The 57,671-nt window shown below is 39.3% G+C and carries 21 protein-coding genes (1 of these 21 running past the window's edge); 1 reads left to right on the top strand and 20 read right to left on the bottom strand.

What is annotated here, in order from left to right:
* The 19 genes from JL102_RS21540 to JL102_RS21450 all read right to left on the bottom strand — a co-directional run.
* On the bottom strand, positions 1-2,264 hold the 5' portion of the coding sequence (locus JL102_RS21540) for an SDR family NAD(P)-dependent oxidoreductase (RefSeq protein ID WP_202246545.1). The gene continues 3,088 nt to the left of window position 1, outside the view; 2,264 of the gene's 5,352 nt are visible here — the first part of the coding sequence; it begins with the start codon at positions 2,262-2,264; its stop codon lies beyond the left edge, outside the window.
* Positions 2,265-2,307: 43 nt separating this feature from the next.
* Positions 2,308-3,894 carry an MBL fold metallo-hydrolase gene (locus JL102_RS21535; RefSeq protein ID WP_202246544.1) on the bottom strand — a complete coding sequence of 529 codons (1,587 nt, stop codon included), beginning with the start codon at positions 3,892-3,894 and terminating at the stop codon, positions 2,308-2,310.
* A 50-nt stretch (positions 3,895-3,944) separates the two neighbouring features.
* Positions 3,945-9,650 carry a type I polyketide synthase gene (locus tag JL102_RS21530; protein WP_202246543.1) on the bottom strand — a complete coding sequence of 1,902 codons (5,706 nt, stop codon included), beginning with the start codon at positions 9,648-9,650 and terminating at the stop codon, positions 3,945-3,947.
* A 24-nt stretch (positions 9,651-9,674) separates the two neighbouring features.
* Positions 9,675-10,892 carry an ACP S-malonyltransferase gene (locus JL102_RS21525; RefSeq protein WP_202246542.1) on the bottom strand — a complete coding sequence of 406 codons (1,218 nt, stop codon included), beginning with the start codon at positions 10,890-10,892 and terminating at the stop codon, positions 9,675-9,677.
* Between the two features lie 24 nt (positions 10,893-10,916).
* Positions 10,917-18,566, bottom strand: coding sequence for a non-ribosomal peptide synthetase/type I polyketide synthase (locus JL102_RS21520; protein ID WP_202246541.1), 7,650 nt, complete (start codon positions 18,564-18,566; stop codon positions 10,917-10,919).
* An 89-nt stretch (positions 18,567-18,655) separates the two neighbouring features.
* Positions 18,656-22,027 (bottom strand): non-ribosomal peptide synthetase, encoded by a 3,372-nt coding sequence (locus tag JL102_RS21515; RefSeq protein ID WP_202246540.1) that lies wholly within the window; start codon positions 22,025-22,027, stop codon positions 18,656-18,658.
* Between the two features lies 1 nt (position 22,028).
* Positions 22,029-34,421 carry a non-ribosomal peptide synthetase/type I polyketide synthase gene (locus JL102_RS21510; protein ID WP_202246539.1) on the bottom strand — a complete coding sequence of 4,131 codons (12,393 nt, stop codon included), beginning with the start codon at positions 34,419-34,421 and terminating at the stop codon, positions 22,029-22,031.
* A 44-nt stretch (positions 34,422-34,465) separates the two neighbouring features.
* On the bottom strand, positions 34,466-38,731 hold the full coding sequence (locus tag JL102_RS21505) for a non-ribosomal peptide synthetase (protein WP_202246538.1): 4,266 nt from the start codon (positions 38,729-38,731) through the stop codon (positions 34,466-34,468).
* Between the two features lie 137 nt (positions 38,732-38,868).
* Positions 38,869-41,265 carry an ABC transporter permease gene (locus JL102_RS21500; RefSeq protein WP_202246537.1) on the bottom strand — a complete coding sequence of 799 codons (2,397 nt, stop codon included), beginning with the start codon at positions 41,263-41,265 and terminating at the stop codon, positions 38,869-38,871.
* 47 nt (positions 41,266-41,312) lie between these two features.
* The gene (locus tag JL102_RS21495) at positions 41,313-42,854 is read right to left on the bottom strand and encodes an amino acid adenylation domain-containing protein (protein ID WP_202246536.1); all 1,542 of its coding nucleotides are present in this window, start codon (positions 42,852-42,854) and stop codon (positions 41,313-41,315) included.
* Complete coding sequence (locus tag JL102_RS21490; RefSeq protein ID WP_202246535.1) at positions 42,808-43,998, bottom strand: acyl-CoA dehydrogenase family protein; 1,191 nt, start codon at positions 43,996-43,998, stop codon at positions 42,808-42,810. The genes JL102_RS21495 and JL102_RS21490 overlap by 47 nt, the downstream gene beginning before the upstream one ends.
* Complete coding sequence (locus JL102_RS21485) at positions 43,991-44,272, bottom strand: acyl carrier protein (RefSeq protein ID WP_202246534.1); 282 nt, start codon at positions 44,270-44,272, stop codon at positions 43,991-43,993. Before JL102_RS21485 ends, JL102_RS21490 begins: the two co-directional genes overlap by 8 nt.
* Positions 44,259-45,122: a 3-hydroxyacyl-CoA dehydrogenase family protein gene (locus tag JL102_RS21480; RefSeq protein WP_202246533.1), complete on the bottom strand. Its 864-nt coding sequence runs from the start codon at positions 45,120-45,122 to the stop codon at positions 44,259-44,261. Before JL102_RS21480 ends, JL102_RS21485 begins: the two co-directional genes overlap by 14 nt.
* Before the next feature lie 4 nt (positions 45,123-45,126).
* Positions 45,127-46,002, bottom strand: a complete 876-nt coding sequence (locus JL102_RS21475) for a sulfotransferase family 2 domain-containing protein (RefSeq protein WP_202246532.1) — start codon at positions 46,000-46,002, stop codon at positions 45,127-45,129.
* Positions 45,996-46,868 carry a sulfotransferase family 2 domain-containing protein gene (locus JL102_RS21470; RefSeq protein ID WP_202246531.1) on the bottom strand — a complete coding sequence of 291 codons (873 nt, stop codon included), beginning with the start codon at positions 46,866-46,868 and terminating at the stop codon, positions 45,996-45,998. Before JL102_RS21470 ends, JL102_RS21475 begins: the two co-directional genes overlap by 7 nt.
* Positions 46,869-46,880: 12 nt before the next feature.
* Positions 46,881-48,041 (bottom strand): acyl-CoA dehydrogenase family protein, encoded by a 1,161-nt coding sequence (locus JL102_RS21465; protein ID WP_202246530.1) that lies wholly within the window; start codon positions 48,039-48,041, stop codon positions 46,881-46,883.
* A gap of 19 nt (positions 48,042-48,060) precedes the next feature.
* The gene (locus tag JL102_RS21460; RefSeq protein WP_202246529.1) at positions 48,061-48,315 is read right to left on the bottom strand and encodes an acyl carrier protein; all 255 of its coding nucleotides are present in this window, start codon (positions 48,313-48,315) and stop codon (positions 48,061-48,063) included.
* 41 nt (positions 48,316-48,356) lie between these two features.
* The gene (locus JL102_RS21455; RefSeq protein WP_202246528.1) at positions 48,357-49,418 is read right to left on the bottom strand and encodes an HAD-IIIC family phosphatase; all 1,062 of its coding nucleotides are present in this window, start codon (positions 49,416-49,418) and stop codon (positions 48,357-48,359) included.
* A 4-nt stretch (positions 49,419-49,422) separates the two neighbouring features.
* Positions 49,423-55,800: a non-ribosomal peptide synthetase gene (locus JL102_RS21450; RefSeq protein ID WP_202246527.1), complete on the bottom strand. Its 6,378-nt coding sequence runs from the start codon at positions 55,798-55,800 to the stop codon at positions 49,423-49,425.
* Between the two features lie 934 nt (positions 55,801-56,734).
* Between JL102_RS21450 and JL102_RS24175 the strand changes: the two genes are divergently transcribed.
* Positions 56,735-57,169, top strand: coding sequence for a transposase (locus tag JL102_RS24175; RefSeq protein WP_202246526.1), 435 nt, complete (start codon positions 56,735-56,737; stop codon positions 57,167-57,169).
* A 38-nt stretch (positions 57,170-57,207) separates the two neighbouring features.
* On the opposite strand, the gene JL102_RS21440 is transcribed toward JL102_RS24175, so the two are convergent.
* Positions 57,208-57,360: a hypothetical protein gene (locus JL102_RS21440; RefSeq protein WP_202246525.1), complete on the bottom strand. Its 153-nt coding sequence runs from the start codon at positions 57,358-57,360 to the stop codon at positions 57,208-57,210.
* Between the last annotated feature and the right edge of the window lie 311 nt (positions 57,361-57,671).

The raw sequence follows: 57,671 nt of genomic DNA, 5'->3' as shown, positions 1-57,671 counted from the left end.
TCTTCCAACTGCTCTTTTTTCAACAATTCATTTGCTAAATGCTGCTGGGTCAGCTCTTTGATATCCTTGTCTATCCAATATCTGCTCCTTTCAAACGGATATGTTGGCAAAGGTAACTTGGAAGGTTTCTTCTGGCCGTGTAACAGCTTCCAATTAACTACAATTCCATTCTCCCAAAGCTGTCCAAGCAACGTAACAAAACTATCATGTCTCACTTTTGCGATTAGACATCTCTTATCCTGACTAAGATCTTCCTCAGCTACTTCCTTCAGTTCAGCTACGCTATAGAACTTTTTAGCATTATAGTCATCTAATGAAAGATCACCTTTACCAAGGTCGTGCATCAACGTAGATATTGCAGATGCTGAAACCTCCTGATTATAAATATTGGCCATCCATTTGAGACAGGTAGTCTCAGCTGTCTTATTGCCAGCCACCATATACATCAGAGCCTCAATTGAAGTAGCCTTAACAACGCTTACGTTGACAGCAGCTTCTTTGAGGAATCTGGCCATGCATAAATGCCAAAGCAAATTCGACTTCGCACTGTGAGTGATAATATCCTTCGACGATACCTGAAGATGACCTATGGCTGAAAGATCACTGCAAACCTGATCAATGTATTTTCGAACTATATTTGAATTATCGTATAGAGATAATGCTGAAACTTGGTCGAATTTGTAATCACTGAAGTCTAATACCAACTTTTCCGGATGAGTAGCTACTCGACCATAAGCATATTCATCCAGTGCCAGATATTCCAACAATTGGTCAACACTATCAACCGTGATTGCCCTCCTAAAAGTCAGTTCCTTTCTTCCTTCCTGTAAGGTATGAGCAATATTAGCCAAAGACTCATTGGGGGTATTATTCAGGTGCCTGTAAAGCTGTCGGGCTTGTTCAACTAGTGCAGTACTTGTTTTGGCACTCAATACAACCACATGCTCTCCTGCTATGCCTTGCTTTACTTCATGCTTATATTCCTCGAGTATGACATGCACGTTAGTACCTCCAATACCCATTGAGCTAACTCCGGCATACACCGGAAATTGATCCGCGCTAAGTGATACTGGCTGCTGCGGAATAAAAAATGGGCTGCTAATAAGATCCAAGTTCTCATTAGGTATATCAAAGTTGATGGTAGCCGGCAGCATTCGGTTTTTAACAGACAATACTGTTTTAATAAAGCCAGCCACGCCAGCAGCAGCATCGAGATGGCCTATGTTAGACTTTACCGATCCGGTACCTATACTACCCGCAGCCTGATCGCCATATACTTTTTTGAGCGCTCTTATCTCCACAGAATCGCCAAGTGGCGTAGCTGCACCATGAGTTTCCAAATATCGCATATCTGATTTATCTATACCTGAAATCTCTATAGCCTCGGTTATTACATCTGCCTGACCTTGTACACTTGGCGCGGCATAGCCAACTTTCTGACGTCCATCATTATTGATCGCCGAACCTTTAATAACGCCATGGATGTAGTCACCATCTTCTATAGCATCCTCTAAAGGTTTGAGTGCTACCACTCCTCCTCCATAGCCAAATACAAAGCCTGACGCATTAGCATCAAACGATCTTATTTTTCCATCCGGCGAGAAGAACATGCCATCGCTATATAGATGACCACTTTTTTGATAAGGACTTACCGATACCCCTCCTGCAAGAGCTACCTCACACTCTCCACTTAAAACACTTCTACAAGCCGTATGAATAGCAACCATGGATGTAGAACAAGCGGTCTGAATGCTGTAACTCGGCCCTTTGAGGTCAAATATATAAGAAGCCAGAGTCGTCATCAGATCCTTGGTAGAATTCATACCTGCGGAAAAAGGATCAATGTTGTCTTTAGGCTGTAGATGAGTTTTTAATTTCCAATCAAAGTTATCTATGGCTCCACCGTACAATCCTATCGGCCCTTTAAACTTTTGAGGATTGATTCCTGCATTCTCCAGCACTTCATTGATCAGTTCTATAAACAGTCTAACCTGTGGATCCATAAAAACCACATCTTGTGCTGATAAACCGAAATAGTTGGCATCAAAGTATTCAATACCTTCCAGATATCCCTTCGCCTTAACGTACATAGGATTATCCAGTAGCTCTCTACCTATTCCAGCATCCATAAGGTCTTCCTTCGAAAAATGGGTAATGCAGTCTTTACTATTGACCAGATTACTCCAAAACTCATCTATATTCTTTGACTTTGGAAATCTACCTGCCATACCAATGATGGCGACCTCCATTCCTGTTCTTTCCATGATAGATTTATTGCTATTCCGTTAGCGTTATCGGATTATAAGTTTATTTTAACTCCAGTTCTTTTTCTCCAAACAGTCGTTCAGCTACTCTCCCATTATCTTTACAAACCTCCATAAGTTTATTCGAGGCCATAATAGGATTAGAGTCTTCCGTGTATTTTACTGCCATCACATGATTAAGCCAAGGCTCCTGTCCCATGGCATATACATATACTTCCTTACAGTCAAAACGATCGACTATATCAATGCCTCTCTCATAATTAGAGCCCGCCAATCTTCTGGATTTATCCATGTCGCTCGGCAAAGATTTTGAAAGTAATGGCCCGTATAACCAGCTCAATGGGGCTCCGTCGCACTCCATTCCTAAGAATAGGACATCAACATCTCCGTATAGCTTTTGCACATGCTCATATAGAGCTGGCTCCAGGTTACATGAATCTGCAGCAAGCATAATTTTCTTGTTGTTTATCTCTATCAACCATGCTGCTTTGGTTCGAATGTTCAAATCCGCGTGCTCGCCAAAGAAAGGTATAGAGGTAAGAATACCAGTAGGCGTATCAATGCTCTCAAGTTCATCCAATTCAATGGTATTGTTGAAGCCAAGGTATGTAAGAGTATGTTTTAATGAAGGATCCTGAAGTGCACCACCTCCACTTCTAGGAACTACAATATTCTTCACCTTGTGCCTGATCTGCAACAAAGTTTCAAGAAGTATATGATCCTGGTGGTTATGGGTAATGACTACATAATCAATTTGCTCGGGCAAATCCTCATAGGTATATCTTGAAATATCACTCTCATAAGTATAGCTCAATACAGGATCAAAAAGCACATTAAAACCATTGGCTTCTATAAGTATACAGGCATGTCCAAAATACCTCCAACGTATACTATCACCTTCGTAGCTTTCATAGGCACGAGGCTGCTCTGTAGTGAAGAAACTTTTAAAGAGCTCAATTTTTTCTTGAGGAACTTCTACCTTGTCCAATACTTCCTGAAGAGGACGCGGTGTAGCCTTCATTGCAAATAAAGTGTCTATTAATTCAGCATTGAAAGGTATTCTTAATTCAACACTCTTATCATCCACAAGCCTCGGGGTACTCATCACAAATGGTCTGTCATCTTTATCGATGAGAGACATCATCAGACTTTGCGCGGAATTGTCATAAAATTCGCTTTTGAACAACAAAGGCTCTATTAATCTGTAGGATGGTTGGTTGTTCAAATCATAAACTAGCTCAACATAACCTTTCAGGATGTCAGGAACCTGCTTATATAGGTCCTGTAAAGAATAGCCTTTGGCAGAAGAAAGTAAAATTTTATCCAGCTCAACTAATGCATTGGCTAAATAAAACATATTGGCTCTGTCCTTCTTCGTTCGGGCAATTAGATCCTCTATATCCTCAACCCTTCTTTCCGGATAATCGATAAACGGTCCACCCAGCAAAGCCGGATTAGCTACGGCCATCTCATGCAACTCCGGAGATTCAGCGTATGACTCCATAATCTCCATGTGCCTGTTTTTGATGTTCATAGCTGCCGTGGCCGGAGAAATCAAATGCGACCAGGCATACCAGTTGTCAATTAAAGGTTCAATTACTACATTCTGTTTTAGATATACTTTATCCATATCTTGATTTGGAATATTTTTTAAGTTGTTGATTACGTATTTAATTTATTTCAGAGATCTGATTTGCTCTTCCTTTTTCTCAGCATCATCAATTTGCTATTGACCTCTTTTGCACTTTTCTTCTCCTCTATACCTTCAGACTGATCTGTATCATCAGCAGTAAAGTGATCGATAAATAAAGTGATGGTAGGATAGGTATAGTAGTCCGTGATTTGCACATCCAGATCAAGTCTTTTCTTGATCTTTCCATTGATCATGACGATATCCAAAGAGGTTAGTCCTATTTCAAAAAAGTTGCTGCCAGGATTGGAGTCCACATCCATGAACTTGTTAAACTCTTCTCTAATCACCTCTCTAATTTCCTGCTTGTCATGTGATTTTGTTTCACTTTCCTGTTTGTCTTTGATGCTCCTATCCATGATGACAAGTCTGCTCAAATAGTCTACATCCATCTGAGTAGAAATAACTACTTGCGGCTGCTCTATTACCTGAAGGAGATAGTTGAGACTTTTCAGCCCCTCTTCTCCGGTGAATCCTCCAATCAAATCTTCATCTGTTACACGTTTATGGTGTTTTTCTACCTCTATCGCCAGACCAATACTTTCCCAGCGATCCCAGTTCACTGCCATAATTTTTTTTGACGGATTGCTACGATGAGCGTAATGTGCAAAAGCATCTACGAAAAGGTTAGATGTACAATAGTGAACTTGACCCACTGCAGAGACAAATGAAGTAAGCGCTGAGCTTAACATCACAAAATCCACTGGAATATCTTCAAGTGCCTCTACAAGATTAATTGCACCTTTTATTTTCGGGCTAAGTAACTTATAGGCTAAACTTTCATTAACATTTTGCAACGTGCAATCATCGGGCGTAGCGGCCATCTGCATAACGCCGTCCATTCTGCCGTACTTGTTATAGAAGTATTGCATTTGCTGCTGTACCGACTGCTTATCAGATATATCAAAATATGCTAGTTCATAACTTATACCTTTAGCTTCAAGATCTATAAGCTTTCGTAAACGGTGTTTTAATTTCTCGTCATAGTTTGCTATTGATTGAGACTGAATATCCTTTTGAGCTATAATTAGACTCGTGTTTCTTTCAGAATTAACTCCGGGAAAGCTCACGACATTTTTATATTGACAAGCCAGCAACTTATCCTGCCACTGCTGAGCAGTCATTAGAGGAGAGTGATTTTCTACTCTGTCATCCTCAAATTCCAACCATCCTTCGACGAGTCCCCATATGAGATTAGTCCAGCTGTAAATGTTAGTTGACTCAACGAGACCAAGATAGCCGCCTGGCCTCAAAAGGCTTTTGAGATTATCTAGAGCGCCTGATACATGTTTAGGCACGTGTACTACGTTATATCCTAGCATTATATCAAAACTATCTTCTGCGAAGCCTTGAGCAACAGGATCTGAAGCAATGTCCAAAACCTGATAGTTGATGAAATCAATTCCTCTTTTAACTGCTTCGGTCTCCGCTTTAATTAAATTAGCCTTTGCCACATCTGTGAAGTAATACTCCACTTTTTCAGAATCAAGCAGAGGAAGAATATGACTGGTTAATGCCCCAGATCCAGCTCCCACTTCCAAAATCCTTAATTTCCTGTTTTGAGGTAATGTTTTGAAAAGCTCTGGAAGCAGTAAATCGCTACATAGTTTCAGATATAACTCATCATCTGTTATGGCAGGAATATTTTGCATTTTGTCTGCAATTATTCCTTGAGGAGATTCTTTATACAAGAAAGATACAGGCTCCTTTTTCCCTGTTAATATTTCATCATAGGCTTTAGTACACTCGTATACTAATTCAAATAAACCAGCAAATGTCTTATGGCGTTCTACAAATTCGCTAAGTAACTCCTGCTCATCTCCTTTACTTAATCTATGTATTTGAACCTGGCCATCCTGCACACTTATCCACTCTTCTGACTCTAAAAGATAGAAGAGGTAGCCAATCAATTTATCATACTTAGGCTCTGTATTAAGTGATTTTCTAAGCGCTTCTGCATCTATAAAATCACCTATATTTAGATCTGCCTTCCTTTGCAGATACGCCATCGTGTTGCTCGCACAGAATCCATTAAGATCATGTAATACTGTTCCTTGTTCTTCTATCTTGAGTATGCCAAGGTCTTGTTCCAGCTCCCGCTCTCCTTTCGCAATTACCGATTGTGCATCAGTGCTCAGACCTTTTAATTCTTTATTTTCCCTGATAGGCAACTTATCATCAAGAATGCTTTGCCAATCTTCACGTGCCGGCAAAGGATTTTTCCCTGTTAGAATAAGTTTGGTATTTTCCCCCTGACCGAAGTATTTAGCCATTTCTAAGCCTATACCTCCTAAACCTCCTATCATTACGTAGACTCCGTCCTTTTTTATAAGCTCATCCGGAGTCCTTTCAGCAAGGCTTTGAGACAATTTATTAAAAGATGGCACCCATCTATCACCCATGCGAAATGCTACCGCGGGATGAAAGCTATCATTGTTAACTTCACTAATTATGGCATCAAGATCAGCAACAAGTTCATTTTCAATTTGCACATCAATCAGCTGAGTCTGGATATGATCCGCTTCAATTTCAATTAATTTGGCTGGGCCATAAAATAAACTGGTAAACGGATTAATCTCATCTTTTGAAAGAATGCTAAAAGCTTGATTCCCTAATACCGTTAACTTAAAAGGTCTTTTAAGTGGCGTTAGTGCCTGAGCAAGTTTGCTAAGATTTAAAAAGCCGAGCTGCATCGACTGACCAAAAATCTCTTCACCCTTTGATGGATCAAATTCACCCATTTCGCCAAGTCCTCTGGCATAAATTATAGACTCAGGAATAGCATGGTTTGCTTGTAAGAATTTTATCAATTCTGTAAAGCTCGTATCCTTGGATGGATCAATGGTGATATCTTCTGGATTGCTAAAGTCATTACTATCACCAAATCTCACCTGTACAACATTTGAACTATGCTTTTTAAAAACTTCCAGAATAGATCTTTGTGCTCCATAATGGCCATCGGCAAAGATAAGAACTCGATCAGGCATATACCCTTTACGCAACTTTGGTGATAACTTCCATGTAGGCGCGTATAACCAATCTCTTATCTCTCCCCTGCTACTGGTCTTCATAACTGACTTTGATTGCAGATTCTGCTCTTTCGGTAGCAAGTTTTTGTAATCAAACTGAGTCTTGTCGAAAGGATAAGCAGGTAAAGAGGTAACCGATGCCCCTGGTGCCACTCCCCATTTAACATCTATACCATGTACCCATAGTTTCCCTAAAGACTGCATAAAATACTCGTAATCATCAACATTAAATGATGACGACCTCATAGTAGGAACTATCCTTGTCGCTCCACATTTTTTTGCAAAGCCAGAAAGCGTATTACCCGGGCCTATTTCAACAAAAACAGGATTGTCCAGTGTCAATAATTTTTGAACCCCGGAAGCAAAACTCACCTTATTCCTCAGCTGCTTCCACCAGTAAGCCGGACTAACAGCTTCTTCATTCTTTATTATATCTCCGGTAACATTGGAGATAAAAGGTATTTTGGGAGTTTCCAATTTAAGATTTTCAAAAGCCGAAAGGAAGCTATCCTTAACCTCCTCCATCATGTAGGAATGAAAGGAGTGAGAAACAGCTAATTTCCTACCTTCATATCCTTCTGTCTGTAGCTTGAGATTTAATTGCTCTATAGCCTCATCATCTCCTGTAAACACCACCTGAGAAGGCGTATTTACGGCCGCAATATTTATAAGATCATTCGTATAGGTCTCCGCTACGTTCTCCGGCATCAGTACACTTAACATACTACCTGCCTGAGCCGCCTGCATAGCTTTACCTCTTTCAACAACTACTTTCAATGCGTCCTCAAAAGTAAAGACGCCCGAAATACAGGCAGCGACATATTCCCCCAAGCTATGCCCTATCATATAAGATGGTTTTACACCATATCCCATGAGTTTTTGTGCTACATGGTATTCTATGCAGAATAAAATGGGCTGGAGATAACACGTCTCTTTTAATTTAGACGCATCTTCTTCAGTGGTTCCCAGAATTATATTTTTTACATCAGTACCCAAATAGCTCTCTAATACTGAAAATGATGCTATTAGCTTTTGTCGGAATACTTCATCCTTCATGAATAGATCATGAGCCATATTTATATATTGACTACCTTGACCTGGAAACATAAAAGTAACCTTGGCATCTCTCACAGCCTCTTCTTTGGCTATGAAGTTGCCACCCAGCATGTTTTGTTTGACAGCATTTTTGCCATTCCCCGAGTAAACAGCTCTATGGCCAAATTTTTCACGTTTTTGCTGCAGCGTAAAAGCTAGGTTTTCAAGAGATGGAGCACCATCTTCTTGTAAAAACGAAGCTATAGACTGCTCCAGTTGCTGCAGGCTGTCAGGTGATTTAGCACTTATCGGTAAGACATAAAATCCTTCGTTATTGTCTGCAGATGTTACTTCTTCCATATACTGCTCAAGAACCACATGGGCGTTAGTACCTCCTATACCAAAAGAACTGACGCCAGCTCGCAAAGGACTGTCATTGGCCTCCAGCGGTAGTAGCCTATTGTTAACATAAAAATTAGTATTCTCAATTTTTAATGCAGGATTAGGCTGTTCGAAATGTAAGCTTGGTGGTAATACTTTATTTCTTAAGCTGAGTACAGCTTTAATGAAGCCTGTAACCCCGGCAGCTGCATCAAGATGACCAAAATTAGATTTTACTGAACTAATTGGGCATTTATAATCAACAGAAACTTGGCCGAAAGCCTTCTGTAGTGCCTCAAGTTCAATAGGGTCTCCTAATTCTGTAGCCGTACCATGTGCTTCTACAAATGAAATACTTTCTGGTGATATTTCACTCATTTGATGTGCTGTACGAATACACTCGCTTTGGCCTGAAATACTGGGAGCGGTGTAGCCTATTTTGTCATTACCATCGTTATTAACGGCCGAGCCTTTAATTACCGCGTGTATATTATCCTTGGATTCTACCGCATCTGCATACCTACGGAGCACTACTACTCCGGCTCCCTCTCCTCCGACTGTGCCCTGCGCATCGTGAGAAAAAGGTTTGCAATGACCATCAGGAGAGCTAATCATTCCTTCCTGATACACATAACCTTCGTTTTTGTAATTTGTAATGGAAACACCACCGGCAATAGCAATATCACACTCTCCGTTAAGCAAACTCTGTGCGGCCATATGAATCGCCACCAGGGAAGACGAACACGCGGAGCTAAGTGTAATGCTCGGCCCCGTCAAGTTTAAATTATAAGAAATCCTGGTTGCGATATAATCCTTATCGACTAATTGCGACCCCGCAAAACTTCCGTATACATCATACTGGGGAGAATTAAAAAAGAGGTATTCCCAGAATGGATTAGCCGACCCACATAAGAACAGACCTGTTTTTTCTCTATGAAGACCAGGGGTATATCCAGCGTCTTCTAATCCGCGCCAGACTTCTTCATGCATGACCCGCATCTGAGGATCCATCACTTCGGCTTCACGCTTTGAATATCCGAAAAATTCCGGATCAAAAGCTTCTTTATCAGCAAGAACTCCGTATGCAGGCACATAATCTTGGGATGGCTTCTTGCCATCGAAGAAAGTAATACCTTCCACTCCTTTAGTAAGATTTTCCCAGAACTCCTTCAAGTTCGCTGACTTTGGAAATCTGCCGGCCATACCAATAACAGCTATTTCCAGTCCATTTTCGTTTATAATTGATGACATAAAATATTTTTTATTGGCTTGACTTTATACCAGGTGGATAAATTTGTCACTAAGCAATTTCGCCAGACTTGCGCGCTGAATATCTTGGGGAACTCGCTTATTATTCAAGATAGTATTTAGGTGCCCCAAAGCTTGCTTGAGATGATGCTCAGAGGCAACTTCATAACCTTCTTTGATTCTCTTCTCTATCTTAGTGATCTCATTATAGGGACTCACAATATCCTGATGATAATTACTATTTTCTGGATAATAATTTCTAGTACCCACAGCTACGCCCCTGCATCCACTAATTTTCATGAGATATTCTTCCTCTGCCACCATCAAATCATTCTTCAGTGTATTAAGATGTTGAATTGAATTGAATGAATAAGCTTTGAGAGGCTTCTCACTCTTTTGCGTTAGATACGTAAGTACTTCCTTTGGCCCCACTTCAATGATTGTAGTACAACCAGAAGCCTCTAAAACTCCCAATGATTGAAACCACTTGACCGGGGACACCAATTGTCTGGTCAAATGTCCTTTAACATCATCTGTATAAGGCCTAGCCGTTTCATTAGCTATTACTTTGGAAGTCTGGCTGTTAAAGGTATAGCCTTCAAGAACGGTATTAAAATCTTTAGCGGCCTGCTGCATTAGCGGGCTATGAAATGGTCCACTCAAGTTAAGAGGATAAACCAAAGCTCCCTTGTCTTCCAAGGCCTTTGCAATGGCAAAAATATCCTTATTGTAACATGAAATACTACATTGTGTAGCAGTATCATAAGCAGAAAGATACACCTCAATAGCATCACTCCTCAACTGCTCGCAAACTCCCTCTACTACCTGAGTGTCGATATTTATTACCCATAACATGGTACCCTCAAGCTGTTCTGATGTTGCAATAATGCATTCACCACGCTTTTGAACCAATGGGATAGCTTCAGAGAAGTTCAGAATACCATCACAACATAAGGCGGTATATTCACCCAGACTATGACCAATCATCATTGCTGGCTCTACATCCAACTCAGCCTGAAGCACTCTATAAGAAGCATATGAAATAGAGAGCAAAGATATCTGAGCAAAATTCAACTCATTGAGTTTTTGTTCACCATCCTGCCAGATTTTAAATATATCTGCTCCTGCCAAATCACTAGCCTCTTCGATAGTATCTTTGAATACGGGAAATTCATGATACAACTCCTTACCCATTCCTGTAAATTGTGACCCAACGCCGGGAAACACAAAGCTGATTTTATTCATTCTATTAATTATTCCTCTTAAAGGTTAATTCTTTCTGTTTAATCGTTTAAGTCTGTTTGCCTTACCCTGACGCAATGTATCTGTGCGATCAAGTTCAGCCTCCTCAATAGCAAACTCTTCAGGAAAAACATTCGCAATAAATTTCTCTATTGTTGGATATTTGAAGAGCGCCATAATATCTATTTCCTTCCCAAGAATTTCCTCTATCCTGGGCTTCAATTTTATAACATTGAGTGAAGTACCTCCAATATCAAAGAAGCGATCCTCTACACGTACTTCATCTATTTTCAATACATCTTTCCAAATATTTGCTATCTGTTTCTCCAAATCTGTCTTCGCTACTTTTCCGTTGGAATTTACCTGCTCGCTTAAGAATGGCACCTCTTTAAGAGCTTGTACATCCACTTTACCATTGTTAGTCAGTGGCAACACAGACAGATGAGCGTAATATGCAGGTACCATATATGGTGGAAGTATATTTTCCAGTTGGCCTTTGATGGCTAATACGCTTTCAATATCAGTTGAAGCACAATAAGCTGAAATATACTTTTCTCCATTCTTTTCAAATACATCGAGATACACATCATTAATCCCTGCTAATTGAAGTACATGTTTACTGATCTCTTCAAGCTCTACCCTGAAACCTCTTATCTTAATTTGATTGTCGACCCTCCCCAAATATTCAATGGTACCATCGATATTATACCTGGCCAAGTCTCCAGTTCTGTAGACACGCAGCCCTTCAAGGTGCTTCGGATTGACAAACTTTTCCTGATTAAGATCAGGTTGATTGATATATCCAATAGCCAGTCCATCACCTCCGATACAAAGTTCACCTTTGTTTCCCCAAGGCAGCAACTCACCAGACTTACCAAGTATGTAGCAAGAGGTATTAGCCACCGGTTGACCAATTGTAGAAACATTATTCGCATGCATGTCCTGATTAAAAGTAGCTCCTATTGAAGCTTCCGTAGGGCCATACTCATTATGGAGTTTCACAGCCGGAAAAAGCTCCTGACTTCGGTTTATCAAAGTTGGACTAGCCTTTTCACCTGCCAGTACTACAAATCTAAGACTCATTCCCAAATCCTTCTTATCAGCTATGCCTTCAATCAGCGCTCCGTATAGCCCTGGAGTTGCTACCATATTCGTCACCGAACCAAGATCTGCATGTTTGAATAACTGAGTAGTATCTAATCGTTTGTCATCAGACACTAACGTTAGCTTACCTCCGGAAAGTAAGGATGCATATAAGTTTGAGGCAAACCCATCAAAATGATAAGAAAGCAATTGTAATGTGTGATCATCAGTGCTAAAGCCATAGTTCTGAATTCTCCAGTATATAAAATTCATCACACCTTTATTGGTCACTTCCACGCCTTTGGGTTCGCCAGTAGTGCCAGAGGTATAAATAATATATATACTATCATCAGCCGTCTCAGTTCTCTCCGGATTTTCCTTCACGCCTTCAAGCATATTTGCACCTACAACCAATACTTTGATATCTGCTGTAAAATCAGACTGCGAGAGCAACAATTGGCAATTGCTGTCTTTTACGATCTGTTCGGTTCGAGCCTGTGGTGCTGAAGGTGATAATGGCAAATAAGAGCCTCCGGTTTTAAGCACAGCAAGCATTGCTATAATCATGTCTATAGACGGTTCAAATAATAACGCCACTCGAGGGTTAGACATTGAACAGCCCTCCCTGATCTTGATGGCCAGAGCATTGGACTTTTCGTTCAGTTCTTGATAAGTGATATCACTTCCCTCAAACTGTACAGCCACATGGTCTAGATACTTTTCTGCAATGGATTCAAAATAAGAGATCACAGTGGTACTCGGATATTGTGTTACTGGCCCATTGGCATTCTCAATTATTCGTGACTTTTCACTGTTTTCCAGAATCTCATAATCACCAATCTCCATATTAGTATCGGCTAATATTGCCTCTACAATTTTTTTGAAATATCCGGTAAACTTATCAATAGTATCTTCCAGAAATAACTCCTTGGTATATTCCCATCTGAAATGGAATTTACCCTCCATTTCGTATGTAGAAAGAATAAGTTCAAAAGCAGCACGATGTTCGAGAGGAATATTCGTTTGCTTAAGATGACCTAACTGAAAGGTTGTTTCTTCATAATTTTTGAAAACAAATTCGACATCGAATAACGGGTTTCTGCCAGTTTCTCTTTCCAGTTTAAGTTCTTCAACCAGTTCGTCCAGTGGGAAATCCTGGTTATCAAAACATGCTATGGCTATTTTATTCAGTTCCTGCAAAAATGTCCGGAATGTCCATTGAGGCTTCACCTCGCTCCTGATTGGTAACGTGTTGATAAACATACCAATTACATTCTCAAGATCTGGATGGTTTCGGCCTGCACTTGGTGAACCGATAATTATATCTTCCTGATTACATAGTTTACTAAGAAATACCTTATAGGCAGCTAGTAATACTACATACATTGTTACCCCTTCCTGATCTGCCAACTTCCTCAGGCGCAATGAATCCTCTTCGGTCAGCATAAAATCCTTGGTGGCTCCTATATAGCTTCTTTCTTCAGATCTCGCTTTGTCTATCGGTAAATCCAGCATAGAAGGTTCATCAGCATACTGCTCCAGCCAGAATTCCTTCTGCTTTGAAATAGCTTGTTGCTGTTCTTCCTTTTGTTGCCACTCAGCGAAATCCACATACTGCACGGGAAGCTCCGGCAATACATCATTGTTATAAAAATGGAGAAAATCACTGATTAGAATATTCTGGGAAGACCCATCAGTGATAATGTGATGCATATCTACCAATAGGTAATTGACTTCCGGGGATTCCTCAAACAAGCTTATTCTCAATAGAGGTCCCTTTTCCAAATCGAAGGGTCTAACGAACGATTTAAGCACCTCTTCAACACTACCTGTTGATGAAGGTATCACTTCTAATTGGAAAGTATCGGAATCATTTATTTTTTGGTATGGCTCATTATTATTCAGAACAAAGGTGGTTCGTAAACTGCTATGTCTTTCAAACAGCTGCTTCGATGCATTCTGAAGTCTTTCTTTGTCTAGCTGCCCCTCAAGCTTTATCAGTTTAGGGCTATTGTAGGCTAAGGAACTCTTATCCAGCTGATATACGAAGTAAAGTCTACGCTGAACTGCAGATAAAGCATACAGTTCTTTATCAATGGCTTTTGGAATAGATGTAAATTCACTTTTCTCACCTTCTAGCCTCTCTTCAATCAATGTGCTCAGACTAAGAATGTCGCTATGATTGAGGAAGTCTTTAATCGAAACCTTCACATGAAGCGCTTTATTTATGCGTCCGATCAATGTCAGGGCTTTAAGAGAGTCTCCTCCCAGATCAAAGAAATCATCATCTATGGTAATATCAGGCTTACCAAAAAATGAATGCCATAGCTGCAGAAGTACTTCCTCAACACTTCCCAAGTCTTCTGTTGAAATATGCTCATCTGATATATCCAGTTGAGATTCATCAATGTGCTTATCAGGCAACATCTCATAAAAATCTGACAGCTTATGTCTTGACAACATCAGCTCGGCCACTCCGCTATTTATTGATCTTTCTAATACTTCTCCGGCCTCCTGAGCCGAAATACTGTCAACTATCTCATTAAAACCTTTGCTGCGAAGCACTTTCGCTGCTTCATTGGCCATACCCACATTACGTACGTGGTTCCAGTTGATGCTAACTACATTATTCGTAAGCTGACCTGATCTCTGCTTAGCGTAAGCATTTAAGAATAGGTTCGCTGCTACATAGCCTATCTCACCTTCAGGAGCTGCTATGGAAGCAGTAGAAGAACAGAGGATAAAGAAATCCAAGTCCCTATTTTCCAACAATTGATTAAGTACTATGGCTCCAACCGCTTTTGGGAGCATCACCTTCAGATCATCTTCTCTTGATCTATTGTATACGATACCTCCAAAATCTGCTCCGCCTGCTGCATGGATAACTCCGCTTATGGTTCCAATATTTTGCTCCACATCCTGGACTACTTCTTGCATCTGGCTAATGTCAGAAACGTCGGCCTGATAGTAGAATACTTCTGAACCACTCTTCTCTATTTCAACTAATGATTGTATCACACTGGCTTTCGGATGATCTACCAGCTGCTTATCGTCTTTCCATGATTCTTTAGATAGTAATTCGCTTCTTCCAGTAAGGATTAGCTTCACACCACTGACTTGTGACGTGATATAACGGGCGAAGTTCATACCCATGCCTCCTGTACCTCCGGCAATAAGATAGGTCTTACCTGATACAAAATTTGTCTCATTCTTTGGTTGTGCTAAAGCTATTGGCTTCATTCTCTGAACAAAGCGTGTTTGATGGCGATAAGCAGTAACTACATCCTGGCTTGACGACTCAATATCCGCAGCGAGATCTTCCATCACTCTGTCATTGAGAATATCAACATCTATGTTTCTACAAGCTAGTTTTTGAAATTCTTTAGACAGTATTCTTATGGCTGCCAATTGCAAGGACTTTGCCGGAGACAATTGCTCCGCGGAAAATACCTGATGAAGGTTGTTAGTGACAGAAATCAAAGTTACTTGCTCTTGAAGACTCACTTCATCGATCGACTTGGCGATATTAATCAATGGATAATAATGAACTTCTAATTGAGAGATAAAATCCTCTCTGCCTGAAATATCCAGTTTGGCTTCATCAACAGACCACAAATACAATATTCGAACAGATTCTTCTTTGAAATGGTCAAAAAGTAATTTGTAGTCGTTGTTATCATTGGGCCTGATGGTGAAATGCTCATCATCTATCTTCGCATATTCATTGCCTTTGGATATAATGATGGTTTTTGCATCATCCTTTCTAAGTGTGTTGATAAGTACAGACGCCGACTCCTCTTCAGCAAATACAAGTAGATAATTATAATTATCCTGAGCGGAATCACTACTGTATAAATCTGATGTTTCCCAAACTGGGGTATAAAAGCACTGATCAAGTTTATTCTCTACCGTATGGGTATTTTGGTTCATCCTTTCGGTAATCAATCGATAAGCATCTACCTCAGCTGGAAACTGTTGCTGATCGAAAGAGTAAACAGGAAGTGATACTGTGTGTCTTTCCTGATCTTTATAGAATGCTGACCAGTCAATATCGATACCATACTCCCATAACTTACCAATACCCGTGTACAGATGATCAAAGTCCGTAGCATCATGATCCTGATGCCTACTAACAGCAACAACCTTATGCCCTTTATGACGCATAGCGTTAGACCGCACAAATACACTTAATTCTATTCCTGGACCAATCTCAACAAAATTGGCATCTCCTCCAGACATAATGGTGTCAATACCTGTCTTAAATTTTACGGTACTAACCAGATGTTTTACCCAATAGTCTGCTGACAAAATTGTTCCCTGTTCTTTCTTTTGTCCGTCCACATTGGAGATCATAGTCAGAGTCAGTGGCTGCATTTCGATAGTGGCAAGCACTTTTCGATAATCATCCGCAATCTGGTTCATGTGATGCGAATGATAGGCAGAAGCTCCTGCGATCAATCTACAGGATATATTCTCTTGTTCGAGGCTCTTTATTAGCTCTTGCACCGCATCATGATCTCCAGCCACAACCTGCAATTCTGTACTATTGGCTGTTGCCAGAGTTACTCCTCTATGATCTTTCAAAAAGTCATTCAATCTATCCTCTGTAGCAGACACAGCCATCATTGCACCGGACGCCACAGTTTTCATGAGCTTGCCTCGTTCTATAATGAGCCTAATGCCAGACTCTAAATCAAATGCTCCTGCCAGGCACGCTGCTACATATTCGCCCAGACTGTGTCCAATGACCATATCAGGCTTCACACCCCAGCTCATAATTGATTTTGCTAAAGCATATTCTACTGCAAATAGAATAGGATGTGTATAATTAGTTTGATGAATGAGACCATCAGAACTTTCTGTTTCCGCAAAAAGGATTGCCTTCAAGTCGGCATCCATGTATTTAGCGGCTATTTCAAAACAGTTGTCCAATGTCTCTTTAAATATTGGTAAGTCGTGATACAGGGTTTTGCACATATTGACATACTCAGCTCCCTGACCCGCAAACATAAATACATTAGGTACCGATTGGTGGCTATTGACCAGAGCAGGATGCTTGAGCAATCTTTCTGATGATAATGCTTCCAATAATGATTTTCTACCCTGAAATACTATTGATTTTCGGTATTTAAGATCCGCTCTACCTTGATTAAAGGTGTAGGCAACATCTGATAAGTTTACCTCGGTGTTTTTCTCCAGATACTGTGCAAGAGCAGATACGTTGCGCTTCAAAGCATCAGCAGTATGTGCAGAAAGCTTTATCCAGTCAATATCATTATCGCTTGAGACCTTAGAATTTTCAGGACACTCTTCCAGCACGATATGAGCATTGGTTCCGCCCATTCCAAAAGAGCTTACTCCTGCCCTTCTTGGTGTCAATGATTTTTCCCATGGTCTTAACTTCGTGTTGACAAAAAACGGCCCCTGCTCAAAATCTATTTTAGGGTTAGGGCTTTCGTAATGTAAGCTGGCAGGAATGTGTTTATGCTTGAGGGAAAGCACCGTTTTGATAAAACCTGCTACTCCTGCTGCGGCATCAAGGTGACCTATATTGGTTTTTACTGATCCTATGGCACATTCTGTACCTGTTTTACCAAACACCTTATTTAATGCTTCAATTTCAATCGGATCACCAAGTGGCGTACCAGAACCATGTGCCTCCACCATATTGATCGTAGCGGGATCCACTTTGGCCATATTGTATGCTTTGAGAATAGCCTTGTACTGACCATGCTCACTTGGAGCCGTGAACGACATTTTTTCCGATCCATCGTTATTTACCGAAGCTCCTCTGATTACCGCATAAATGTGATCCCCATCTTTTACTGCATCTTTGTATCGCTTAAGAGCCACCACACCGACGCCCTCACCTCTAATCGTTCCTATCGCCTTTTCATCAAAAGTCCTGCAATGCCCATCATTTGAGCTAACCATACCTTCTTCATAAAAATATCCCCTTTTAGTACTGTGACTAAGAGATACTCCACCGGCGAGGGCTACTTTACACTCCCGCAATAGTAGACTCATAACGGCTCGTTGTATAGCCACTAAGGATGTGGAACAAGCCGTATTTAAATAAAATGCAGGCCCCTGAAGATTAAGTAAGTAAGATACTCTAGCACACAGATAGGTTATATCCTTCAGCTGGGAAGCTGTAAAGCTATCTACATAATTCTGCTCGTTGGCAAACATAGCATAAGTTTCCCAGTTAAGACTCGGAGATCCTCCTGCGAACAGACCTACTTTATCCTGATTTTTTCTAATGTCTATACCAGCATCTTCAAGTGCCTTCCAGCATTCTTCATGAAAAAGTCTGATCTGAGGATCCATCAACCGTGCTTCTTCCGGACGATATCCGAAGAAATCAGCATCAAAATTCTCTTTATTTTCTAAAAAAGAATTGGCTTTTACATAGTCTGGGTGCTTGTACTCTGATTCAGGAACACCAGCTTCTGCCAATTCTTCATCCGTAAAGTAGGTTACAGACTCATAGCCATTCTTCAGGTTATCCCAAAACTCATTAAGATCCTTAGCTCCGGGAAACTTCCCAGACATGCCAATCACAGCTATTTCTATACCACTATAATCTTTCATCTATATTTAATTCTCTAAGTCTCTACTAATCGTCATTAGGTCAATTATTTAGCCTGATGACTAATTACTATTATTAATTATTTGGAGGTTTAGTCCTCCAATGTTCCTAAGATGTCATGCATCTCATCTACCTCTTCATTAACTTCCTCAATATCCCTCTCAGATTGTTGTTGCTGAGTCTGCAGGTACGCAACTAAAGAAGTAATGGTGGGATGATTGAATAGCATAGGTACTGATATTCTGTATCCCAGAGATTCGGTAAGTATTGTACTGAGCTTGATAAGCATCAATGAAGTACCTCCCGACTGAAAAAAATTAAAATTAACTCCTATTTCATCCTCTCTAAGAGGCAATACCTGCGACCATGCCTTGATAATTTTATTTTCAAGAGTAGTTTTAGGCAATTTTATTTCTTCATATGTGCTCTCAACTGGTGCAGGAAGGCTAAGCCTGTCAATTTTGCCACTGGCAATTTGTGGCAATGCTTCCATCCAGATATACTGGCCGGGCACCATATAGGCAGGTAGAACAGTCCTGAGTTTATCCCTCATCGTTTGATAAGTGATTGAATTATCGGCTTCATAATATGCTACAAGTCGCTTATCGGCACCCTCACCATACACAATTACAGCAGCTCTTCTTACCCCTTCTATTCTCCTGATCTGGTTTTCAATTTCTAATAGCTCTATACGATTACCAAAAACTTTTACTTGCTGATCGACCCTTCCTAAATACTCAATGTTTCCGTCTTCCCTCCAATAGGCAAGATCTCCAGTTTTGTAAATTCTAGAATTACCTGACTCATCCGCTATAAAATACTGCGCTGTGAGTTGAGGTTGCTTGTAATAACCTCTGGCTAAGCCTGCTCCTTCAAGATATAGTTCTCCTATAACTCCTATAGGTACTTTGTTTCCATCAGGATCAAGGATATGGCAACGCATATTATCAATAGGCTTTCCTATAGGTATGGTATCCTGATTCTTGCCCGGCAGACACTCATAATGAGTAACATGGATAGTACCTTCTGTGGGACCATACATATTGATCAATCTTATGCCAGCTATTTCTTCAAAACTAAGGTTAAAATTTTCAACTAACCCTGGTAATAAGGCCTCACCGCTCGCGATTACTAATCTTAAAGACTTGAGCTCAGCAATATCGTTGCTAGTCAAGACATTCAGGAAAATCTCCATCATCGATGGGACAAAATGAATCACAGTAACATTCTCCCTTGCTACCAGATCAGCTATCAAATGCGGATCTCTTTCCATTCCAGGAGGCATGATTATCAATGATGCTCCAGAGATCGACCACCAAAATAGCTCCTGAAGGGATACGTCAAATACTAATGGTGTTTTCTGAACCAAAACATCAGCCTCAAATAGAGGATAATCCTTTTGATTCCATAGCATATTGTTCAACAATGAACCATGATCGACCATAACGCCTTTAGGCTTACCTGTCGAACCTGACGTATAAATCGTGTATGCTAAGTCATTACCCGTAAATTTACTAGCAGGACGCTCCACAGCGCATTTCAAAATTTCATTAGCCGCTATATCCAAATCTAACAGTTGGCAATCTTCTGCTAATGCTACCTCTAACGTCGCTCGAGATATGACCAGATCAATGTCTCCCTCTTCAATTATTTGAGATATCCGGTTTGCTGGCTGATCTACCCCTAGTGGTATATATACTGCACCAGCCTTCATAATACCATAAATCAAAGGTATCTGCCATAACTCTCTTTCCAGCAAAAAGCCGATTCTGCTACCCTTTGATAAATTACACTCCGTCAGAAGATAATTGGCAATCTGATTTGACAACTGATCAACTTCCCGATAAGTAAGTGAATGATCAGCAAACTTTACAGCTATATTATCAGGCGATTGTTGAGCCTGATGAACAAAAAGATCAATAATTGATTCCTCTGATCTATCAATGGCTGTTGAATTCACTTCAGAAATAGCCCTATACTCATCTTCTGGTTGAATATTAAGATCTTTTAATGCGCTGTCAGGGTCTTGAAATGCTACCTCGCATATTTGCCGAATATATTTTACCCAGCGCTCCATTGTATCAGATTTATAAATGGAGGCATCATACTGCATTTGCCAATCTAATTCATCTACATTTTCTGTAACTGTAATAGTAAGATCAAACTGTGCAGTACCATAATTGCCTACCTCTAATGGCGAAACGCTAACTCCCTCCATTTTCATCTTTGGCAGGTTGTAATTCCTATAGGCAAACATCACGTCAAAAAGAGGATTTCTATTTTGATCCCTTTCAATGTTAAGTTTCTCCACTAAAGATTCATAAGGATATTGCTGATTGGAAAAACATTCCAGCACCTTATCTCTTGTTTCCTTTAATAAAGACCTGAAGCTTTTATCCGAATCGATGTTTCCTCTCACCACCAAGGTATTGACAAACATACCGACTATCTGATCGAGCTGTTCATTATTGCGACCAGACACAGGAGTTCCTACAGCTATGTCTTTATTTCCAGTGAGTTTATACAATAGCACCTTGATTACACTTAGCAGTGACATGTATAAAGTCGCATTCTCTTCCTCTGCCAATCTATTTAAGCTAGCTGATCGGTTTGTCGAGAATTTTATCACCCGTCCTTTTCTATCACGGCCGACAGATTTTGGATAGTCGGTTCTTAGATTAAGGGGCATAAGAGCCTCTTCAAATTCAGACAACCAAAATCTCTCCTGAGCCTTTATCTTATTTTGCCAGTAATCGCCTTGTTCATAAATGGCAAAATCCACATATCTTAAACCTGAATGATGGTATTGCTGATGATGATTAGCATCCATAAGCCCCTGTACCAGTATTCCCTGAGAAATACCATCACATATAATATGGTGGGTGTCGATTAACAACCAGTAAGTGTTAGATGAAATTTTGACTAATCCTCCTCGAATAAGTAATTCATTTTTCAGATTGAATGGCCTCAAAAATTCATTCACACATTCATCAAGATTATTCCCATCAAACCACTCTAAAGCAAAGGGCCTCTGCTCGGATAAACTTTGAACAGGCACCCCATCTATCACTTTAAATGTTGTTTTCAATAAATCATGAGCATTAATAAGCTTTTGAAATGCATGCTCTAACCTTGAAACATCCAGATCACCCTCAATTTGCAGGATTTGCAATTGATTATAAGCCAAGGAATTAGGCTCTAATTCAAAAAGAAAATAGAGTCTTTTTTGAGCAGAAGTTAAAGGATAATAATCGCGCTCTCCTACATGCTCAATTTGTTCTACTTTAGAAGGTTTCGAAAGCCCTCCAAAATACTTTATAATGTCAGCCTTATGCTCCCGGATCTTCTGAATCAATTGCTCATCAACTCCCTCTTCAGGAAGACCAAGCTTCAGATTACCTTCGTCAATGGTAAGGCTGATATTATTCTTCTTTAATGTAAGTAACAGTTCTACTACACTCATATCAAATCACCATCTCTGTTTTCTTATCTTTATTCATCTCATCATTGATATCTGCCCACTGAGACAATTCTATAAATGAAGCAAGAGCCTGAACCGTTTGGTGGTTAAACAGCTCCATAAAAGGAATTTCTATCTCAAAAGCAGTATTGATTTTGCTGATCAAGGTCAATGCCTTTAGTGAATTTCCCCCAAGAGCAAAGAAACTTCTGTCTGTGCTTATTTCCGTGGAGTTGATACTCAAAGTCTCCGCCCATAACTTACAAATTTTTTCTTCTATCTCGTTTTGTGGTTTTACGTAGCTCAATGTTTTAATATCCGGAGCTGGCAAAGCTTTTCTGTTAACCTTACCATTCGTAGTGAGCGGAATTTCATTAAGAGCTATATAATACTGCGGCAACATATATGACGGAACTTTGGTAATTAGAAATTCAGTAAGTTCCTTATCTGTCAATTCTCGTGTACTTTTATAATAGGCAGAAAGCACTTGATTTTCTCCTTCACCTTGTGTGGTGACTACACATTGCTCTATATCAGCGTTTGTGCTCAATTGGGCCTCTATCTCTCCCAGCTCTATGCGATACCCCCTCAACTTCACCTGATGATCCATTCTGCCGAGGTATTCAATATTACCATCTGGCAACCACCTCGTTAAATCCCCGGTTTTGTAAACTCTCTCACCTACTGCATCCAGGTTTAAGAATACAGCATCTGTTAGCTCCTTGTTATTGAGGTAGCCCTGAGCCAAACCTACTCCCGCCAAACACAATTCTCCAGGTATTCCCACAGGATTTACCTGCCTCTCTGTATTAATAATATAGCATCTAATATTCGCAATAGGCTGACCTATCGGAATACTGCTAGTTATGTTCTCTGATGTACATTCATAATGTGTCACATCAACCGTAGCTTCTGTAGGACCATAAAGATTTATCAACCTACATGAATAATCCCTAGCAAGTATCACTTGATTGAAGAGTTCAACATGATTTGCGCTCAGCGCTTCCCCACTTACAAAAATCTTGTTCAATGAGCCTAACATCGGCTCATGAAGCTCTTTCATGCTATGCAAAAATGCATTTAGCATAGAAGGCACAAAATGGATAGTACTTACATCATATTTGGCAATGGCATCCAATATTTTCTCTGGCTGTTTCTCATCACCATCAGGCAATATGACGAGCGTGGCTCCTGTAAAAGACCACCAGAACAACTCCCAGATAGAAACATCAAATGCTAAAGGCGTTTTCTGAATGAGCGTGTCATTGCTGTCAATAGAATAAGCATCCTGCATCCAGTATATCCTATTGTACAAGGCTCTGTGATCGATCATTACACCTTTAGGCGTACCTGTGGAACCTGAAGTAAATATCACATAGGCAAGATCATCCCCTTTCAAAGCAACGGGTATTACATCGTTTGAATAATCCAAATCCGCCAAAGTGGTAATATCAATGATATTTAACATATCCTTCAATTGATCCACTTCTGCATGGTTGGAGATAAGCAGTTTTAAGTCTGCTTCTCTGATAATGCTCTTGCTTCTTTCAAGAGGATTATCCATAGACATCGGCACATAAACAGCTCCTGCTTTTATTATTCCATAGATCAAAGGAATAGTATAAAGGCCTTTATTGGCTAGATGGCCCACAAAATCTCCCTTCTGGATTTTAAACTCATGCTGCAGATATGCTGCTATTTTATCAGACAATACATCAAGTTCAGCGTACGTCAGTGACTCATCAAGGTAACAAACTGCCTGATTGCCCGAATTCTCGTGAAGTGATCTTCTAAATGGATCTAAAATATACTCTTGAGGTACTTGTTGTTGCGTTTGATTAAACTGCTCTAATACCTTCAATTTTTCATCATCTGTCAGAATAGATACCTCAGAAATCTTAGATTCATCACTTTTGACGATCTGACCGATGATATATTCGATATAGCTGAAATAATTTTGAATGGTCTCTTCCATGAAGAGATCAGACTTATAATCTATAGTCAGTTCAAGTTGATCACCGTTCTTCATGAATACCAACGATAGATCAAAATTGGCATTATTTCTCCCTATTTGATAATCATCAACTTTTAGCCCAGGAAGATTAACAGTCTTCGTATCTGTATTCTGAAAATCGAACAACACATCAAATAGTGGATTACGAGTGATATCTCTCGGTATATCTAAAGCATCCACCAGGTCCTCAAACTGAACATCCAGATATTCATAGTTTTTAAGTATTCTATTTTTGACCTGCTGGAGTAACTCTTTAAATGTCAACTGTACATCTATCTCGCTTCTCAATACTACGGTATTGACAAAAATCCCCATAGATTCGGCAAGTTCAGCAGGTCTTGAATCTAACACTGGTGACCCGACCGTCAAGTCGTTCTGTCCACTAACTTTATGAAGGAAAATCAAAAAGGAAGTCATAAGCGTCATTTGCAGGGTAGCATCATGCTCTCTGCTCATCGCTTCTAATGCTTTAACCAGATTTTCATCAAAGGTTGATGTAAATCTGCTTCCGGCATAGGTAGGCGCATTAGGTCTTGAAAAATCAGTTGGCAAATTTAAGGTTGGAATTTCAACTACAAACTGACCTTTCCAATACTGCATACTTTTCTCATTATCAGCCTGATTGGTCTGCCAATATGCATAATCCTTATACTGAAAATCACTAGCATTGATCTCATTGCCTTGGTAGGCTGATATGAATTGGTTGATCAATAAGCCTAATGACATCAAGTCGGTAATGATATGATGCATATCGAGCACCAAATAGTGACGATCCTTCTCAACTGTCATTACTGCGACCCTCAATAATGGGCCCTCACTTAGGTTATAAGGTTTAATGAAATTATCAATCCTTTCATCAACATTGACCTCTTCAGATTTTATTGTCTCCACAACAAAATCAACCTCATTCCTCACCAGCTGATAATAACTACCATTCTCTTCATGGAAAGTGGTACGCAATATCTCGTGCTTATCAATAATCTGATTAAATGCCTTCTCCACCCGATCGATATCCAAATCACCGATAATCATCTTTGCGGTGGAAATATTATAATTAGTCGACTGAGGAGATAACTTATTCAGCACAAGCATACGCTCCTGCTGAGCAGACAATGGGTATGTCGACTGAGCTGGTGCTTTAGTAATACCTGCTCGCACCTCAGTTTGCGTTTCCAAATGTGCTGCTAACTCTTTTAGAGTTGGTGTTTTAAAAAGTTGAGCAAGGGGCACTTTATGGCCTGCAATTTTCTCAATCTCTGTTATTAAAAAAGTTGCCCTAAAAGAATCTCCACCAAGATCAAAGTAATTATCATTAATACTGGCCTTGTCGACCTTTAGGTTTTCATACCAAACAGGCATCAAAAGCACCTCCATCTTAGTGATAGGCTCCTGATAGATGTTACCTGTATTAATTACCTTTCCGGGTTCTGGTAGAAGGTTTCGATTAAGTTTGCCATTCGGTGTCAATGGTATCTCGTCCATAAACACATAATAAGCTGGCAACATATATTCCGGGAGGCTGATCCCCAAAAGCTGACGGATATCCTGAACCGGCATCTCTTTACCAACTAGGTATGCACATAAATACTCTTCACCATCTTCGGACTTTCGCACCACTACGGTAGCTCCGTCGATACCTTCAATCGTAGATAATACCTGGGATATTTCCCCTAACTCTATACGATTACCTTTAATTTTCACCTGATCATCAATACGACCAATGTATTCGATCTGAAGATCCTTGTTCAGTCTGACCAGATCACCAGTTTTATATAGTCTGGATGAGGTAACTGAATCGCTATAAATGAACCTTTCTTTGGTCAACCCTTCATTTACATAACATCTGGCTAGCCCGACTCCCGCGATATGAAGTTCTCCAGGAACTCCAAACGGCACCGGCTGAAGTCCTTCGTTCAATACATATAACTCAATATTATCTATTGGTCGGCCTATCGGAACTGTTGATTCCAATGACTGTGAGGTACAATTGTAATATGAAACATCTATAGTAGCCTCTGTAGGTCCGTATAGGTTGATCAATTGACATGAATAGCCACTGAATAGCTCATTAAAAGCCTTTACATGTGAGGAAAGCAAAGCTTCACCGCTACAAAATATATACCTTAGTTGTAACTTGTAGATGCGGTTATCCTTTTTTACATAATCCAGGAACATCTCAAAAATTGACGGTACAAAGTGAGCAACCGTAACGTTTTGTAAAACCAGATGCTCGTATACCTCCATAGGAGACTTTTCCTCATCCTGAATCATTAAAGAAAGACTAGCACCTCCAAAAGACCACCAAAATAGCTCCCATAATGATACATCAAATCCAATCGGAGTTTTTTGCACTAGCTGATCTGAGGCAATCAATGGATAGGACTTTTGCATCCAATTCAATCGATTCACCAAAGGAAGGTGCTCGACCATCACTCCTTTGGGTTTGCCCGTAGATCCTGACGTATATATCATATAGGCCAAATCTTCTCCTGCAATATATATATTAAGATTGCTTGTATCCAACTGACCGAATGTGTCCTCCTCAATCAAGATAGCCTGCACGGCTGCCAACGCCGCTGACAATTTATCCTTGACCAATACGGCTTTCGCTTTTGAATCTTCTAGAATATAGAGCATTCTCTCTGTCGGAGTATTCATCGGAACAGGAAGATAGACTGCGCCTGTCTTCATAACTGCATATATCCCGATCATCATCTCCAGAGATCTATGCATATGAACCGCTACAACATCTCCTTTTTCAATACCCTCACTTTTCAGCTTTCTCGCCAGTTGATTGACTTTTCGATTGAATTCTGCGTATGTGATGCTAAGTCCATCATATGACAGAGCCACATTATCAGGTGATTGCTCCACACGTGATTCAAAAATTGAAATTACAGATTGTACCTCTGGCAACTCTGCCTGAGTAGAATTAAAATCACTGAATAACTCGAGATGATCGGCAGGAGCTTTTAAGGCCAGAACTTTTCTATCATTGATGACAGATTCCAATGAAGCAATGAACTGATCAAACATAGCCTGGATCATATCTTCTTCGAATAGATCCTCTACATAATCCCAAACTAATTCAAGACCACCACTAAGTTCTGCCGCCGTACAATCAATAAATACCTGGGAAGTCTGTGACACAGCCATACCAGCATCGCGCTGGTCACCCCAAAATCCAAGGATGGCATCTTCTTCAGTAGCTACGATATCACCTCCAAATAAGGCACTGGTAAATACATAAGGCATAATTGCACTTGTACCCATTTTCCTGTGTCTTCTCATCTCTCTGATGAAATCTATACCGTCATAGAAACGGTTATCCAGTGATTGCAATAGTTTATTTCTCACACCTTCAACCTGCTCATCAAATTGCGCATTAGGATTTATGTCAAGACCCAGAATTACCAGTGTAGTAAAATCACCAACCACACGGTCAATATCTTCATGAAATGGATATCGATTGAAGAGTGTTAAGTTTATTGCCAGTTCTGGCGAATTACTCCAGAAAGATAATACTCTGGCATACGCAGTGCACAGCAATACAGATGGTGTACTGTGATAAGCCTTAGCAACTTCTTTTAGTTTATCCCACTCTGCAGTTGTAAAGAGTTTCCTTTTCCTATTGAATTTAGGCCTGTCTATCTCAGAAGGATTACATTTATATGGTAATTCTGGTGCACTCGGAAAATCATCCAATTGATCTAACCAGTATTTTTTAGATTTTATAAACTTTTCACCTGAGCGCAACTCATGGAAATTGTTCATATAATCTTTGTATGTATAGTTTAATGCCGGGAGTTCCTTTGCAGGATCTTTCAGTAACATTCCCCACTCCTTAACAAAGATCATGATACTGGCGGCATCACAGATCAGGTGATCAAAACAGAAGAAGAGATAGTTTCTATCGTCTGAAAGTTTGAAAACAGAGATTTCGAACAATGGCCATACTGTTTCATCAAACAGACGATTACTTAACCTGGCACGTTCTTCTTCAATATTCTCAGACTGTTCTTTATCACTAAGGTTTCTAAGATCTTTAACCTGAATATCATAATGATCGGTATTATGAAATTTCTGGGTACCATCAGGAAGCATAACCACTTTCAACATCGCATGCCTGTTCAATATGCGATTGAAAGCTTCATTCAATAATTCAACATCTACACTAAGCTCACTTTCCTGATATACATTGGTAGATATTCCTCCCATTTCAAAATGATCACTCTTACCCATCAAATACGCCATCTGAATCGGTGAAATAGGGAATGGCTCATAAAATCCATCGACCACTTCCTCTGTTTCCACAACGGTCTCCTGTACTTGCAGGGGAATACCTCCATCTAATAACTCGGCTATTTTTCTGGCGGTTCTCAATTCAAAAAACGTCGTTACCGGCACATCGTAACCAAATTTTTGCTGCATCATAGATATAGATGAGATCGCCTTGATTGAGTCTCCTCCTAATTCGAAGAAATCATCCTCTACTCCAATGCCTGACATACCAAACGTAGTTTCAAATGTTGAGATAACGTTCGCTTCGACATCATTGGCTGGAGCTATATACACCGTGTCTATATCCGGACGTTGACCTGAACCCAATGAATTATTCTCACGAGTTTCGGTAACATCTGAAAAATTGAGTTCGTCTATGAATCGCCTTACTTCAGAAAGATCATAGGCCGAGATAGCCACTCTTTGTTCGTTATTTGAAAGAATAGCAAACAGCGCGTGTATACCTTCCACTGGTTTTACAGATAGTAATTCTTCAAAAGCAATGGACTGCCCTTTGATAGTAAACTGGTGATTTTTAGAAGCTTCAGCGGCTATACCTGTACCTTGCCAATCATTCCAGTTTACACTATAAGCATTGACATTTTTAGCCCGGAGCGTATGAACATAGGCATCTAAAAACTCATGTCCCGCATTATAAGCAACCTGACCGAATTTCAAGCGGGAGAATATATTACCGGTGGATGAGAAGTATAACGCAAAATCTGGTTTTTCATCGACAACAAGATTCTCCAATATCATTGTACCGCGCACCTTAGGATCAAGGTATTGCTCAGAATCTTTGGCGTTCCTTCCCTGAATAATTCCTCCGTTGTCAATACTACCTGCAATATGAAATAAACCATTTAATGCTCCGAATCTCTGTCTGGCTTCAGCGTATACCTGCTTTACCGCCTCTTCATTGCAAATATCTGCCTGATAAATCAACAATCTGGCACCATTCATTTCAGCCCCTTGCAGTTGTAGTATCTTTTCTTTTATCTGCTCACAAGTATCCTCTGCATCCAAAAACTCATCCCACTGATTACTTTTAGGAAAATCTCTGTTATCAATGATGACGAAGTTAGTCGGTGCCAGTGCTGAAAAAGACTCAATAATTTGAAGAGCCACTCCTCCAAGACCACCCGTAAGCAAGTAAAAGCCATCGCTCTTCACTGAAATTTGACCCTCAGCTATCTCCAGAGATACCGGTAAATATTTCTGAATGTAGAAATGTCCATCCCTAAGGCTTACGATCTCCTTACCTTTTTCAAATGAAACATTTATTCCCGCCTTGAGTAAGGCAGTCTTTTCTTCCTCACTTGCTGCATTTAATTCTCCTCCTGAAAAATCTACAAGTTGTACCTTAATAGTTGGGTACTCCACCGGTATCACCTTAACAGGTCCAAGTATCACAGCCTTTTCGGCACTTACTAGTTGACCGTCCTCGAGGCAATGCATATCAGTAGTGATCACTCGAATCGATAATTGATCTGCAAAATACTTAGACCAGGCTTGAGAGAAGTTTAATAAAGAATTATAACCAATATATGTATCAGTATATCCTGATGCATAAGAGCTCCAATAATGATCAACTGTGTCAACTTTGATCCCCAGATCATTAACATACTGCACTAATCTCTCATAATGATCAGGTGCATTAGGATCAATGGTGAATTGAGTATTATCATGGAAAAAATCATTTCCTTTTTTAACCCATATCACTGCTTGTTTATCTGAATATAAAGACTCTGCCAACTTATTCGAACATACAATGTCATCAGCAAAAATTATTGTTGCGGAGCTGGTATCCTCTTGAGCCGTTTCGATTTCAGCTTTCTTCCAAACAGGCTTGTAATACCATTCAGCAAGGTTGCTTTTCTGGAACCGCTGTGTTCCCTTTGTCAAACGGTAGGTTTTGTCAATCCTCTCCTGTATATCTGCCGTAGACAATATCACCTGATTGTGGTGACTATCAGAAATTATTCTCTCGAAAGCGTCAATTATTTCATTATGATCAATAGCCAGAGGTTGATCTTCCTGATCATCGTCAAAGCCTAGTAAGTGATCCCAGTTAATAGTCAACCATCTTCCCTTAACCTTATCTTTGATCCAATAGCTGAATGCATCCATGAAGTTATTACCTGCTGCATAGGCAGAAAATGGCCCCATAAGAGATGTTAGTGACGAACTAAATATGCAAAAATCAAGGTCATGATGCTTGAATACTTCGTAAAGATTGATCGTCCCCTTAATCTTGATATCAAATTGTACCTGAATCGATGAGGCTGCACCTTCGTTTATTATAAGACCCATGGAATCACCCGTCATAGTGCCTGCTACGTTGATTACTCCATTTACAGCCCCTATTTCATTCTTGATGGTTTTGACCACCTCTTCCAACGAAGAGAGTGCCGTGATATCAGCAGAGTAGGTATGTATTTTTCCTCCGTAGGACTCTATTTCCCTGATTTGGTCGATTTTTGAGGCCAAATCAGGAGCAACCTTAGTAATATTATCCCATTCTTCTCTTGGAGGATAGTCTGTTCGACTTACCAGCACTATATCTGCCTGATTTTGTTGAGAGAGATATTTCGCGTAGAGATATCCGATATTACTTCTATTACAAAGCCCGCCAAGAATGACAATAACCTTCTTTTTTTCAAACAGCTGATCCAGTACCTTCTGTCTCTTGATAACCGGCTGCTTTCTATATTGCAACCTCCATTTGCTATTACCTCTAAATCCGACGGTCAGATCATCAAATTGCGATGCTTTTAATTCTTCGACCAATAAGGATCCTACTACTGCTGTATCCCCAATGTCTATGTTGATACACTTTATAGCGTCAAATTCAATCGGAATCACACGGCTAGCTCCATAAATGCTCGCGCCAACTGGATTCAATGTTTCATTCCCAATAATTTGGTGGACATTACAGGTTACCGTATAGATGACTACCTCATGCTCCTTATCCCCATATCGGTGATAGGATTTAGCTAACGAGGTCAGACAATTGAATCCGGTAGTGATATTCTCATCTACTGATGTTGCTGATACGTCACTATTAGTCACATTCCAGAGGTGAACTATTCTCTCAGGCATTAAGCCTTCCGCTTTCAGCTCTTTCAATAAGAAATCATATTGCTTTTCTATAGCAGGGTTTATCTCATAATGATTTCTACCTACGCGTTCAAATTTCCTTCCTTTGGTAACTTTGGTCACCTGCTGGTTTTGTGCGATCAGCGACTGAATGAGCTGTTCAGTATGGGCTGAACCGTCACTTAATATTAACCAGTTATATATACCATCAAAAGATTTTCTATCAGAAGAATATACTTTTTCCCATGTCGGTAAATAGAACCATTCATCTGGATTTTCATTTTTGGAAAGACCGATAGCGGTTACAGCTTTCGGCGCCAGCTCTGGTGTATTTTTCTGGTAATCCTTAAACCAGTATCTTTTTCTATCGAATACATATCCAGGCATGGATATACGTGTCCTTTGCCCCAAAGTATGTAAAGGACTCCAGTTTATTTCCAGGCCTTGTAACCATAATCTTTGCAACTTATTTAATAAGAATCTATGGTCAGTCATCCCCATAGCCTCCGGGCGGATAAGATTTATGGCATAATGCCCCTTATCAGCCTCCAAATATCGCTGAATAGTCGAAGTCAGATCAGCACCGGGGCCAATCTCAATCATTACAGCATTAGATAATTGTAACGCTTTCTCTAAACTTTCTGAGAACTTTACTTTCTCACATAGCTGCTTTTCCCAATAAGTGGTATGGGTAATTTCTGCTCCAGCCCAGTCACCAGTGTTATTGGATATAAGTGGAATCTCTGATGGCTGAATAGATATACTTTCAAGTATACTTCTAAATTCTGGAAGTAATGGTGACATCATTGAGCTATGAAGCGCAAATTGTCCGGGAAGCATCAAAGAAAGTATTCTGTCCTCTTTTAGAGTGGCTTCTAATTTTACAATCTCCTCTCTTGGCCCCGAGAGCACACATGAATCGCCGTTATCAATCGCAATCTCTATTTGCGGCATGAGATATTTTTGAATATCAGCTGAAGCCAGTGGCACACTCAACATACCACCTGCCATACTTTTTCCAACAAGCTTACCTCTGGCCACAATCAATCGCGTCGCCTCCTCAAAAGAAATACAACCACCAATAGTGGCCGCGACTAATTCCCCAAAGCTGTATCCCAAAAGGACATCTGGCTCAACCTCAAATTCTAACAATAGCTTAGCTAACGCTCGCTCAAAAGTAAAAACTGCCACCTGTGCAATTTCAAACTCGTTGATTTTTTCTTTAGCCTCATTTTCTTTCCCCTTTTCAGGATAGACTATGGATTTGAGGTGTATGTTAAGATGTTTCTTTACTTGGACAAAGCCTTCATCCATTGAACGTCGGAATGTCTCATACTTAAGGTAAAGATCCAATCCCATATTGACGTATTGTCCGCCCAATCCCTGAAATACAAATACCACAGAACGTGAAACATTGCTTTTGGCTTTTACAGTCTTCTTTTCGATGGCTTCAGGATCCAGCGCGTTGTATAGCTCGTCTATATTTTTACCAACAACAGCACGCCTGTACTCAAATGATCCTCTTCCTACCTGTGTAGTGTAGGCAAGATCAGAAAACGATATATTATCTTTTTGCTCCTTAATAAATTGACGAAGCTCCTCGGCTTGCTTGACCAGCGACTGCTTTGATCTTGCGGATAAAAGCACTACATCTTCCTGTTCCTGTTGCTCTTTTACCGACTCTTCTACCTCATATTCTTCAAGTATGATATGGGCGTTAGTACCTCCAATGCCAAATGAACTTACAGCAGCTCGACGTGGGGCCTCTCCTCTTTCCCATGTTATCAGCTTATCATTAACTCTGAACGGGCTATTTTCGAAATCAATTTTCTCATTAGGCTTACTGAAATTGATACTTGGCGGCATCTCACGATTTTTCAAAGACAATACAGTCTTTATAAACCCTGCCACACCAGCCGCAGCATCAAGATGTCCCGCATTAGATTTGATAGATCCTATACCGCAATACTGCTCACCATTAGCATGATAAGCTCGTCTCAAACTCTCTACCTCAACTGGATCACCCAACTGCGTACCCGAGCCATGTGTTTCTATATAATTAACAGTAGTCGGATCCACTTCCGAAATAGCCAACGCATTCTGTATTACTGCCGATTGACCCTCAACACTCGGTGCCGCATACCCAGCTTTAGCATTACCATCATTGTTAATTGCCGAACCCTTCACCACGGCCATTATCTGGTCTCCGTCATTGATGGCATCTTCAAGTCTCTTAAGTACAACCACTCCAACACCATCGCCGCCCATGAAGCCCGTACCATTTTGATCGAATGGTCGACAGTGGCCGTCCGGAGAAATGATCATTCCCTCTTGCGCAAGCATACCGTATTTACGGGGTAGGTCCATAGATGGAAACAAAGTACTCACTCCTCCAGCAAGAGCCATATCACACTCTCCTGCCAATAGTGACTGTATACCCATATGTATGGCTACCAAAGAGGTAGAACAAGCGGTTTGTACCGTCATGGCAGGCCCTTTCAAATCAAGTTTATAGGCCACTCTGGTAGCCAGATATTCTCTTGCATTTAAGCCTGATATCTCGAATATTTCAGAAAAGTTTTTGAATTCCGGCAAGAAATTGGCCACCCAAAAGGGATTGAAACCTGCTCCTGCAAAGAGACCTGTTACCGGTTTATTGGCTCCCGCATATCCGGCATTCTCCAAGGCATGATAAACACACTCATGAAAAATTCGTAACTGAGGATCCATGAAATTAGCCTCCCTGTCTGTGTAATCGAAGAATGATGCGTCGAATAGTTCTACATCTTCTAACACACCTTTCGCTTTCACGTATCTAGAGTCCTTGATCAAATCCTCGCTTATGCCATTAGCCATTAACTCTTCATCAGTAAAGAAGCTGATCAACTCCTTTCCCTCACGGAGATTAGCCCATAATTCATCCAGATCTTTAGACCCAGGGAATCTCCCTGACATGCCCACTACTGCTATTTCGAGACCGGTATAGTTTTCTTTATTATTCATTTAATATTCAGAATTCTCTAACTAAGAGTTTATATTTTCTTCAATTATTTCTTGTTGAGCAAAGCTCTTCGCTGTCTCAATTTGTTAGGTGAGACTCTTTCTGTCTTAGGCGATTTTTCAGCTTCCTTCTTCGCCGTGTTATTAAGCATCTTAGCCAGCTCGTGTACCGTAGATTTCTCAAATAAGGTGATTACATTAACCTTAGTAGCAAATGCATCACTTAACTTATTAGCTATACGGGTAAGGTCAAACGACTTGGCCCCAAGATCAAAGAGGTTGTCATAGATACCTATTTCATCAATTTTCAACACTTCAAGACATATCTCAGTAACCTTCACTTCTACCGCTGAACTAGGCTGAACGAAATTGCTACCTAATTTTGGTCGGTTATGAGAAGTCTTCGGCAACGCCAAAGTATCTACCTTTCCATTACTCGTGAGAGGAATATGGTCTATTTGAACGAAGTGCGACGGAATCATATACTCCGGCAATTCACGTCTTAAAAAAGTTCTTAGTTCGGAAACATTAGGTTCAATATTTGATACTATGTAAGCCGTTAGGGTCTCTGTACCGTCCTCATCTTCTTCCTTTACTACAATAGCTTCGTCAATTTCAAATGCTTTAGCATACTCAATTTCTTCCAAAACCTTTTTCACGTGTTTTTCCGTAGATCCAAATGCCGTGATCTCTTCCATACATTCTTCACGAGTAGCTTGTCCAAGGCGAACATCCCAACTCAATGGTGCTGTGTAAAAATTGAATCCTCGTTCTTTGATATGCGTGTAGATACCAATATCATTAATAAGACAGTTAGATGAGCAAAATCCAGTATCCTTAGGCTGAACCCATCCTTTGCTGAGCAGATAGCTCCTAATATCACTAATTGGCGTATTGTAATACCTAAAGAAATCAACGAATTGTACACCATCCAATTTATCGTTTACACTTACATTGAGTAATCTCGAATACTTGTTGTCTTTAGAATGAAACTGATTTCTGAATATTGTCAATTGCTTTTCTATATCATCCTCCTCAAAAACCCTCGCTTCGAAAATTCCTTCAAGTCTCATATCATAGATCTGACCTCTTGAGAGACCGGACACGATATACTTAATACCATATTCATTGGCCAATTGTACACCAAAGGTATTGATAGCGTGCCAGCAGCCATGACAAGAACTACAACTCTGCCTAAGACTTTCAGCAAATACTTTCTTCATATTGTCAGAAGAAATAGTGAAGTGCTTAATACCCAGCTTATTGGTTGTTTGTTCAATATTTTTGAAGGCAGTTTTTGATATATACCCGTTATCAAAAGTATAGGTCATTACTTTAAGACCATAGTCGATAAGTTTGTATAGTACATAAGTACTATCCTTACCTCCACTATAGAGCAGTAGACAGTCATAATCCTGACTATTACTCTTCATCTCAGCCGAAACCTGTTCAAAATCTTCCTCTTTCCTGAAGTAACTTTCGATCTGTGTGCTGTAATGCTCAAATTCATTACAGATATTACAAATGCCCTTTTCATCATATTCAATGCCCGGATAATTCTCAGGCAGAAGGCAACTGCTACATCTATGCAGTTCTCTTAATTTACCTGTGGCTGTAGAGATGCTAAAATCTGTTCCCTCATCCTCCACACTTTGTCCATAGCGCAGAAGTTTGCTCTCAATTTCTCCTAGTTCAATTCTATAGCCATTCAGTTTGATCTGCTTGTCATCCCGACCCAAAAACTCAAGATTCCCATCGGTCAAAACCCTTGCTAAATCTCCTGTTTTGTATAATCTATCTTCTTTCCCTGAAAATGGATTTAATACAAAGCGGTTAGCTGTCATTTCTTCATTATTGACATAGCCTGCTGCTACACCTGCTCCTCCAATATAAATATCACCTGTCTGTCCACTAACCACCGGCTGCATCCGATCATTGAGAACATAAATGTCATTGTTTACAGATGCTTTACCAATCGGAACCGATTTACGCAAATCTGTAGCCGGATCATATTTATGAATCATACAACCAATCGTACCTTCGGTTGGTCCGTACTCATTGTACATTTCAATCTGTCCATCGAAAAGATCATCAATTTGCTCTGCCAGAGATGTTTTGAAATCCTCACCTCCAACTATTAATCTCTTCAATCTTGATTTGAATCCATTACGATCCTTTTTGGAGTCAATCTTTTCCTTTAGAAGCCTTAAGTGTGAAGGAGTAAGTTTGATAATATCACATTGATTGTCTTCGTAAACCCTTTCAATGAGAAAATCACTATTATCCGCATGATAGACTACTATGGAATTTCCGGAGGCTAATGGTACAAAAATGGATGTAAGTGTAAGGTCAAAAGCCGGAGATGTAAATAAAGGAAAACTAACAACTTCCCCTTTCACATAATTATCGACTGATCCAAGGATGTAATTTTTAAAACCACTGTTCTTTACACTTACTCCTTTGGGTTGCCCTGTAGTACCGGAGGTATAAATGATATAAGCAATATCTTCAGGGTTACTTTGTACGGATGCCATGGTTACAGAATCCAAAGCCTGAAGAGATACACATAACACTTCAACATCAAGTTGCAGATAGTTAGCTTTCGACAGACTCTTCAGGTCAGTTAAAATCATCTTGGCTCCACTATTGGCAACAATATATTTCACCCTATCATCAGGAGTATTTGATGTTACGGGAAGGAATGTAACGTTCAATTTCATACAGGCAAGCATGGCAACTATCACTTCCGCAGATGTATCAAAATAGAGTAACACATTATCCTGAGCTTCAACACCCTTCTCCTGAAGCATGTTCACCAGCGCGCCGACCTTTCCGTCCAATTCGCCATAGCTTATCATGCCGCTATCTCCTTTGATTGCTGGCTTTATTGACCGCTCTTTAATCTGCTCCTCAAACTTCTGTATGAGTGATAGCGACTCCCAGTCTTTTTGATTACTATCCAACTCCATTGATCCTACCTGATGCAAAGCCTCATATATATCAGCCGTTTGCTTTTTCGGATGCTCAATGATGAAATCAACAATAACAATAAAATAATCTTCAATCTGCTTTAATGCAGTCTTCGTAAATATAGAATCGTTGTAGGTGAAAGTAACTTGGATATTATTAAACATAGAGATCACTAACGATAGCGGATAGTGAGTCTGATAATCCATGTAATGATCAGTGATTTTTAATGTACTGTTATTTTCAGTAAGCGACTGATCTAAAGGATAATTTTCAATTACAACAATAGAATCGAAAAATCCTTGTTTTGCTCCCTGAACATATTCCCCAATTCCTGTCAGTGATGACATCTCATAAGGAGCTCTTTTATTTAATGATGACTGCACATCAGCCAATACTGAAGTAATAGAACTAGTTTTATCATTTTTGACTACAAGCGGTAAAGTATTGATATATAGTCCGACGGTATTTTCTATACCCTTTATAGTGTTGGGCCTTGTAGATACCGTAGTTCCTATTGTTATATCCTCATCATTAAATTGAGCAAGCAAAAGACTCCACGCGGTATACAGCACAGTAGCACCAGTGATTTTTTCCTGACGAGAAAAGGTATTAAGCTTTTCCACCATATTGTCATCAAGATCAAAAATGTGCTTTCGGGTTAATGATTCTCTATCTATTGCCTTACCGTGAGTGGCAAATGGTATTTCGGACTTACCTGAGAATGCTTTCAGGTAATCTTTCCAGAATGTCTCTTCGTTAGAGAGGTCTATCTTTTTCCACCATTGGATGTACTCCTTATACTTCGACTTGGAGTTGAAATTTACTATTTCTCCAGTCACCAGAGATTGATAGGTCTCAAAAAACTCACGTAACAATACACCTGTACTCCACCCGTCATAGAGTATATGGTGATTGCTTACCAAAATCCTATATTCGTCAGCTTTTAATTTTATCAGCGTTATCCTAAAAGGCACCTCGTTGAGGTCAAATCCTTTATTGAGATCACTTTGACGAAGTGTTGCAATTTTTTCTTCAAGCTCCCCTTCTGTTTTCGTAAGGTCAATTACCTCCAGTTTTAACTCCGTCTTTTTAAGTACTGCCATCACTGGCTTAGATAGCCCTTCCCATCTAAATACGGTTCGTAGAATTTCGTTAGATTGCTGGATTTGAGCCCAAGACTCTATAAATAATTCAGGATCTATGGTTTCTCCTTCCAGCTTAAGGTAGAGTTGCTCTGCATACTGCCTGGACTCTCTGGGATTACTCAAGTAATGTACCAGTAATCCTTCCTGAAAAGGCGTAACTTCTAATAGATCTTCAATATTTTGCTTGTCTAACTTCATTATTTGTTGCTTGTTTTAATGTTTTTAAGCAGTATTTTATCATCATGAACAATAGTTTTGATCATTCAGGGCTTCAATCACCTCCACTATTAAAATCCAGAATGTCAGCTTGTTAAAAGAAATATCTAATTTTAGGATTACCTCTCGTCTTTCAATATTCGCACTGGATTGACGATGGCGACTTTAAACACATGGTGTCCCATAGAAAGTACTGAAATCAAAATGGTAATTAATATAGGCCAAATAAAGAACCACAAGCCTATGTCGACACGGGCAGCAAAATTATCCAGCCAATTATCGGCAATGTATAGACTTACAGGGAGTGCTATTAGCATAGTCACTCCAATTTGCTTCAGAAAGTGCATGACAAATAACTTAGTAATATCACGCATTCCTGCTCCGTTGACTTTACGTATTGCTACCTCTCTGGTACGTTTTCTTGTTTCGTTTGAAGCAAGTCCCAGTAATCCTACCCCTGACATTAAGATGGCCAAGAGGGCAAAAAGCTCTATGAGGTTAGCAAACTGAACGTCAGACTCAAATTGCTGTTTGTAAAATACGTCTGCGTAGAAAAGATCTAAAACCCTATCCGGAAAGTTGGTATTGTAAGTGGTCTCTACAAACTGTACAACTTCCTTTGCATCTTTCCTTGGTAATAATTTAATCGATGTATTATATGCAAGACCATCATTACGTAATGATACAAATACACATGGCTGAACAGCATTTTTTATAGACTCATGGTGATAATCTTCAACTACTCCCACAATTTTAAAAGTCCTATATTCTTCATGCCATGGCATTACAACGATCTTATTAATCAGGCTATTATAATCAGTAATACCTAATTCTCTTGCCAGGGCTTCGTTGATCATAATGCTCTCAATATCCGCATCTCTGTCATTATCAAATGATCGACCGGCCTTGAGATCTATATCATATACTTTCAAATACTCCGAGGTTATAGTCTGAGCGTAACAGAATATTGCATTCTCAGCAGGCTCATCCTCTAATCGTATAGAAACATCTCGAGTATACTTTACACCTGGGATAAATTCCGAAAAGCCTACATCCTGTATCAGTGAGCTTGACATCAAATCAGTTCTAAATTTGTTCAAGGAACTTCTATTATCTTCATAAGGCATCCTTGGAGTATTTAGCACTACAACATCCTTGTTTTCAAAACCTAAATCATGCTGATTAATATAGTTAAGTTGTTTATTTATGGTAAATGCACCTGAGATAAGAATGAACGAAATGGCAAACTGAAGCATGGATAGTACTTTCCCGAAATTCTTATTCTTCTTACTTCTAAAATATTCACCTTTCAAATATTTCAATGGGTTCAATGATGTAAATACCAAAGCTGGTATTAAACCTGAAAAGATAAATGATAAGATAATCACTCCTCCCAACAATAAATAGTAACTAGGATTTGACCAGTCTATTGCAAAATTGAAGTCTAAAGCTTGTGTTTCAGAAACCCTTGATAAGATGAGTGTTAGTATGACAGCTAAAGTGATTCCCGTTAAGTTAAGAATGAGTGATTCAACTGCATACTTCTTTAATACACTTGCTTTAGAGGCTCCATGGAGCTTTCTGACAAAAACATCACCAATACGCTCGGCATTGATCGAGTTGGTAAGACTGACGTAATTAAAACCTGAAATTAAGAGTACGAAAGCGGCTACAATGATGAGAATGTAAATATTGGTCATATTACCATTGGCCTGATGTTCAAAGTCAACATCAGATTTGAGATGAATATCGCTAAGCTTCATCAAATTCATTTTCCAGGAATATTCAACACTACTCTGTTCATCAGAAACTTGAGAAAACTCTTCACTAAATGCCTTTAGTTTGTCTTCCAGGCGCTCTATGTCTGTACCTGGCTCAAGCATTAGGTAGGTATGATATGCATATCCCGCCCAATTTTCTTCAAGCCTGGCGAAGTTAGGCCTAACTACAATCATATCATGCTGTAAATGAGTATTGGGGGGCAGATCCTTATATACGCCTTTTACCTCGCAAGATCTCCCTAGCACTGTAATCATTTGATTGATAGGATCATCTTGTCCAAAGTACTTTCGAGCTAAAGACTCAGACATAAAAACATCTAGTCTATTAAGGTTTGAAAAACTGCCCTTGATAAGATCCAAAGAAAACATTCTGAAAAATGAGCTGTCTGCCGTGAAAACTCTCTCCTCCAAAAACCTGTTTTCTTCATGTTCCACAGTAGCATTGTTGACAATCTGTACTCTAGTGAAATCAATTACCTCTGGGTACCTGTTTTGTAATTCTGGCCCTATAGGATAAAAAGATATCGCCGTTGAATTTTGATATACATCACTATAAAAGTGATCTAATTGCACCCTATAGATATTTTCATGGCTTTTATTAAACTTGTCATAACTGGTTTCATAAAGTATATTATGCAATACCAAGAGACAAGCAGCCACACCCACTCCATAACCAATAATATTCAATAAAGTGAGTACCCACCTTTTTTTGATACTCCTAAAGAATGATAGCATATGCGTTATATGTTAGTTTTCAATTTACTTTTATTATAAAATTCAGATCAGCTGGTTAGTACGCCAGATCTCAATTGTTTCCTGTCAATTTTCCCACTTGCCAGTCGTGGCAAATCTGTAACTTCAACATAGCGATTAGGAATCATGTACATGGGCAGACTAGATTTAACGTACTCTTTTATGTCTTCCAAATTCGCATTGTCACTATTAATAATGTATGCCACAATGAACATCACATTATCACTTTTCTTATCCAATATCACCACACACTCCTCCACAGATGCATGCCGCAATAGAATATTCTCTATCTCTCCAAGTTCGATTCTTATCCCCCTCACCTTCACCTGATCATCGTTTCTGCCATAGAAATGTATCAACCCATCAGAGTTCATCGATGCCTGATCACCTGACTTATATATTCTTTTGCCTAATTGTTCGTGATATACAAAATATTGATCTGTTAAGCCCGGCTGATTGATATATCCTCTGGCGAGGTTGACACCTGAAATAGCCAATTCACCGACCTCCCCTTCTTGCAGCACATTATCGCCATCTATTATATGTATCTCGGTATTAGCGATAGCATGACCTATAGGAATAGTCTGTCCTAAATCCTGAGGAAGGACGTTGTAATAAGTAACATCTACAGTGGCTTCAGTAGGGCCGTAAAAATTTACCAGCCTGATGTGTTCATAGTTAAATTGACCATAAAACTTCTCTGCCAATGCTACTCCTAATGATTCTCCGCTGCAGAATACATATTTCAAACTTGCAAGGCCTTTAAGTTCTGTTGGCCCAACATAGTTTAAGAATACATTTAAAAGAGACGGAATAAAATGAATGTAACTTACCTTGTGCTCTTCAACTGCACTTACAATAGTTTGTGGAAATTTCTCATATCCTGGTTCAAGTACATAAAGACTCGAACCGGCAAAACACCATAGGAAAAGCTCCCATACAGAAACATCAAATATATAAGGTGTTTTTTGGATGAGTACATCTTCATGATACAGCTCATATTCTTCTTTCATCCACTGCAGTCTATTAACTACAGACCGATGCTCAATCATGACCCCTTTAGGATCTCCCGTTGATCCTGAAGTAAAAATCACATAAGCCAGATCGTCCGCATCATTAATATACTCCAAGTCTACATTCTCAGCATGGGTATCAGCAATGATATTTTCCAATATTAAATGTCCATAAGCACCTTGCGGCATATCGACATCAGTCAACTTGCTTGTCACTAACAAAGTAGCTTCCGCAAGAGACAATATCTTTGAATTCCTGGATGCTGGCGCTGCAGGATCCAGAGGTAAGTAAGGAGCACCGGAAAATAAAATTCCGAAAATAGCTACTATCATATCAGCAGACCTATCCATCAATATGCCCACAGGCTTATTCCTTACTGCGCCCTCAGTTCTCAAGGCATACCCCACTGACTTAGCTCTTAACAGAAATTCAGCGTAAGTTAAACTTTTGCCTGAAGCATCCTTAACGGCTACTTTATCCGGAAATTCAAGAGCAGCATCTTCAAGAACCTTATGCAAGGTCGTATTGAGAGATGCTAGGTTTTTGGTTGAAATCATTTAATTTTTCCTGTCTTGACTTAATTGCAAAATGTTTGCCCAGGTACTGAACAAGTACCGGATTACTACCTTCAACGACTTCCATGATCTTGGCGTCGCGATACAATCGTGGAAGGATATTATCTTCCAGACATCCTGTTGCTCCCATCAGCTGTATAGCTTCGGGAATATGCTTTGCGGCCATCTTACTTGTATAGTATTTGGCTGCCATAACGGCCTCCAGAGATTTGGGTAAATCGTGCTCTATAGACTCTGCTGCTTTGTGACAGAAGAATTTTGCTGACTCATAGGCCATACCCATATTCGCTATCAAATCCTGAAGTATCGGCTGATCTATAAGTTTCTTTCCGAATGTCATGCGCTCATTGGCATAAGCACTAGCTTTCTCCAAGCCTCCCTTCAATATGCCAAGAGATGCACATGCTACACTCAATCTTCCGTAACGCAAGGCATACGGAGCAATAAAATTTAGTGCCATCCCAGGCTTGCCAATAAGCTGATCCTCGCCGACTATACACTCATTGAACTTCAATTTAGCGAGATGAGCCCCTCTAAATCCAAGCATAGATTTGATAGGCTCCACTTCAAATCCTTTGATGCCTTTTTCGACCAGATACACCGTGCCGTGACCACCCTGCTTACCAAAAACCAGAAATACATCTGCCACCGCCCCAAAAGTGATCCATTTTTTTGTTCCGGATAAGCTTATACCATGTTCGTTGGCTGTATAAGTGGCACTGACCTCCTGTATGTCACTCCCAACTTCTGGCTCTGTAAGTGCAAAAGCACCTATAATTTCACCTGAGGCTAATCTAGGTAACCATTTTGCCTTCTGATACTCAGTACCCCATTTTTCAATGGTTTTTGTCACCATGAAATGGACATTAAAAAGCCCTGTAAGTGATGGTGAAAACTGGCCTGCCATAAAATTAAGCATACCATAGGTGAGTGCGTCCCAAGCCATTCCTCCATACTCCTGACTTACATAGCCACCAAGGATACCCTCTTCGGCCATCATATCCATTGACTGCCTATCCACTCCCTGGTTCTCCTCCCACTCACCTGATTTCTCTCTCAGTTTATCAAGAAGGCCTTTAAAACCAGACACGTGTGCAGTCTGAGCCTCATTTAAAGACTCATACATTACTGGTCATCTTACTAGTGACAAATCCGTTTATTTTAGAAACTGTGCTGAAAGTATCGAGGCTAAGGTCTTGAATAGTCACCTTAATATTAAACTTTCGCTCAATATAGGTCATAAGCTCTATGGCAAAGAGAGAATTGACCAACCCTGATTCAAAAATATTCTCATGCTGATCAATTTCATTGACTCCGGTATGCGCTGATATAAATGCAACAATCTGATTATTGATCTCTGGATTAACTTCTGTCATCTTTTTATTTTCAGTTATATTCATAAAAACCTTTTTTCACTTTTTTGCCGAGTTTACCTCCTGCTACCATCTTTTTTAATAGAGGACAGCATCTATACTTAGGATCTTGAAAACTCTCATACAATACCTCAAGGGAATACATTACCGTGTCCAATCCGATAAGGTCTGCGGTCTCCAATGGCCCCATTTTATGGCCAAAACATTCTTTGAAGATCTTATCTACATCTGATGGCTTTGCTAGCTGATCCTGTACTACAAAAGCAGCCTCATTCATGAACAGGTGAGAAATTCTATTAGAAACGAAGCCTGGAAGATCATTAACGATTACTAGCTCCTTATTCATATCTTCCAACATCGTCCTGGTTACCTCTATGGTATTTTCAGAGGTATAATCACCTTTGATAACTTCAACGGTGAGTTTTAGATATGATGGATTCATAAAGTGTATACCAATCACCTGCCCAGGTCTATTGGTCCATCCACCTATTTCTGTTATAGAAATACAAGATGTATTCGCAGCAAAGCATACCTCTTCACGGCAGATCTCATCCAATTGGCTGTATAGTGTTTTCTTGAGTTCTCTCTTTTCAGTTATATTCTCGATAATAAAGTCACAATCCTTTACCTCTTCTAAATCACTTGTTATGTTAAGTCTGGCTGCTATCTCATTCTCGTCAGATATGGCGTTCAACCTCTTATCTATGATAGGAGCGAATCGTAATGTTTGAAATATTTCTTGAGCTGCCTTTTTTAATGCAGAATCATTGTTATCTACCAACACCACATCAAATCCATGAAACAGGAGATCACAAACCACACCCAAACCTATGTTCCCAGCTCCTATTACTCCAATTGTTTTTACTTCTTTTAGCATCTTTTTAGTTTAAAATTCTTTCGTTAATAGATGGTTGTGGATAGGCACTTTCATATCCTAATAATTCAAAATCGCTTTTCAGAATATAAACAGCCTTATCCCACAATATTTCATCATAGTATTCTGTATAATGTTGATATTTCGACTTATTCCTATGAGGCAAAGACACCTCTATATCCAGTTGTTCACAAATCTCATTTACATCTTCATTTAAGTTTTCAAATCGAATAACCTTGTCTACCAGGCAGTTTTCCTCATTATCAAAAATAAATTCGGAGATGGTTTGAAAATATACATCACCAAAAAGGTTGAGTTTCCTGTTATCCTTTCTAAATTCATATAGGTATTCGATAAAAGAATCAAAGGATTCAAATTTTTCGACGTACTTATTCAACATCATATCTTCCCTCTGCTTTAAGAAAAAATACATCGATACCAACCAGTCGTGAGGATGTCTGACTACGGCAAATTTGAAATAGTCATTGAAGACCTTTTCCGGCAATTGCTCCTTAACTTCGAGAGCAGTATCATGATAAATAAGTCTCGAATATATTTCAGGATTTGACTCATTAAGATATGACTCAGCCAATCTGTTAAAAACTGCTGCTTTCCCACCCATATATATGTAATATACCTTTTCCGTACCATTTTTGGCCAGCCTATTTAGAGCCATTACAAGCCCTTGTCTCTGCACATAATTAAGATCTTCATGCCTATGTATATTTTGCAGCTTTCTGAAAATCCAAAGTATAGGTGCTTTTGACCATCCCTCCAGATGCAGATCATAGTGAATGTATGGCAATAACGCATACGACAAGCTAATGCCTGCTACTTTAGGAATATGAAAGAACATAAATTTATGGGAGTGAGATATTAGCATATGCTCATTCTTTTTTCCTCTAGACTCAAGTCTTCTTTATATTTAAGCAGTTTTAAATCTCTGCTCATTATGAATTTGGCTTTCTCATAAGTCTCATCAGTGTAGTGATCTAAATAATGATCATGTTTAGAGCTATTCTTATGAGGGAGCTCTGCTTCAATTCCAAGAATTTTCCCTACTCTGGCAAAGTCTTCATGGATACTCTCCATTTTGATAATGCAATCGACCATGCAGTTATCATCATCATCGAAAAGATAATCTGACAGGGTTTCCCAGTATATTTCACCGAATATATTGTCTGTCTTACTATCACTTTTACATTGATATAAATAATTGATATATCCTTCAAAAGATCCTAGTCTCACTATGTACTTATGGAGGTATGTTCCTTTCTTTTGAAGGCAATAATAATATAGTGATACCAGCCACTCGAGTGGGTCTCTAACTACGGCAAACTTGAAATAATCGTTAAATATGGAGGTAGGTATTTTATCGCGCACTGCCTTTGCCGTATCATGTAGCAAAAACTCTGAATATACCTCAGGGTACTGATCATTCAGATACGATGGCAACAATTTGGCAAATATACCTGGGTCAGAATCATTGTACATATCTACAAATTGCCTATCACTTACTTTACCAATATGACTTATTAGTTCGTTTACCGTTTTAGCCTCGTTCTCCGATAAGTTCTCATGTGATTTTATATCTCTGATCTGATCAAAAAAAGAAACCATGTTTTCTCTTTCCTCATTATCGATACAGAGGTTATAATGCACGTGGGGTATGAGTGCATGCGATATACTTGACCCTGCGACTTTAGGGATATGAACAAAAATAAATTTATGGGAATGCGAAATAAGCATACTTTATATCAATTATTTATGGAATGTGGTGAGTCCGTGTCGTGCGATTACCTGATGTAAAATTTGGGTTGATCCTTCGATCACCTCAAAAACCTTAGCTTCTCTGAATAATTGTTCTACAATAAATTCAGATGTGAATCCATTAGCTCCATGGATCTGGAGGGCATCACTAGCCACTGTATTTGCTGTTTTTGATGCAAATTGCTTGGCTATAGTAGTATGTATCGTTGCATCTTCATGCTGCTCTGCTCTAAGTTTGGCTGCCTTAACACACAAAGCCCTTGCCGCCTCCACGTTAACTACAGCATTAGAAATCATCTCTTGCACTAGTTGATGATTATGTATACCAGTACCAAATTGCTTTCGCTTTCTGGCATACTTAACCATAGCGTGCAATGCCTCCTGTGCTACAGCCAACCCTGCCCATGCTATGCTGTATCTGCCATGATCAAGTGCTGTATTGACAACATAAGTAAATCCACCACCTTCATTGCCTAGTAGATTTTCGTCTGGCACAAAAACATCTTCAAATGATATTTCTGCTGTATAAGCTGCCCTGCCGGCCATCATATCCATTATCTGGTGTCTCTCAACCCCAACTGTATTACTGTCTACCAAAAATGCTGACACTCGGCCTTCACTAGTTGCAATAACCAAAAGCAGATTCGCTCTGGCACCCATCGTAATCCACTTTTTCTTACCGTTGATTACAAAACCGTTATCTACTTTCACGTAACTGGTTGCTATACTTCCAGCATCAGAGCCCACGGAGGGTTCTGACAGTGCAAAAGCAGCCAATTTTTCACCTGAGGCCATTTTAGGAAGAAATGTATTCTTTTGCTGCTCACTTCCCCAACGCATAATACTTTCTCCGACCAAAGAGCAGTGTACTGTCAATACTGATCGCACAGCAGGGCTAACTCGACCTATTTCCTCAGTGAGCTGACCGTACTGCAGAGGATCTAACCCTAATCCGCCAAAGTCTGTTGGGAAATTTGATGCCAAATACCCCTGACCAGCTAATTTGCTTATTAATGTTTCCGGAATCTGCTGATTCTTATCAAATTCAGAAGTAATTGGCCTTATCTCCTCATTGACAAACTGCCTCACCTTTTGGATATCAAAGGTTATATTGGCCACATCATCCTTTAGACCTGCTACTATATTGGACATATACTGCGTTATAATTTATTTATTCTTTTACTCCTAGCTTTTTGTCTAGCAAAGCCATGATGTTGTTAATAGAGCTGAAGTTTTTAATATCCATCTCTTCAGTTTCGATCTTTACGTCAAACTCAGATTCGATATAGTTGAGAAGCTTCATAGCAAATAATGAATTGACATATCCAAGTTGGAATATATTGTCGTCATCTTTAAGATCTGCCTCATCCTCGAATACAATGAGATTGGACGCGATAAACTGTCGTAGTTGTTCTTTTTGCTGCATTTTATATTAAAAATTTACTTTTATCCGGTTATATTTTTCAACTACTCAGCCGCCACGGACGACTCTGCACATACATCTTCTGGTAAATTGACCTTGATATAATGTGGAAATGGTTGTATTTGTGTAAGATCATTTTCAAACACAATGTTGCCCTGTCCGTCATTCTCATATTCTGAGAAATTTGAAAAACGGTAGGTTACATACATCATTTTATTTCTATCCGTTTGCTTGAAATCTGCCCTGAGTTTTTTATCATCAGCTTTGGCTTGGTTCATGATGTAGGTCATCAGTACAGTACCTACACTTCTTGATAATACTCGGCAAGACATTAACATCATCTTTAAATGCCAGTAGCTATCGGCTATTTCTATCAAAGCCAGTCCAATCTTGCCATAAGAACCATACTTGTCTGTCAATTCACAGATATATAGTCTATGATCCTCTGATGTCATAAAGGATTGTAACTCTTCATAGCTGTAGGTTCTTCCTGTGGCATTAAGCTGGTTAGTTCGTTCGGTAAGCTCAACTGCTCTTTGCAGATCTTCCTCTTTTGCCTCACTAATGGAAAACTCCATGTTAAGGGAAGCCAAGAAACCTTCCTGTGGCCCTTTATATACTTCTTCTTCCTTTTTCCTTACTATCTCCTCTTGGTACATCAACCTTCTACGTCCAGAGTCTTCTGTAATAAAGCGAGGCATCAGTCTGGGATTATCAAGAAGAGCATGAAAATCCAGCGCGTCGAAGGTTTCTACTTCGGCATTTACACTGCTCACTTCATCCCGCTCAAACGCCTGATCATCAACAAATACTATAGTGTCCATACCGATATTAAGATTCTCCTTAATTCTTGATACAGATCCTGATTTAACATCCCAATGGACTTCAGGAAATAAAAAATATTCGCTGATACCAAAAGCTTTTAATTGCGCCATGGCGTCATCCAGATTATTCTTACTAGCAATTGAGTGTAAAATCCCCCGCCTGTCAAGCTCCTTAATAGCTTCTGCCATTCCAGACCTAAGCTTCACTTCACCCGGCTCAGTCAATACACCTTCCCAGATGGTATTATCCAGGTCCCAAACAATACATTTTACTTCTTTCATAATTTTAAAATAAAGACTTCAAGAGGTCGTCATCCATTTCAATCCCATCGAAATCAGAGGACGTAAAATGAACCTCCTCATTAATCTCATCTAGTATAAATTTTATATAATAAAGGATGCTCTCTCCCAGTGCCTCTATTGTCTCGTTATTGTGAGCATCGCTATTGTAAATTATTTGTAAGCTAAATTCCCCATCCACTACCCAGGCATTCAGTTCAAGTTTAGCTGTTAGATTATTTTCTAAACTATTGTCACCACCTGTAGACTCACTTAAATTCAGCTTGTACCACGCTGACTCAATTTCAGTATCGAAGTGACCAAGATAATTGAATCTGATCTCAGCCAAGGGTGTTGCTTTGTTATCATTAGATGAAGAATAACTCATTCCATGTGATGGAACCAATTGTAATTGATTCTTAATGGAAGTCACTATTTCATTAAGTTCAGCGTCTATTAATTGCAGTTTAACTGGATACATAGAAGTGAACCAACCAACGGTTCTACTGACATTAATTGAGTCTAAGTGCCTACCATGATTTTCATACTCTATGATGAATGTATCCGACTCTGTCCATTCCTGCAGACAAAATGCCAGAGCTGTGCTCAAAACCGTAAGTGGCTCTATCCACGCTGTCTCGTAAGCGTTTAATAACTGATCTGTGTCACTATTGCTTAATTTAAATATTTGCTTATTTGACTTCGCGATAGACCAATCTTCAATCAAATTGTCTAATGGAATCTCAAAATCAACATCACGCACTTCTTCCCAATATACGCTATCCTGATCGGGGAAATCGATACTGTTAAATTCTTCTGCCCAGCGAATGACGGATGAGCTCTTTGGAGGCAGGTACATCTCCTGACCCGTGCTACCTAAATCTAAGAGGTTAGATAAATCTCCGAGTAGTATTCTCCATGATACGCCATCCACAAGAAGGTGGTGGCATGTAATGAACAATACGTTCTTATTATCTTTCAGCTTTATAAGTGCCACTCTAAAAAGCGGCGCCTTTTCTAAATGAATCGACTTCTTAATGGATGTACAAGCCTCTTCAAAAGTGAGGCAATCTTGATTGAGGTCGATATATTCAACCAAATTAGTCTCATCTATATTATCCTGTATAAATAATTTATCGTCTTTGCATGACAACCTTAATGCATCATGAGTCAACACCAATTTTGAAATTGCCCACTCCAACACCTTCGGATCAAGGTGCTTCTTCATCTCTAAGCTTACGGATTGATGATAGTAATGCGGATTAGTAAAGTCATGAGAGAAGAACCAGTTATCAATAGGTATCAACTGCTTTTCCCCGGAAATTTTCTCATTTGCATCGTTACCGGGCGAAACTTCTTTGATCAAATCAGTAATCCCATGAATAGTCTGGTTTATCAAGACATCCTTCCCATCTAATAAATAACCTTTTTCAAACAGACGACTTGATATTTGTACCGCCTTTATTGAGTCACCTCCCAATTCATAAAAATTATCATAAATTGTTAGCTCTGGTTTGTTCAGCACATCTTGCCACACTTCTAAAAGTACCTGCGCGTAAAATGAGCTGTCGTTTGCTGTAATTAAAGATTCTGGCAAAACCTCATTCTCCAGCATCTTTAAACCCGAATAATCAATTTTACCACTCGCCTTTATAGGTACTTCCTTAATTATGAAATACTTAGAAGGTATCATATAGTGAGGCAGCCTATTGTTCAAATGTCCTTTAAGTTCCTTAGCTGATAATTGATCCTTTTCGCTGATTCCTATATAAGCTTTTAATTGACCCTCAGATAAACTAACGACGGCCGTAGATATCATATCATGCTGCAGTAAAACCTCCTCAATCTCACTGGGCTCTACCCTAAATCCACTTATTTTGAGTTGTCTGTCAGCCCTACCTAAATATTCAATTTCATTATTGACCTTACGGGCCAAATCACCTGTTTTATATATCCGGCCATAGGGCGATTCCTCAATGAACATCTTATCCGTTAAAGCACTCGCATTATAATAACCTTTAGCAAGACCTATTCCTCCTATATAAATCTCCCCTATCATATTATCATCCACTGGATCAAGATCTTGATCCAATAAATAAACCTGCATACCATCAATAGATACGCCTAGAGGTAACGTTGGGAGTTCAATTGATTCTGAAGGTTCGAACCTATAGCACATGCAACCTACGGTAGCTTCAGTAGGCCCGTATTCATTATATATAGATAGTGGATGATCTATCACTTTGACGAGAGACTTGGCTAAATGTGAATCAAAAGCTTCTCCTCCTACGATCAACGTCTCTACGTTGGTTTTCACACTAGCATCTAGATTTAATACTATTCGCAAATGTGAAGGGGTAAGCTTTACTACATTAGCCTGACTTTTGTAAAAAATCTCGTAAAGTTGATCAACCGGATTATTCCCATTGAATGTAACAATGGTATTACCTGTAATTAATGGTACAAAAATAGATGTGATGGTCAAATCAACGGATAGAGAAGTGAATAGTGCAAAAGACATGTCATCTCTAAACATATATTGCCCAGCTGCCCATATAGCATAGTTTGACAGCGCCTCATTAGATACCTGAACGCCCTTTGGCTTTCCTGTACTTCCTGAAGTATATATGATATAAGCAGAGTCAGAACTTTTAACATTGCCGAACGGTATTGAACTCACCTCATTCTTTGACAATGAATTCAGTTCTATTATGTTGATAGAAGCTTTTAAATTCTCGAGAAAATCTCTTTCATTTCTAAAATTATCATCAGTCAGAAGTATACTTGCTTCGCTCTCCTCGATTATTAGACCGACCTTTTCATCCGGTTCAGAGTTATCTATGGGTATATAGACGCAACCTATTTGTAGACAAGCTAACATCGCTCCAATTACAGATCTGGAACGTGAGCCAATTATAGCAATTCGGTCACCTGTCTTTGCTCCTTCATTAATCAATTGGGCCGACAGCTGTCCTATTTGCTGTTGTAATTCTTTGTATGTGACTATCTGATCACCATCCGAGATCGCTATTTTGTCAGGATAATCATTGGCCTGCCTGTTAAAAAGTTCTACAACAGACACCATTTCTTGGTTTGTTACTTTTGGAGTCACATCATCTAATGTCTTGACTTTTGGATTAAGCTGAAGCAGGAAGCAATCAGGACGTTGAGCAACAGACTTTACCAAATCTAGAAATGACTTAGTAAGTGTTTTCATGGATTGCTCATTGAATAGATCATTAGAAAATTCAAAACTTCCAGTTAATTCGTTTCCATCATCAAATATCTCAATGGATAAATCATACTTAGCTATTCCCGGGTCAAAACTCAACCTTTTAACATCTAAATCCTTATCCAAAGTAGAAGGAATAGACATACCCTGGTATGTAAACATGGTATCAAACAATAGAGTCCTACTAGAGTCCTTCATTGCTGCAGGCATCATTTTAAGCAAACTTGTAAATGGAAAATTGCTGTGCTTGTAGGTCAGGAATAATTCTTCCTTAAGTATTGTCAGAAATTCAAGAAATGTCAGTTTTTCATCAATTCTCACTTCAATAGGCAATGTATTGACCATCATGCCTACAATTCCTTGTAAGTCAATGCCCTTTCTTCCCGACAGAGGCAATCCTATTGCAAAATGCTTCTGATCACTACATTTCCATATAAAATTTGAATAGCATGCCAATAGCAACACATGCATGGTACATTTGGCCTCTTTGGCTATTTCCCGAAGTCTATTCTCGGTCCCTTGATCTAATTCCCAATGTACAGTGACACCTTTGTTGGACGGAATAGATTTTCGCGGATAATTTGTTTTAAAATTTAGAATTGGCCAATTACCATTGATCTTTGAAGTCCAATATTCAAAATCTTCACCCTTATTAAGTTCATCGCTATGGCCATGTTCTCTTGCTATGAAAGAAGAGTACTGAACTGGCGTAGTATTATCTAGCTCACCTTCATAAGCATTAAAGATTTGCCTAATTAGAATTTCAACAGAAATCCCGTCTACCACAATATGATGAAAGTCTATAAAGAGAATAAAATCATTCTCACCCTGACCGAACAATCTGACTCTATATAAGTCATCCATCAATAGATTAAACGGATTGACCTGATCTTGGAGGACATCAGTCACTCGATTAGTTTCATCTATTTCAGAGGCACTCAACTTACAGTCATTGAAATGTCTTCTAATCATCTTAGGTTGCCCTTCAAAAACAAACTTAAAAGTAAAAACTTCATGCTTGCTTAACACTGAGTTGATAGCCTGCTCGAGCTTTACCACATCGAGGTCTCCCTTTATGTGAAGAGCAAGGGGGACATTATACGCCGTAGATGATTGATTTAAATACCAGGCGTAGAATAACCTTTCTTGGGCATTTGATAAGGGCAATGTGGATAGCTGAGAGCTCTGTGTGCTATCAGGCAAATCATAATTCCTATTACCCTCCTCAATGTAATTTGAAATAGCACGAATATTCTCTAGTTCGTAAAAGGTATATAATGGTAACTCAACTTTCTGTTCAAGCTGTATTTTGTTGATTATGGTCTGAGCTTTTAGAGAGTCTATGCCCAACGAATACATGTCGTCTTCTGGCGAAACTGGTTGTTGAGTAAGCTCCGAAACAATATTTACCAAATACTCCTCAACCTGAGACTCCAACTTCGTTTTAGATGTATCACCTTTGGTAAGTTCATTCAGCTGCTCTTCAACATCTTGGAAAAAACCCTCCTCATAGGCCTTTCTCAATTCAAATCTTTGGAGTTTACCGCTAGTGGTTCGCGGTATATTTTTGGAAGGAAGAACAGTATTAATGCTCAAGCCCAATATCTTGTATAAGTGCTTTTGAAGTCGGCGGGAAAGATTAAGGAAATCGGAAATAGCCCCTCGATGGTAAAGAAATACTACGACTTTCTCTTTATTAGAATTGCTATCCTTAGCAAATGTGACAACTACCTTATTTAATTCTATCTGATCGACCGAAGCTGCTACTCTCTCTATATCCTGACTGAAATAATTTTGTCCATTGATAAAAATAACATCCTTACTTCGTCCGGTTATATATAACTTTCCTTCTTTGATGAAGCCAATATCACCAGTTAACAACCACCCGTTAGCATCCAAGACTGAGCTAGTAACATCAGGATTATTATAATACCCTGAAGTCACGCTTATACCAGATATTCTCACATACCCAAGCTGTCCGTCCAACAGTTTATTGTTGTTGTCATCAACAATCCTGATCGACATACCTGTAATAGGTGTACCTACATTTGTGACTGCAAGACCTGAAGCAAAAGATGCATCCACCTCAACGACATCCTCCCCTACAACAGTACTTTTCTGATCTATGTAAAGAGCCGCGGAAGTCTCATTCAAATCCGAAACTGTAACTGCCAAAGTAGCCTCAGCTAGACCATATACCGGTGTTATGGCAGTGGATGGTAACCCGAATTTCTCCATGAAAGACGAGAATTCATCACACAAGAATTTGTCGATCGGTTCAGCTCCGTTATATATCAATCGAATAGATGATAAATCCCAATCCGGAGTATTACGAGGAAAATGTTTTAGTAGGTAGTTATAACCAAAGTTTGGAGAACATGAAATGTCTATTTTGTACTCACTTACTACTTCAAACCAAATGGAAGGCCTTCTAATAAATAAATTAGTAGGTATTAGCCATTGCGACATACCGCAATACAAAGGATTCAAATGAAATCCTATTAAACCCATATCATGGGTTAGCGGCATCCAACTCAACATTTTTTCATGAGAGGCATATTGCCCGGCCTGAGCTATTCCTTCAATATTAGAAATTAGATTTTCATGTGTAAGTACTACACCTTTGGGAGTACCAGTAGAACCTGAAGAAAACTGGATAAATGCAATGTCCTCCGGACTGGCCTCTGCAATATTTCCACGAACAGTTCCATCCAGAGATCTTTCATCCAAAATAATGGACTTAGCCTGAACCTCATCAAAAAGAGGGTTGCTACGCACTTCATCTGATTTCAATAGCTGATTTAAAGACTGTCGAGTAGCTAACAAACGTGGGTTTTTCAGACATTCCCACACTGAAAACAATTTTTGTCTATGCCCGTTATTATTGCCGACAGCCACCGGCACAGGGATAAATTCACCCAGAATACATGCCCAGAAGCTAAGAATAAAGTCCTGATTATCAGTTAATTGAAAAACCACTTCGCACCCTGGCTTAAGCCCACTCTCTTGTAAGCTCTGCAATAGGCGACAAGATTTATCGTACAGTTCAGTATATGATAAATATTCTATATTACCACTACTGATAACGAAATATATCCCGTCTGTGCCGTTGTTGGCTGCTTTGCTTAATATGTTAGTTAGGCTCTGCTTCATTTAGACAATAATGGTTAATACCTTCCTGTACCATTCAATAATGAATAGCAAGATTGCTCAGAGACAAATTGCCTCTAAAGAAAATACAGCAACACCTGGATGTTCTGTATTATGGATGTTCTGTATTATGGATGTTCTGTATTAGTAAAGAAAATTTATGCTGTTTTTTTATTTATGTTACAGATGGTTCCTCAATCCAGTATCAGCATTTGATTTAGCTAAAATGATACTGGTTCCATTGAATCCAGCTCCTCAACCATCTGCGTTTTTAGATAAAAGAATTACAACGACTTGAAGGTCTGCTCCTTTACCACCCAAACGATCACAATACTAAGACATCTTCTCCAAATGACAAAGTGCATGAAAACAATTTTTTATAAAAAAAATATTATCCATGAAAACCGTTATTTTTAATAAAAATATGTATGATATAGTATTAAATTCAAAAAGATACGATAGGCAGGAAACGTTATATGTTTGAAAATAAATACATTAATATTTTAAAAACATTAGTAATACAAAATTTTATTCTAAATACTTGAAGAATTAGCAAACGTAGAGGCCGCGTATTTAAGATGTGATTTTCATCGAAATAACTTAAAAGCGGAACAATTAATATTAAAAATATTTATCCTAAAACACATATTTAATTTCATCGTATCAATTATTTTATATACGCCATACGCTCATATCATTAGACACAACCAAGTCACTAATTATCAAATATTTAAATTAAAATAAAATCTAATTTTGGGTAGTTTTTCATACAAAATAATGTCTGATCTTGACATAAAATCATCTCAACACTTACCTGTTTATCACCAAAAATTATACATCATTTATCACAATTACGGACACCATTTATGAAGCTGTTTATGAGCTTTTTTTAAGTTATTGTCCCGTCCTGAAATAGCGTTACATAAAAAGTAAAGTTATGAAAGAACGAGAAGAGAATGAGTACGTTAAGCGCACACAGAAAGATTACAGCTATGCTTTTAAACTGTCAGTGGTTGAGGAAGTAGAAAGTGGTCAAATAGGAATAAAAGCGGCACAATATAAATATGGAATCCAGGGAGATGGAACGATAAGAACTTGGATTAGAAAACATGGAACTGTAGATTGGGAGAATAAATCACATTGTCCGATGTCTAAGTCCCCTGAGCAAAAACTTTTAGAGCTGGAACAGAAAGTTCGTCTGCTGGAAAAGCAAAAATCTGAATTAGAGAAAAAAATATCTAATGCAGATAAGAAAGTTATTTTCTTCGATATGATGATTGACATAGCCGAAGAAGAGTTCAAGATTCCAATCAGAAAAAAGTATTCACCCGAGCAGTCGAGCGATTTAAAATCGAACAAAAAGAAAGCTTAACAAGCACCTGCAGATTGTTTGGGGTGAGCCGGCAGGTTTCAAGGAGTGACATTGTAGGCAATAATTTTTCCCTGAGATTTCATTATGTTATGGTAAACAGCCTTGCCTTGACCAGCAGCATTGTAAGTAAGTTCGAGCGAAATGTCGTGAGTTCTGAGAAAGTTAATTTGTTCTTTTATTAATTTGTCCATAACAGCAAGTATTACTCACAACGGTTAGTATATGAAAAGTAGGCGATTTCGAAGCAGCAAACTTTCGGTTACGAATAAAGTTTGACACGAGCCTAAACCCTTGAATTTGTTACTATTTCGCCTATTTTTTATATACATTGTGTGTGCCTTGAATGAATATAGCTCAATAACTTGAGTGTTCCAAAGGGTGAAAGTCCCTTACGCGCTGGGGTCGTGCCTGGAAGCGAAGCAAGTGGCAAGGTTGTCTGTGCCTGGACCTGCTATCTTTGACTGGACATTAAGTTAAGCTGTTTTTGATTAAATTTACTAAA

The organism is Fulvivirga sediminis (genome assembly GCF_016757215.1).
GTDB classification, from domain to species: Bacteria; Bacteroidota; Bacteroidia; order Cytophagales; family Cyclobacteriaceae; genus Fulvivirga; species Fulvivirga sediminis.
This window is presented reverse-complemented; position numbering and strand designations above follow the sequence as displayed.

Excerpts from the sequence above, each read along its gene's own strand:
- JL102_RS21530 (WP_202246543.1), bottom strand. The coding sequence starts at position 9,650 with ATGTCATCAATTATAAACGAAAATGGACTGGAAATAGCTGTTATTGGT.
- JL102_RS21525 (WP_202246542.1), bottom strand. The coding sequence starts at position 10,892 with ATGAATAAAATCAGCTTTGTGTTTCCCGGCGTTGGGTCACAATTTACA.
- JL102_RS21440 (WP_202246525.1), bottom strand. The coding sequence starts at position 57,360 with ATGGACAAATTAATAAAAGAACAAATTAACTTTCTCAGAACTCACGAC.
- JL102_RS21495 (WP_202246536.1), bottom strand. The coding sequence starts at position 42,854 with ATGATTTCAACCAAAAACCTAGCATCTCTCAATACGACCTTGCATAAG.
- JL102_RS21465 (WP_202246530.1), bottom strand. The coding sequence starts at position 48,041 with ATGTCCAATATAGTAGCAGGTCTAAAGGATGATGTGGCCAATATAACC.
- JL102_RS21480 (WP_202246533.1), bottom strand. The coding sequence starts at position 45,122 with ATGCTAAAAGAAGTAAAAACAATTGGAGTAATAGGAGCTGGGAACATA.
- JL102_RS21500 (WP_202246537.1), bottom strand. The coding sequence starts at position 41,265 with ATGCTATCATTCTTTAGGAGTATCAAAAAAAGGTGGGTACTCACTTTA.
- JL102_RS24175 (WP_202246526.1), top strand. The coding sequence starts at position 56,735 with ATGAAAGAACGAGAAGAGAATGAGTACGTTAAGCGCACACAGAAAGAT.
- JL102_RS21470 (WP_202246531.1), bottom strand. The coding sequence starts at position 46,868 with ATGCTTATTTCGCATTCCCATAAATTTATTTTTGTTCATATCCCTAAA.
- JL102_RS21520 (WP_202246541.1), bottom strand. The coding sequence starts at position 18,566 with ATGAAAGATTATAGTGGTATAGAAATAGCTGTGATTGGCATGTCTGGG.
- JL102_RS21455 (WP_202246528.1), bottom strand. The coding sequence starts at position 49,418 with ATGAAAGAAGTAAAATGTATTGTTTGGGACCTGGATAATACCATCTGG.
- JL102_RS21460 (WP_202246529.1), bottom strand. The coding sequence starts at position 48,315 with ATGCAGCAAAAAGAACAACTACGACAGTTTATCGCGTCCAATCTCATT.
- JL102_RS21450 (WP_202246527.1), bottom strand. The coding sequence starts at position 55,800 with ATGAAGCAGAGCCTAACTAACATATTAAGCAAAGCAGCCAACAACGGC.
- JL102_RS21535 (WP_202246544.1), bottom strand. The coding sequence starts at position 3,894 with ATGGATAAAGTATATCTAAAACAGAATGTAGTAATTGAACCTTTAATT.
- JL102_RS21490 (WP_202246535.1), bottom strand. The coding sequence starts at position 43,998 with ATGTATGAGTCTTTAAATGAGGCTCAGACTGCACACGTGTCTGGTTTT.
- JL102_RS21510 (WP_202246539.1), bottom strand. The coding sequence starts at position 34,421 with ATGAATAATAAAGAAAACTATACCGGTCTCGAAATAGCAGTAGTGGGC.
- JL102_RS21485 (WP_202246534.1), bottom strand. The coding sequence starts at position 44,272 with ATGAATATAACTGAAAATAAAAAGATGACAGAAGTTAATCCAGAGATC.
- JL102_RS21515 (WP_202246540.1), bottom strand. The coding sequence starts at position 22,027 with ATGAGTGTAGTAGAACTGTTACTTACATTAAAGAAGAATAATATCAGC.
- JL102_RS21475 (WP_202246532.1), bottom strand. The coding sequence starts at position 46,002 with ATGCTAATATCTCACTCCCATAAATTTATGTTCTTTCATATTCCTAAA.
- JL102_RS21505 (WP_202246538.1), bottom strand. The coding sequence starts at position 38,731 with ATGAAGTTAGACAAGCAAAATATTGAAGATCTATTAGAAGTTACGCCT.